Here is a 57,671-nt window from a genome sequence, read left to right as displayed (position 1 = left end):
AAACATCTGTTACGTTCTTATCTTTATTTTGAGTTAAAATATTACTTAAATTTTCTGCATAATTTTCTAAAACTTCACCTGGGTTTACCATTAATTCCATTGATAATTCTTTAATATCATTTACATATTGAACTTCAATTGGTGAATATGTATTAGAACCCTTTGCTTCTCCAGGTTCTTTTCCAAAATTCAATCCGAATGATTTAAAGAATCCCATATGAGCTGGATAAGTTAAATGTGAAAAATTCCTTGCGTGAAATAGCGAACTGGGATTATTTTTTTTAAAAATTTCCAATTCAGAACTTACATATAATAAAGAGAATGGATCTATACGTATAGTTTTCCCGAAATCAAATATGTAACTTCTTTCATCACGAATATTTGTAAAACTATTAATAAACTCTATAGTTTCTTCAAAGTATAAGTGTTGAGGAACAATTATGATTTTTTCTTTTAACATCGTTTTTTTTGAGATTTAGTATTAATTTTTAGTCTTTAAAATTATCCTTTAAAAATTAAACCTCTTTATGGTAAACCGTATTTATTTTATCGTTTTTTGAGACATTTTCTGTTAATAATGTTAAAAATTTAAATCTTATTACAGAATTATTTATTTCCGAATTTTTAATATTGCCTTTTCTAATTTATCTAATTTTTCAGAAATATTACCATTTTTTATATAAAAGTCTTCTAAATCCGAATCAGGTGATGTTGTCCTTCTGTAATGTTCAATAGAAATTGTTTTCTGCTTCTTTATTAATTTTCCATTTTCAGTTTGCGAAAATGAATACTCCACCGTATAATTTTGGGGTCTTTCACTACTTAAATTTTGAGCAAACATATCTGCAGTAGTAGATACATTGTATTGTATTTTTTCTTTTTTCTCAATAAAATTTAGATTTCGGTCTTTTATTGTTTCATTATTAACCACTTTCAATTCTGGTGTAATAACAAAGTTCACTTTATAAGCTCTACTACCGCCAGTATTTTGAATTACTAACAATACTTTTCTACTAATTGTCTTTAGATCAAAATTAATATCAATATCGGCTTCATACTCATCTTCCTGTTTCCAGGAAATACGTTGAGAATTGAAATTTGCAATAATTGCAGCAACTACCGCTAAGGCAGCAGCTGTAACTTCCCAATTAGAATTTATAATAGAATATACAATCAAAATTATGGAACCAAATAAAGCTGAATATTCTATACTTAGTATTAAAGTTCTTGAAATTTTTTTACTCATATTGCTTTTTAATTTGTATACAGAAACTTTAAGAGTTTAATCCTTTTTTGAGACATAATTGATTAATCTGATCATAAGACTGAATATTTTAAATGTATAAGTAGTCAGAAAAAATTTAGCTTATAATTTTTTAAAATCAACAATATTTAAATTTTTAGAATCAAGTATAAAATAATATTTTGTGCTTTTTCTCTTAATGTATTTATGGGTGATTTGCTCATATACAATTTTAATCAAGGACTTATCAATTTTATATTTAAATTTGTTTTTGCCATCTAAAATACCATAACCCGGAATGTTATCTTTTAGATAAGCATAAACAATATTTTTCAATTGATAACCTTCCAAGTGATAATCCGGGAAAGTCATCATAAGACTATCCTTTGAAATAGTATATAAGGTATCCACCTTAATCTCTTTACTAGCTGACAGTTTTTTTCCACAGAAAACATTGTTATCTTTTTCAAAAAAAATCTCGAACTTTCTCCCAGCAACCTTATAATCTTTTTCGACCGTCATTTTATTTTGAAAGAATGAATTGGCTGAAATATTTTGCAGATGACTATAATTGATGGTGATAAGATTATGACTTATCCGATTTTGGGAAAGTAAGCATCCACTAAAGCCGAAATAAAAAAATGAAAATAAAATTATAAGTTTCTTTTTGTTTTGCATGATAAAATGGTTTTTTAAGATTATTCGAATAGTTCAATTTTATCATATTGTAAAGTAAAAATCTTTAAATTCACAATAAGCAACTTCTCCGTTAAATTTCATCCGTTCCCAAACTTTTGTCCGAGCTTCTTCCCAGTTTTTATCTCTTCTTTCAGAAATAATACGTTTTACGAATAAATTTTTACAATGTAAAATCATCGCTCTTGAAATTCCTTTTCCTAAATAATATTTTTTCGAATCTGGAAACAAATCAACGACTTTCAAATCAGTGCCATTCTCCATTTCTCGGAGCATAAAACTAAACATGTCAAGTTCTTCTTTTCCTTCCTCCCAAATTTCAAAAATTAATACATTACCATCATGGGCTTCTAAATATTCTTGTTGAAAACTATATAAAAAAATATAGTTTTTTTCATTTTTTGAAGTGTAGAGAATACTTGTCATTTAATGTATATAATCGTTTTGTGAGACTATTTAATTTGTTAATCTTTTTAAATCAGTTTGTACCTTCTTCATTGAAACTCGTCAAAACATTTTTCCAAATTCAGACAAAAAAGTGTCCTTCATTCCCAGCAATCATAAGAATTTGCTGTATGTTTAGCATTAGAACTTGTATAAAGCGATTTTGAACAGGCTCCACTAGATTACCATTTTCAAGATAACCAAATCGATGCTCACCTTCCCTGCCAAAGACAAAAACATATTGTTTTGCCGTTTCAAAATATTCTGGAGAAATTTGTGGCTCAGTGCTGACAGCTACTTTAAAGATAAACCCATTTGCTTCTTCGGTATCTATATTAGATATTTCAATATCTTCAGGTGCAGATACAATTAATACCTTCATTTTATATTCACAGTCAGCCACCAAATATGTGTATTCAAAAGATTTATTTGTAAATTCAGTCATAATATTTTTATTTAGAATTAAATTGATGAATCCTAAAATACAATTTATATCCCTAATACTTCGTAAAAAAATTAATTATCATTTTTTTGAGATTGTTTTAGTTATATAATCATTATAACTAATATATTTAAATGATTAATAGCAACTTGCTACTTTAAAAACACACCAAACATTCAGCAATTTAAAATCTAATCGTTTTCTGAGATTCTGATCTAATTATTATAAATACTTTACAGGAGACTCAGTCAATTAAATACTAAATCTTACTTCAAAAAATCAGAGATCAAGTTTGCTACTTCAGCAGGCTGCTCTTCTAAAATGAAGTGACCAGAATTTTTAATCTCTTTTAGTTGTAGATTCCTGATATAATTTGGAAGTGATGCTTTCAACATTGGTGTTGCATTAGGACTTCCTAGTGCCAAGGTTTGTGCTTCAATCATTTTCATATATTTTATATCTTGAATATCCTCTGGAAATGCCTGATACCAACCATTTGATGCACGAATCGCTTCTTTTGTTTCGTAAGCCTTTGCATATACCTGTCGATCAAATTCGCTAATACTATCTTTGTTTACTAGCATTTGATCAAAAATCCATTGTTGAACAATGTGGAAACGGCCTTCCAACAAATTTTCAGGTAGATCTTTTATCTGATTGAAAGCTACCCACCAAGGATGCACTGGTAAGCCTACTGGAAGCATAGGTAACTTGTAAAAATCCTCTTCAGGATGTTGTGTATCAAGAACAATTAATTTCTCTGTAAGCTCTGGATAATTTCCTGCAAAACTTATAGCTACATTAGCTCCTATATCATGCCCCGCAACACTTACTTTACCAGGTCCCAGTGATCGAATGAATGACGCAATATCGCCGGCCATATTTTTTTTACTGTAGCCACCAGCTGGCTTTTCAGAAGAGCCCATCCCTCTATAATCTATCACTATAACCTTATGATGCTTAGCTAAAATCGGCATAATTTTATGGTAACTCCACCAAGTTTGTGGCCAACCAGGTAACAGGATAAGCGTAGAACCTGTACCCCCTGAAACGTAGTGCAATTTTGTACCATTTACATTTTGATGATGATTAGTGAATCCAGGTAGCATACTGACAAGGTACTCATCATCATATTTGTCATTTTGTTTTGTAATCATTTTTGATGTCATTTGCTTAGAGCTTTGTGCGTAGCCTTCGAAACCCGATAGGATAACTATCCAAGACAACACAGATATTATTTTATTTTTTATTTCCATTACTAATTAATTATACCAATACTTCCCTGAAAAGACTTCCATGAGAGATTTTTAATCTCATTGATTGCTACATCTCCACTAGCTTGTGCTTGAATTGCAATATCTATCATACCACCAAAAAGGTTATAAATCCAAGAAATTGGTAATAACCTGTTAATTACACCAGAATCTTGCAGTACTATTATAAGCCTGAACCATTTCTGTTTAACCGATTCATAATCCAAACTTTCATTTTTAAGAACCTGTCCATAATTAGAACGATTGAATATTTTTTTTACAAAAGAATATTCAGTACCAATCGAAAGTGCAGCATAAAACATAGCTTCCACTTGTTTCAGGGGATAAGCGCTACTTTCATAAGCATCAGTCATTGCCTTATTACATTTTAACATCATCTTCTGTAGACAACATTCCAATAAATTATCCCTATCTGTAAAGTATCTATGAATAGTCCTTCTATTTATTCCAAGATAACTGGCGATTTCATCAATGCTTGCTTTTTCATTTACATTTAAGCAAAACACTGCACCATCAATAATTTTATCCCTCGTATCTTTCATGATTCAAATATACGACAAATGTCTCAACATTGAGACATTTTTTTATTTTTTAAAAAAGATTTATTAATATCGTTTTTTGAGATTTGGCTAAATATATATTGAGATTTTGTCTTTTAATTTATGAACAAAGTTGAAGCACTAATCTGTTCTAGATATGTTTGCACTGCCTATCCCCTTTTGTCAACTTAAATTTGTCTCATTTATTTATTCTAATAAGTGTTCTAACACCGTGAATCATAACCATCGACGCTTTGCCCGTCTCTATCAAATATTTTAACTCTTTTCCGTTAGGTAGTTCAACCAGTCCGTAAGTAAATTCTTTATCTTTGTACCCTTTAAAATCTCCATATAGCTTATCCATAGCACTTTTTATATTTTCAGAGCAAAATTGACCATCTTCTCGGGTTAATAGCTTTTTTGTTGTCAAAATGCTGAAATTATCCTTGTCAATAAAAGTTGAACAAATGTATAATTCGTTTTCTGTCATATCAATTTGCAGCTCGCTGTAAGGAAATTCTCTGTTATTTTCATAAAACTTTGTCCATTTAAAGTCATACGGCTTCATTGTGCTTCTCTTAATTGAAGCAATGCAAATATTGTGTAAGGAACGGTCGGTTTTCATCGTTTGTTGAGATTTAATTTAATCTAGAACCGGCTTTTCGTTCGAGTGGAAATCGAAGCACGAAAGCTGATTTTATCACTGATGTTCAATTGAAAAACTGCTGTTGAATTTTGCACTTCAGCCCGCCTGACGCAAAATCCTGTTATGCGACGTTTCTTTTCTATTTTGGCGCGATGATTTTCCATTTTCCATCAATTTTTTTTATAAATAAAGACATATTATAACCCATAAAACTATATCCGTTAGAACTTACGTGATAATCAATTACAGTTACTCCAAAATTATAATCTTCGTCAAAACAAAATCTTGAAAAACTTAAATAGTTATAATTCTCTCCATCCTTTAATTTCTGTTTTGAATAATCAAAATAATGATAAGGTTTTATAAATTTTATTTTTTTCTTATCAAATGTCCGATATTCTAGAGATTTAAATTTTTCAGAATTTACAAGATTAAAATATGCCACAGAATCTTTTTTTGACATATTGTTGTTTTTAAACATCCATTCATTGTCTTCCTTAATTTGCATAATCGGTCTTAATTCATCCGAGATATAAACTTTTAGATTTAGTTTATTAATATCTGGTTTTTCTATCTCAATTTCATCACTAAAATTTGGTGGGTTTAACATTTTTTGCAAGTCATTTTTATCAAGATAATTATTACTTATATCTTGAATTGCTTTTAATTCTTCTTCTTCGTATTTATTACAACTAAATAAACTAATTGAAATAAAAATGACTAAAATTATTTTTAATACGGTTTTCATAAAATGTCGCATAACTTCACAATTTACGCATTGCATCAATCCAAACTATCTGATATTCGCAAAGCCATTTATGCTACTAATATAAATTTAATTTTGATCGTTTTTTGAGATTTTGCAGAGAAAGTAAAATATCAAATAAATATAATTAAGTCAGATATAAAATTTGTGTGTTAATAATTGAAAATCCTTAAATAATATTGATTTTGGAGTCTAATAAAGAATGTAGCGATCAGAAAGTGACTCCAATCGCTACATATAATTAAGTTTACCTGTTAGTCGGTTATAGTTAATTTAACACCTGGAGCATTGCTGGCTGCACCGCCGCCATAAAATGTTTCTCCTACTACAGGAATAATTTTCCAAGCACACCACTCAATACCACCTGGCAACTGAACTGTTGTGTGGGCTTCACCGCCACTGGGGATATTTTGTAATATGCCAGTTGCTACTCTATTTGAATCATTGTCTTTAACCGCAACTTCTGCAACACTAAAATCAACAGATGACTCGTTGATAACTGATATGCTAATTGGGTAAAATGCCTCGTCGCTCTTCTCAACGTTTTGCGCTATTGAGAATTTAATTTCTGCTGGTTGTTTTTCCATTTTTATTAGTTTTTTGTTTATTGCCTACTCTATTCGGTTTTCAGCTTTCCCGTCTTTATTTATAATTTGTTACCAGTATGTTTATAAACTTTGAGCAAATTCATTGATAAAGTTAGTTATTATATTTATATACTTTTTATCGTTTTTTGAAACAAGAATTTGATATTGATAAATACGATATGGAAACTAAATTGAGAAGAAAATTGTAGATGAATTGATTCAGATTTATAATGAAATTAGACTTCATTTTTCAAACTATTACCTAACTCCAAACCAAATGCACGAGCAGTCTGATTTAAAAATGAAAACCTACAAAACAAAAAACCACAGCAAAAATGTTTTTGCTGTGGTTTAATTAAGTATTTTTGACCTATAACTTGTATCGGATTTTTAGGACAAGACAATATTCAAGAAATTGTGTAGTAATTAAGGAGAAATTACTTTTGATAGTTTTATATTAATCCACTATAATGAATGCTTGTTTGTACCATCATTAAAGCATTAATTATCGCATATTACTTCCAAAGCCTCTGTCGGATCTTCCATTAAAACTTCTTGCACAGCATCAAGTACACATTGAGGCTGTCCAATAAGACTAATACTTCCAGATGATGAATATTTATTGCCGTGGAGATAAATAGCAATCTTTCCCCCTTCAATATAGATTTTTAATGTACAAAACTGAGCTCCTACCCCTCTATCTCCCATCCAATCGATAAATTTATCAGCATGTACAATTAACCTACAATTGTTTCCAGGATCACTCCAATTTTTATTAACACTCCCAATATTAGCATTACTTGAAGTTAAATCTTTTAAATTAACAACAATTGAATCATCTTCAATTTCTAATTTCTGAGTATTATAATCATACGTGATTTTATCTCCAGTAATCTCTTTATAGTTTATTGATTCAATCCCACTTCTATCCTTTAGAATATAGTTAGTAATACGTGATGGCTCTGAAACCTCATTAATGTCTGTGAGATCAGCGGATGCACAAGATCCTAATGTAGCAAACATTACTAATAACAAAATGTATTTCATATTTTTTTTTTGCAAAAATAACTATATAATTCTAAATTTAAAGAATTATCATTTATCATATCAGACTTTTTGTTATCTATAGTTTTTAATTTGCTTCTAACCAGTTCTATTGAGAAATTATAATATTGTAATTTAACTCATACATTTTCCATATGTATTTGCTTCAAGTATAATAACATAGATTTATGAGACATTATGTTTTATTTTAGTTTTTCTTTAAGTGTTGATAAAACTGTAATTTCAATATTTAATTTAAAAAACTCTTTAAATGGAATATCAATAATATGCATTCCAAAAGCGTATGAAGAAACTTGATATTGATTAAAAATAAAACTAATATTTTCATTAGAAATTAGGAAATTGTCAAAATTTTCCCAGTCAGGATCTAAGCTATTTTCCCAAAACATTGATTTGTTTTGAATTTTTATTTCCTCCTCAGAGGTTTGCATCCATTCGTTGTATATGGTTCTCAATTCTTGGAAACAATATTCAGAAATAAATTCAAGTACAATCTGAGAATCTTCATAACTGAATAAATCCTTAAAATCTAATTTATAATTAGGGGAGATATAGAAATTAAGTCCATTAATTCCAGCTGAACCATGGGCTCCTCCAGTAAAAGTAAAATTATTCTCAATGACACTTACAATTGATTGATTCAAAAAATGAATTGAATAGCTTGAATTGAAATACCAATTATTTGACCACTCTTGATTCAAAATATTACCAATTTAATTGAAATCTCAACGGGAAAATCAGAAAATACACCAAGAACAAAATGTCTTCTCTTACCGATGATGCCGTAATGAAATCAGTGTATCTAGCATTAAAAGAAGCTACTAAAAAATGGACCATGCCTATTCAGAATTGGGGCTTTGTTCTTAACCAGTTTATGCTTATTTTTGAAAAAAGGCTCAGATTGTAAAATCCAAGCCCTAACTTTTTAACTTACACACTTTGTGGGATAGTGTCTTATTTAATTTCTAATCATATGCTTTTTATAATTTTCCGATAATTCACTAATTGGATAACTACTACTTATGCTGTTAAGAATATTAATCTCGACAAAATTTATCATCGTGTCTATATCAAACTCTGTTTCTTTATTTAGATATTTATGCCTGTTTAGTATCTCAGTGAAATAATACCGTATTCTTTTTACTATATTAAATTTTTTCAAATCAAAATATAACGCTTTTGTCAGATATTCTTCGTTAAATATATTAGTTTCTGAAACAGTAACCCAATGTAATTTAAAAGCCGATTTATTGTGTTTAATCAAATAATTACCTGAATATAATAAAAGAGGTATTTCTGATTTTGATAAAAAATCTTTCAGTTCCTCCTCATCGTCATTTTTGATTTTTTCCATGAATAACTTATTAATCTCATCTTTGTTACAAAAAGAGATTTTATATTCTTTTTCATAATCTTTTATCACATTGTCATACAACTCTTCTATATTATTGTTATTCTGACCTATGAAAAAATTATAATTGGTCAATTGATAATCAAAATAATCCTTTAAATCAGCCTTTAATTCTATTTCTTCATTTTTTGCCACGGATTCTTTCAATTCTTCATAAGTTGTATACCATTTTTGTTTTCCCCTTTTTAAGTATAAAAAATGAGGTTCGTCAGAATAATATAATAGATGTATTCCTTTATCCATATTCATATAGATCACTGCTGCTTTCGAGTTATTATCTTGTGATTTCATAATTATTGAGAAAGTTAAAAATAATAATAAAAATTTTGTCTTCATATTATCTTGGAATATTAAAATTCTTATCAAATATAAAGTTATCGCCATAATTATAATGATCTCCAAATAATGTAAAGAGATAACGCAATTGTACAAAATTGACACTTATACTTTGCTTATTCATTTTGTACATCGGTACCATGTGAAACACATTGACATTCCTTTGATCACCATATCGAATTAATTCCCTAATATCCGTAACATTTGACGACGTAAATAAAAAAATATTGCCACCACCTTGTCCGGACAGCCAGTCTGTATAGTCGTAAACTTGACCACCTCCCTTGTTAAATATATAATTCTTATGTGTTAACGTTGCTTCTATAATTGTAGGCTTGGATGGAACCACAAACGGGTTTATAGGATCTACAAATCGATGAGGCTAAATTTAAGAAGTAAACATAAAAAACGGCTTCCGGCAAGGGTAAAAGAGCCTTTGCTTCGTCCTGTTTATCCCAATGTAACCTGGAGTATAAACTTTATGCACGACACTTTGGAGAATGGCAAGAGTGTGAGAAGCCTTAATATTATTGATGATTTTAACAGAGAGATTCTGAATATTACCATTGACACCAGTTTACCATCAGCAAGAGTAGTTTCCGAGCTGGGACAGCTAATCGACTGGCGTGGGAAACCGGAAAGAATAAGGGTTGACAATAGTCCTGAATTTATTGCAGGAAAACTAAAAGACTGGTGCAGTAAGAACGGAATTGTCATTCAGTATATTCAGCCGGGAAAACCAACGCAAAACTCTTTGGCAGAAAGATTCAATAGAACGTTTCGGACAGAATTCTTAGATGTTTACCTTTTTGAGAATATCAGGCAGATGAGAAATTATTCGGAAATCTGGATGTGGATGTATAATAATGAGCGGCCGCATAGTGCTTTGCAATACCTCACACCAAGGCGTTTTTATTGAAATATGGAAAACCCAATCAGGCAATATCGACGAGTTTCCCACATTCCAACAAAATTTCAACAACGATAACAAGGAATTATTAACCAAAAACTCTACTTTTGAGTGTACCAAAGAGGGGTGAGATTACAATTCTATTAAATCGACAGTAAAATAAGAGTATATGTTCCGATAAAGTTTATTATAATTTTAAGAACTAACTTGATGTTTATGGTCAGTAAAAGAATTTGTAACTCGTTTATAATTTTACATTTCGAATCATCTAAACTTTTTAATATAAGTTCCCATCGCAACCGTAAGAGATTATACTATTTTTAAATCTGAAGGAATTTTGATAATATTATACCATGTATTATGAAATATCTCAGTTATACATAAGACAGCTTAAATATTTTCAATTTACCAAATGTAATTATTTTCCAGAATTCTTTTTTTTGTACTGTTCACTTTCAAATGTCAATTCTTCCATGGTCTTGCGTTTACCATTAGAGATCCAATCTAAAAGTTCATCTTCAAAAAAATAAAGTTTCTTGCCATTTTTGTAGCAAGGAATATTTCTTTTTCGCACCAATGTATAAATAGTTGATTTTGCTTTTCCGATAAGTTTTGATACTTCATCAATACCTATCGGTTTTTTTTTGGAAGGAATCGTTACTGTCGCATTTTCTTTAATTAGTAATAGCTTAAGATCACCAACTTCGTTAATGAGAAACGCAACTGCATTTGGTAAATTCTCGAAAGATATTTCATGATCATTCATTGTATTTAATTTATAGATTTCACAAAAAACAAATAATTTTGGTAAGAGAGATTCTACATCTGCGTCCCTTTCATATATAATGATGACATTATCATTTCAGTGATTTTGGAAGATATATAAATCGCCGTAACGTAGTGTTTTACTATACTTTGCTACCGCAACCTTAACTATTCTACTCTATCATAAGTTGCTTATTACTCCTACCTTAAGTAAATCTACCAATCGAAATATAGATTATTATGTTTTTGACTTAATAAAGTATGCCTCTGTCCTAAATTGGCTAATTAATAGTACTATTCCGCTACTTTAAAAGTGCCATTCAACTTTTAGCTTACCGAAAATGAAAGATGCATCAGTATACAGACGGTGATGTAATGTTCGATATTATTAACCCAGTCCAGTAATGTATATTACATGATAGCCTAGTATCTACGTGAATTTTAAAGATTTATAGGAGGAAATATTAAGTTATTATTCTCCAAACATGTGTTGCAAATGCATTTACAAATTTTTCAGATGAATAGCAGTCGAAGCTTTATTTTTCTTCTCATCAACAATTTTTGCATAAACCTGCGTAGTTTTTACGTTTGTATGACCAAGCATTTTACTAACTGTGTAAATATCAGTTCCACTCGAAAGCTGAAGCGTTGCAAAAGTGTGTCTGAAATTATGGAAAGTTATTTTTTTGTTAATTCCTGCACTTTCAATCCACTTCTTTAGTGGTCGGGAAATCCAAGCCGGGTCAGTCAAATTTTTAAAAATTAAATCAGTAGGAAGACCAACTGAACCACAAAGTTGTAATGCCTGTTTAGACATCGGCATATATTCTACGCCTTTGGTTTTTTTTTGAGTAAAATTTATTTTCGCCTGATCATTTTCAAGGCTTATTTCGTTCCACGTAAGTTTTTGAATATCGGAATGCCGTAAACCTGTTAAAGCTGAAAAGAGCGCTGCCCGTTTTAGTACGTCAAGTTCACATGGCGTTTCAACTAAAGTATTAAGTTCATCAAGTGTAAGATATTCTCGTCTTGATTCTTTGTGCGGAATCGATTTTATTTTAGCAGAAATATCACTGGTAAAATAGCCATCGATAAAAGCTTCTTTCAATGCAGCTCTGAAAACAGAAAAATATGTTGAAGCTGTATTTTGAGAAATACTATTTTCTTTATTACTACCACTTTTAGCAGTCAATAGATATGCTTTAAACTTTTCACAGAACCTTGTATCTATTTGAGAGAAAGTAATGGTTTCGCCTCCAAAATCTTTTAGAAACTCTATTGAGCGATACCAATTTACTTGAATGGATTCGGAATTGTTTTTATGCCTTTTAGTAACCAGCAGATCAAAATATCTCACAAAATTCTCCTGAGATTTTTCTTTTTGTTCTGCAAGTACTGCGTCAAGATCACTGTAAAGTTCAATATTATCATATTCTCTCTGACGTAATTTGCGTAAAGAATCTGCATAAAGCATTGTCTCGCGGTCGTTATTGCTTTTGCAAACAATAATACCATTATCATCTCTTTTAGGTTTAAATGAGACGGAATCTTGTGTTGTTCTCGCAGGACGTTTTTTGTCAAAATCTACCGTTGTAACGCTTCTGTTCAGATACTCTCGAACTCTTTGAACTTTATCTCTACCCGACATCTTCACAGGATAACTTTCCAAATAAATAAACCATTCATTTCGGAACTCTGCTTTTCGTAAGCGTACGGTAACCTTAGTTTTTAGTAACTCTTTCATTTTCCTTCAAAAATTTTATCAATTAAAATTTTAGGAACATACACGAAACTTCCAACTTTCTTTGTCGGAATTTTATTTCTTTTAATTAGGTTTGTGACAGTTCCTGGATCAGCGTAGAATTTTGAACTAATCTCGGAAATTGTGTAACAATTACCAACTTCAAAATTGGGTTTCTCAGGAATTTCTTTCGACTTATCTGGCATTTTAACTGCTGTAAACATTTGTTCTATATCAATTTTGCTTACACGAGTGAGTCGCTCTCCCAAATTGATGGCAGGTATTTTTCTACTTTTAATTAATCTATGAATCGTGTTTTTTGAAATTCCAAAAAGCATTTCCGCTTCACTCACGGATATATATGGTCGTGTTTGCAATTCAGCAATTCTAGAAACTGAGTTCTCTAACAGTGTTTTTTTTGCTTCGATTTCTTTTGCCAATTGTTTTTGCCTTTTTCCCAACTTTTCCGAGCAATACTTACTGCAAAATCTGGTGGCAACTGTTTTTGCTTCAAATGGCTTCTGGCAAAATTCACAAAGTTTCGGTATTTTAAGATTACTGAAGCCCATAATTCATTTTATTTAAATTTAAAAATATACATTAGTACATTTAAGACACAATAAGACCCACATTGTCCGTTATTAAGATGCGGTACAAATAAGATACAAAATTACGACAAAAATTGATTAAAATCAACTATTAAGAAAAATACAAAAATAAAAAAAATCGCTGTAAACATTACATTTACAGCGATTTACTAATTTATTTCAATCGATATTAATCGATGATAATTGCTACTTACTTGACTTCTTCAAAGTCTGCATCCTGAACATCTTCTGCTCCGTTTGCCTGACCTTGAGTTTGTTGAGCTCCTGCATCTGCACCTTGTCCTTGTGCATACATTTCTTCTGAAGCTGCCATCCAAGCTGCATCTAAAGCTTCAGTTTTAGCTTTTACATCATCTCCGTTTTTAGCTTCGAAAGCTGCTTTCAATTCTGTGTGAGCTGTTTCGATAGCTGCTTTTTTATCAGCAGATAATTTATCACCGAATTCTTTCAATTGCTTTTCAGTCTGGAAAATCAATCCGTCAGCTTTGTTGAAAATTTCAACTTCTTCTTTTCTCTTGTTATCAGCTGCAGAGTTTTCCTGAGCTTCTTTTTTCATTCTTTCGATTTCTTCGTCAGAAAGACCTGAAGAAGCCTGGATTTTGATTGATTGCTCTTTTCCAGTTCCTTTATCTTTAGCAGAAACGCTCAAGATTCCGTTTGCATCGATATCGAAAGTTACTTCAATCTGAGGAACACCTCTTTGTGCTGGTGGAATATCTGTAAGGTCAAATCTACCGATCTCTTTGTTATCGTTGAACATTGGTCTTTCACCCTGTCCTACTCTGATGCTTACAGCCGGCTGATTGTCAGAAGCTGTAGAGAATACTTCAGATTTTTTAGTTGGGATTGTAGTGTTTGCATCAATTAATTTAGTGAAAACAGAACCCATTGTTTCGATACCTAAAGAAAGTGGCGTAACGTCTAATAAAAGAACGTCAGTTACATCTCCAGTTAAAACTCCACCTTGGATTGCTGCACCAATTGCTACAACCTCATCTGGGTTAACTCCTTTTGAAGGTTTTTTACCGAAGAATTTTTCAACTTCTTCCTGGATGATTGGGATTCTTGTGGAACCACCTACCAAGATTACTTCGTCGATATCTGAGATAGAAAGACCTGCATCAGAAAGCGCTTTTTTACAAGGCTCCATAGATCTTCTTACCAAGTCAGCAGATAACTGCTCAAATTTAGCTTTAGTTAAAGTCTTCACTAAGTGTTTAGGACCTGTAGCTGTAGCTGTGATATAAGGAAGATTGATTTCAGTTTGAGGAGAAGAAGACAATTCAATTTTTGCTTTTTCAGCTGCTTCCTTCAATCTTTGTAATGCAATTGCATCACCTTTAAGATCTACCCCTTCTTCAGATTTGAATTCGTCTGCCATCCAGTTGATAATAACATCATCAAAGTCATCACCTCCTAAGTGTGTATCACCATTTGTAGACAATACTTCGAAAACTCCGTCACCTAAATCAAGGATAGAAACGTCGAAAGTACCGCCACCAAGGTCATAAACAGCGATTTTTTGATCTTTGTGAGATTTATCCATACCATAAGCCAAAGCTGCTGCTGTAGGCTCGTTGATGATTCTTTCTACTTTAAGACCAGCGATTTCACCAGCTTCTTTTGTAGCTTGTCTCTGAGCATCATTAAAGTAAGCCGGAACAGTGATTACTGCTCTTGTTACTTCTTGTCCAAGATAATCTTCAGCAGTTTTCTTCATTTTCTGAAGAATCATTGCAGAAATTTCCTGTGGTGTATATTCTCTGTCGTCGATTTTTACTTTTACAGTATCATTTGGTCCGCTTACCACTGCGTAAGGCACTCTTGAAACTTCAGAAGCATCGTCTTTGAAATGTGTTCCGATGAATCTTTTGATAGAATATACAGTCTTAGTAGGGTTTGTTACAGCCTGTCTTTTTGCAGGATCACCTACTTTTCTTTCACCATCTTCTGTAAACGCTACGATAGAAGGTGTTGTTCTTTTTCCTTCTGCATTAGGGATCACTACAGCATCTTTACCTTCCATTACTGCAACGCAAGAGTTGGTTGTACCTAAGTCAATTCCGATTATTTTACTCATAATATTTATATTTTTTCTAATTTTTAAATTTGATTACACTCTCACTTTCTCAATATCTGTACCATTAGAATTTTTGTGACAAATTGACAGTTTCAATTATTTTTAAATAAAACCGAGACAAATTTTAAACATAAAATGTTATATGATGACAGTAATAAACTTATTTTTTTACCGCAAAAAGAAACAAAGATTTTTGAGATGTTTAACAGATATTCAAAAGTTTACAAAATCCTTCGACAAGTTCAGGATGAAATTATTTAGATTTTTTTGTAATCATCGACGGTGTCATGCCGAGCCTGTCGATGCCTTCAAAACTAATATATTCTGTTGCTTTCAAAAATTTTTCTGTAAACCTAAGTGACTTATGTGTTTAAAATAATTTCACTGTTTCACTTACTTTTCCTTCAACTAAAAATTTAATTAAGAATTAACTTTAGAATCTTCTGAAAGAACAGTTTTATTAGTATTTTTGATAAATTTTATACACAAATATGTCTTTACATTTTAATCCCAGAGATGTTACCTGGTTAGCATTTAACGAAAGAGTATTACAGGAAGCGATGGACGAAAACGTGCCGCTTCATCTCAGAATTCGTTTTCTTGGGATTTTCTCAAATAATCTTGATGAGTTTTTCAGAGTACGTGTTGCCGGTCTGAAGCGTGCGATGGATTTTAAAGAAAAAGTAATTGCCGAATCATTTTATCAGCCGCCTTCGAAAATTCTTCAGAGAATTAACGAGATTGTTATGACTCAACAAGCTGACTTCGATAAAACCTGGAAAAAAATTCAGCTTGAGATGGCAGACCAGAAGGTTTTCATTAAAACTTCAAGAAACCTTACTGCCAAACAGAAAGAATTTGTACGACAATATTTTGATGAAGTGGTAGAAGCCAACGTTATCCCGATTCTTCTTCACGAAAATACTCCGATGCCCTACATGAGAGATAAAAGTCTTTATCTGGGTGTTGCGATGAGAAAAAAAGACTGGAATTATCACAGCAATTATGCAATTATTGAAATTCCGTCGCGTTTTGTAGGAAGATTTGTACTATTGCCAACAGAAGATCCTGAAGAAAAAAATGTGATGCTGCTTGAGGACGTTATCACTTTCAACTTACCGCATATTTTCTCTTATTTCGGATATGACGAGTTCTCTGCCAATGCTTTTAAAGTAACCAAAGATGCAGAAATGGATATTGATAACGACATCAAAACCAATTTTGCCGAAAAAATAGAAAAAGGACTTAAAAATCGTAGAAAAGGAAAACCGACCCGGTTTGTTTTCGATAAAGACATGGATAAAGCAATGCTCGAATTGCTGATCCGAAAATTAAATTTAAGCAAAAAAGACAGTATTATTCCTGGCGGAAAGATTCACAATTTCAAACATTTTATGGATTTTCCCGATGTCATTGAATACAGCAAAAAACCGGTAGAAAGAACGTCTTTTACGCATCAGGCTTTTGAGCATGGCGAAAGAGTGACAGACGTTATTCAGAAACAAGATGTTTTACTGAGTTTTCCGTATCATACCTACACACCGGTAATCGACCTGTTGCGTGAAGCAGCAATGGATCCGGATGTAAAATCTATTCAGATTACCGCTTACCGTTTGGCAAGTAATTCAAAAATAAGCAATGCGCTAATCTACGCTGCCAGAAATGGTAAAGAAGTGACCGTAATGCTCGAGCTTCAGGCAAGATTTGATGAAGAATCGAATTTGATGTGGAAAGAAATGTTTGAGCCTGAAGGAATCACTGTTTTAATCGGAATTCCTGACAAAAAAGTACACGCCAAACTTTGCATTATTAAAAAACGGGCACACAATAAAACTCTGCAATATGGTTTTGTAAGCACTGGAAACTTTAATGAAAAAACGGCTAAAATATATGGTGATCATCTGATAATGACTTCAGACAGAGGCATTATGGCAGATATTAATAAAGTATTTACCGTTCTGAAAAAACCAAAAGAAGATTATCTGTCGGTTCTGAAGACCTGCAAAAACTTGTTGGTTTGTCCGCTATTTATGCGCGAAAAAATTGAGCATTATATTGATAAAGAAATTGAAGAAGCCAAAGCCGGAAGAAAAGCAGAAATGATCATTAAGGCAAATTCGGTAAGTGACCGTGCTTTAATTATCAAAATGTACGAGGCAGCGCAAGCCGGTGTAGTAATAAGAGTGATTGTGAGGGGAATTTATTGTGCCATTAATCAAAAAGATTTTAAACAGAAAATAAAAGCAATAAGCATTGTTGATGAATATCTGGAGCATGCAAGAGTAATGTATTTTTACAATAAAGGCTCTGAAGATATCTATATTTCTTCTGCCGACTGGATGAATAGGAATTTGGATCACCGAATTGAAGCAGCGGTAAAAATTTCCGATAAAAATCTTAAAAAAGAACTGAAAGATATTCTTGATATTCAGTTAAGGGATAATGTAAAAGCAAGAATTTTAGACAAAAAACTGAGCAACGAATACATCAGCAACGGTGAAAAAGAATGCCGCTCTCAGATTGAAACGTATAAATATTTGAAGGCAAAAACTACCGTAAAATAGCCTCAATAAAAGGGTGCGAAATAATATTTTGTAAATTCGTCCGTAAAAACACAAATTTTAAAATTTTAAACAACTGAAATTCAATAAAATACAATCAAATGATCATTGCAGCGATAGACATAGGAAGTAATGCGGCCCGACTTTTAATCAATGAGGTGAAAATTCAAAACGGAAAGCCTGAATATATTAAATTAAATCTACTGCGAATACCTCTGCGATTGGGAATGGACGTATTCACTCTTGGAAAAATCGGCGAAGAAAGAGAAAAAATGGTCTTAGATTCTATGAAGATTTTCAGTGATTTGATGAAAGTTTACAAAGTAGAACATTACAGAGCCTGCGCTACAAGTGCGATGCGTGATGCCGAAAATGGGAATGAAATTATTGAAAAAGTAAAAAATCATGCAGATCTGACGATAGAAATTATTTCAGGAGACGAAGAAGCAACTTTAGTTTACGAAAATCACGTTGCAGAAGGTCTCGACAAAGATTTCGCTTATCTTTATGTGGATGTTGGTGGTGGTTCTACCGAGCTTACGTTCTATGAAAACGATACAATGATCTACGAAAAATCTTTCAATATCGGAACAATTCGTCTTCTCAATAATCTTGTAACAGACGACAACTGGAAAGAAATGAAAGAAGAAATAAAAGCAAATATCAGCAGTAAAAAACAAATTGTAGCCATCGGTTCCGGTGGAAATATCAACAAAGTTTTTTCGATGAGCAAAACCAAAGACGGAAAACCAATGTCTATTGCCTACTTAAAAAAAGCCTACAAAGAATTCAACGATCTTACCGTGGAAGAAAGAATGACAAAATACGGTTTCAGAGAAGACCGAGCCGATGTTTTGGTGCATGCTTTGAAAATCTACAATTTTGTGATGCATTGGGCAGATATCAATAAAATTTTTGTGCCGAAAATTTCTGTTGCGGATGGTTTGATTCACAATATTTATGAAAGGGTTTCGGGAGAGAAATAAGTTTCGTGAATTTTAATTTCAATTGCGTTTATCTAAAACAAATTATAGCTTAATAACATAAAATTCAAATACTTATAATAATTCTTAAACTACATTGACGCAATAGTATATAATTTATATTTGTGCAATTTGTATATTTAGATGTTATGTGAAATATTAAAAAGCATAGTACATAAATTAAACTCAACTAGATTTTAAATGAAATTTTTATTAACCTTAACTCTTTTATTATCATTTTATTTTGTCAGTGCACAAAATTCAGAAATTAAAAAGTTTTCGATCAAAAGCAATTCCTTAAATGAAACTCGTGATTTAACATTATATTTCCCGAAAAAATTTTCTGCCAAAAAAAAATATAATTTGATTTTTATGGCTGATGGTCAATTTCTAAATGAAAGATATAAATCGAAAATTGATAGTTTAATAGATAATAAATTGATTTCGGAGTTTATTATAGTTGGTGTAAATTCAAATGAAACAGGTATACCAAATTCATACTTACAGCTAAGAAATTATGAATATATAGAAAACAATGATGCTGAAATTGGTTCGGATCTTTATTCTAGATATAGAAATCACCTTGAATTTTTCATAAGTGAAGTTGATGAGTATGTTAAAGAATATTTGAAAATAAAAGTGAAGAAAAGATTTTTTTATGGGGTATCAAATGGTGCAGGTTTTGGAATTAGTTTACTAGACAAATATCCTAATTTTTTTAAATCTTATATTTTATATTCAGTTGCTGGAGCAAATAAAGATAATTTAAAAAAATCCAATAATAAAATTTCAAATATCATCATTCGATATGGAAATCAAGAACCAGAACCTATTATTGACTACAATATAGCTTTAGCTGAATTAATTAAATCAAAAAATTATAAAGTAACTTTTTCAAATTATAAAGGTGGACATAAAAGAATTGATTGGTTAAATAACTTTATAAAAGATATTCAGCTAATTGGATTATAAATACTTCTCACAACATCGTATTGGCGAAATGATGGGTTTGTGTGAATCCTGAATAATCACTTAGCCACCAATACTTTCGTTATCATCAATGATAAAAAAAGACACAACAATGAAAATCCCAACCATACACGGATATATAGATCGAAGAATTTTAATCAATTTTACAGCTGATCCAAAATCTGTGGAGAAGATTATTCCATTTCCTTTTAGACCAAAAATTTATAAGGACAAAGCTATCGTTGGAATTTGCTTAATCAGACTGAAAAACATAAAACCAAAAGGTCTACCTGACTTCATTGGAGTAAATTCTGAAAATGGTGCTCACAGAATTGCGGTAGAATGGGACGAAAACGGTGAGACAAAATCAGGAGTTTACATTCCTCGCAGAGACACTTCATTAAAATTAAATACATGGGTTGGCGGACGAATATTTCCTGGAAGACACTATCACGCAAAATTTAATGTAGAAGAAGAAAAAGGAAATTATCATATTGATTTTAAGAGTTCGGACGGCACTGAAATACTAATTGATGCCACTGAAACAAAGTTGTTTAGCGATACATCTATTTTTGAAACATTAGATAACGCTTCTTACTTTTTTGAAAATGGCGACCTTGGTTACTCTCCAAACAAAGATAAATTTGACGGACTTAGATTGAAAGCATATAAGTGGGAAGTTAGGCCACTTGATGTTTTGAAAGTAAAATCAAGCTTTTTTGAAAACGAAGAAATTTTCCCAAAAGGTTCGGTAACTTTTGACAACGCATTATTAATGACAGACATTGAACATGAATGGAAAAGCGAGACGGACAAATGACCGAAGTATAAAAGTTCTTGGTGAAAATTTCTAAATGGAGATTGCGGTTCAATTTCCATAACATAGCCGCCCTTGGAAACATTATCAACAATATTAAAGCCAATAAATAACAAAATGGACAATATAGAAATTACGAAAGAAAATGTTGTTGAAGCGGAAAACAAGCTTTTTTCGGCTCAACGTGTAAGCAATGTTGATTTACTTGACCACCTGTTACATGATAATTTGATTGCAGTTTCACCGACAGGGCAAATTGTAACTAAAGAAATGGATCTCAACTCTCATAAAGCGAAAACAATGATTATTGAAGAAGCTTCAACAGAAATTGACGACATTAAAATATCGGGCGACACCGCACTTTCAATTGTTACAATGACAGCGAAAGGAAAAATAATGGAAACACCAATTGAAGGAAAATTTAGATATTTTAGAGTTTGGAAACGTTTCGACGGCACATTGAAAGTGATCGGAGCAAGCTTTATGCAATTACCTTAAATTAAATAAAAACACTGTTTATAACAGCAATTTTTCAATTGATCTTTAATAATACGATAGCAAATTTCCTCATAATTAACAATTTATTAAAGAATCTCCACAATAAGAACAAATTATTAATCAAATCTTAAGATTCGCTTAAAAGCCTCACAACTTTCAAACCTCATTTTTGCACAAATCTATAATTGAGTAAAAATGAAAAACAAATACCTTTTGCGAGGCTTATTACCTATTGCTGCTTTATTTCATGGCGCAGTTTCAGGGCAAAGCACTTTAGTTCACTATTGGAACTTTAATAACAATGCATCTGTTTCCGCTATTACAACACCTACATCAACACTTTTGAACGGTTCGATTACCGCAGTTTCTACAGGAACAGGAAGTACAGATACCTTCATTGATTTTGCTGGCGGAACATCACAAAACTTTAATGTAGATAATTTAAATGCAAGAAACGGAGATGCTTCCGGAACGCATTTGAGATACAATTATCCGATCAACGGAAATGTACAATTTAATTTGCCAACGACAGGATATAACAATGCTGTTGTAAAATTTTCTACAAGAAGATCTGGTTCGGGTGCAGGAAATCAAAATTGGTCTTACTCTTTAGACGGAACTACTTTTGTCCCGTATCAAACAGTTACTTCACAAGACGCCAATCCACAACTCATAACATTTGATTTTTCGAATGTGACAGGAGTTTCAAATAACCCTAATTTTAAATTAAAAGTAGAATTTACTCAAGGCGGTGGCGGAGCTGTTGGAAATAACAGATTCGATAATTTCACACTAGATGCAACTTCAGTTGGCGGAACCGATACTACTCCACCAACCGTTGCTTATTTACCTGCAAACAACGTCAATAATGCTTCTATAACAGTAAATCCTACGATCACTTTTAACGAAAATGTAAGATTAATCGATAACTCTCCAATTACTTCTGCAAATGCACAAAGTTTGGTTGAATTACGTTTAGGAAACTCCACAGGAAATACAGTTCCGTTTACTACAGCTTTTGCCAACAATACAATTACGGTAATTCCTACAGGAGGTTTAGTTCCGAATCAGACTTATTATTTAGCTTTAAAACCAAATATGGTAGAAGATACAAGCGATAATACAGTGACGACAGCAACTTCTAGTATTTTCACAACAGCAGGAACGAGCATTTCTTTAGATAAAACTTTAATTAAGGTTAATGAAAACGCAGGAACTTTAGCATTTAAAATAAATGTGACCAATCCTTCCAATGCAACAGTAAATCTGGTTGTGAAACCTGCTTCTTTTAACACCGCAAACAGCAGTGATTTTACCTTTACAAGCCAAACAATTAACATCACGCCTTCTACAACCAGTGTTACGGTAAATATTCCGATTCTTGATGATACTTTGGAAGAACAACAGGCAGAATATTTTGTTTTAGGTTTAGAAAATCCTGTAGGAACAACGATTACCGGAGACACTACTTCTACCGTTTATATTATCGATAATGATAAAGCGGCTCCCGTTCCTTCTAATCAGATTACATTAAATTACATCGGAAGTTTTGATCCTTCTGGAAATAATAACAGTTCAACAGAAATTGTAGTTCATGATCCTGCAACTCAGAAATTGTTTACCATCAGTTCTTTAACAGATGTTTTTGATATTATTAATTTCACCAATCCATTAGCTCCGTCAGTAATCAACACTGTGAATATGACTCCTTATGGTGGAATTACAAGTATCGCCGTGAAAAACGGGCTTGTTGCTGTAGCCTCACCAAACGGAACAAACGCACAACAAAACGGATCGGTAGTTTTCTTCGACATCAACGGAAATTTCCTAAAACAAGTCACCGTAGGAGTTTTACCGGATATGATCACATTTACTCCAGACGGAACAAAAGTAATGACCGCAAATGAAGGTGAACCGAACGATGCTTATACGGTAGATCCGGAAGGTTCAATCAGTATTATTGATATTTCAGGAGGAATTAATAATTTAAGCCAGTCGAACGTTACGACACTTGGTTTTACGGGTTATAACAGTCAGGAAGCTGCATTTATCAGTTCAGGCGGAAGAAAAGTAAAATCTACAAGCACTTTGGCTCAGGATCTTGAGCCTGAATATATTGCCATAAGCCCAGATAGCCAGAAAGCATGGGTTTCTTGTCAGGAAAACAACGGAATTATCGAAGTTAATCTTAGTAACAATACTTTAGGAAATATTTGGGGATTAGGCAAAAAAGATATGAGTCTTCCAGGAAATGGTTTTGATGCTTCCGATAACAATGGTGAAGTTTTGATCGCCAACTGGCCTGTCAAAGCGTATTACAATCCCGATGCAATGGCTTCTTTTAAAGTTGGAAATACCAATTATCTGGTTACCGCAAATGAAGGTGACGAAAAAGACTTAGGTGGATTTAGTGAAAGAACAACAGTTGGAGCGAACGGTTATACTTTAGACTCAACTATTTTCCCAAATGCTTCTGTTTTAAAAGCTTCGCATAATTTAGGAAGGTTCAGAGTGACCAATGTAAACGGAAATACAGACGGAGACACAGATTTTGAAGAAATTCATGCATTGGGAGCAAGGTCATTCTCCATTTTCAATGCCGATACCAAGCAAATCGTTTACGACAGCGGTGACAAATTTGAAAGATATATTGCAGCCAATCATCCTTTGATTTTCAATGCTGATAACGAAGCCAATGGAGCTAAAAACCGAAGCCGAGCAAAAGGACCAGAACCGGAAGGCATAACTTTAGGAACAATAAACGGACAAACTTTTGCCTTCATCACTTTGGAAAGAACAGGTGGTGTGATGGTTTATAATGTAACCGATCCAAGCAATGTAACGTTTACAGATTACAAACATTCAAGAATGACTTCCGCATTTGGTGGCGACAACGGTCCGGAAGGAATTACCTACATTCCTCCCGCAAATATGAATAACGGAAAAGGTTACGTTATCGTTGCCAACGAAATCAGCGGAACATTATCAATGTACGAAGTCGTACTTTCTCCAACATTAGCAACCGGTGAAGTGAAAAAAGAAAAGGCAACCTTCAACATCTTCCCGAATCCTGTGAACAAAGGAAACACTCTTTATTTCAACAGAGCTCAAGGTTATGAGTTATACGATATGAGCGGAAAACTTCTTGGAAAAGAAAAATCGGCACTTACCATTGAAACTTCAAAACTAAACACCGGAGTTTATTTAATTAAAACTTCAGAAGGTGAAGTGAAGAGATTTATCGTTAAATAATTTTTTTACTTAATAATTCACTTTTGAAGCCCCGGAAATTTTTCTGGGGCTTTTTGTTGAAAAAAACCTTTGGCTTATTAAAAGCGTTTAAGTAAATTAATTAATTTTGAAATACTATCATTAAAATCTTGATTGTAATTGATATTAAATATTTTCACTCCATTTTTTAATGATTTTTCTTGCTTGTAATTATCCAAAAATTGTGTTTTAGCCAAACCTTCATCCCCACCAAAAAAATCTATTGACTTAAAATGTTGAATACCATTATATTCAATTGCTACATTTAATTCTTTAATAAAAATATCAAACCTTTGTCCTTCCAGCCATTTAGGAGAATATTGACTAATGATGGTGTAATTTGGAAACTCTTTTATGACTAGTTGAAGCAAATGCTTTTCCATAACATAACTCCCAACTTCTTTAAATCCTTTTTCTTGCCGAATATGATTTTCTAAGCTCCTATAATTATTCTTCAAACGCGAATAAAAAGTCTTTTTAACCTCATCAGAACCATATATTTTTTTGTCCCAATCTATATATTGTCTCGTAAAACCAGAATTAATGCTTAGCATATCACCTAACAAAGTGTACGAGATTTTATCAACTTTTGCATGACTACGCAAATAATCTAAGCAAAAAAACTCTTCAATTTCGTCTAAGTTTAGTTGATTTAAAAATGTTAGAAATTCGTTATTACTAATCACTTTTTTGGTTCCAAATGATAAGCTTCGCAAAAGGGAATGAATAATTTTTTCGGTTTTTAAATTCTCTTTTTTAAAAAGAATATATGTCAAATATTTTCTTGGAGAAACAAGACCTTCAGCTAAAATATTATCAATCTTTTCTTTTCTACTCCAAAATTTCACATTTCGATAATGATTTAAAATGAAGTTATTTTTATTAAACCATTCATTTTCTGAAAATGAAAATTCAACTGCCTGCATAAATTTTTTAAATTCTTCCTCAGTTTTAAATTTTGTGATAACTTCGGAAAAGTAATGAAGAATAATTCCTGATTTTCTTATATCTGTTTCTCCATAAATCTTTTGCTTATTTGGTAATGCAAAACAAATAACCCAATTCATTCCATTTCCAATTCTGATAATATCTGAACAAGGATACGCTGTTTTATCACCGACTAAATAATTTAACCCATTATAATTTATTAATTTAAATTCTTTACTAATTCCATCTTGGAATATAATTCTATCATTTTCATTTATCTCCTTAAGAAGTCTTTTTTCATTCGCATATTGAGGTTTCTTCGAACGATGAATTTTCTTTAAATCTATTCCAAAATCATTGTTGTATGAGATCTCAATGAGATCATCAATATTGTTTGATAGTTTATCGGGAATTTCCATTTATTTCTTAAGATTTGAAAAATAACAATAATTCTCTAATATTAAATCATTTTCGTTTAACACAAAGAAAAACCCACAAAAAAGGCAGACCTTCAAGATCTGCCTTCAAAAAATATATTGTCGTATTTTTTACTCTACATTTACTACCTTTTCAATTTCAGGAGCATGTTGTTTGATGCTGTTTTCTACGCCTAATTTCAATGTTGAGAAATTAAGAGAACAGGCCGAACAGTTACCTAAAAGTTTTACAAAAACAGTATTGTCTTTTACGTCCAAAAGCTCAATATCACCGCCGTCTTTATTCAAAAACGGACGAATGCTTTCCAGAGCTTCCATTACTCGGGTTACAGTGTCTTCGTGTGTTGTATTTGTCTCCATATTTGGGTTTGGTTTTCAAAAATGTATTTGAAATTATTTTTAATTATTTTTTTGGTGAGCAACCAGCCATTGTTGAAATCTTCACGGCTTCAGTTGGCGGAAGAAATTTATTTCTTTCTAGTAAACTCTCAACCATTTTTTTCGCAGTTTCGGTATAAATTTCAGCAATTTTAGAACCTTCCTGCAAAGCTGCCGGTCTTCCTACATCACCTGCTTCTCTGATACTCTGAATTAAAGGAATTTCTCCTAAAACAGGAATATTTAAATCTTCAGCTAAATATTGCGCTCCTTGGTTTCCAAAGATATAATATTTATTGTCAGGTAACTCTTCCGGCGTAAAATAGGCCATATTTTCTATCAACCCAAGAACAGGAATGTTGATACTTTCCATATTAAACATCGCAATTCCTTTTCTAACGTCCGCTAAAGCAACATGTTGAGGTGTACTTACAATTACAGCTCCTGTTACCGGAACTTCCTGAATAATCGACAAGTGAATATCACCCGTTCCCGGAGGGAGGTCGATTAATAAGAAATCTAATTCTCCCCAAGCTGCATCTCTGATCATTTGGTTCAATGCTTTTGAAGCCATTGGGCCTCTCCAAACGACCGCCTGATTTGCTCCTGAAAAATATCCGATAGAAAGCATTTTCACACCGTAATTTTCGATAGGTTTCATCATGCTTTTTCCGTTTACATCAACAGAAATTGGCTTTTGACCTTCTGTATCAAACATCGTAGGAACAGATGGCCCGTAAATATCGGCATCTAATAAACCTACTTTAAAGCCCATTTTTGCTAACGTTACCGCAAGATTGGCAGCAACGGTAGACTTACCAACACCTCCTTTTCCGGATGCGATCGCAATAATATTCTGGATTCCAGGGATTTGTTTTCCTTTGATCTGGCTTTGCTGAATTTCGCTTGGCTCAGGTGAAACTATTTTAAGTTTTAAATTGATTTCTTCGCCAAATTCGCTTGCAAAAGCCTGCTTCATTGCTGCTTCAAGCTTTTTCTTTTCGTGCATTGCTGGTGAATGCGCTGTCATATCTATATAAACGTCATTCCCCATCACTTGAAAATTAGACACCAAGTCATCAACTTCAATTTCTTTAAGGAAATCCTGAATCTTTTCTTTAGTCAACATAAAAATATAAATTGAGCACAAATTTACGGAAATTTTAGCTATTTAGAATCAATAAACATGCTGATAGATAAATTCTTTTGCTAACCTAAAATTTATGTATTTTAGGGGCGATTTTAATTTATATCCATGAAAAAAATATTATTCGTTCTTTTAGGATTAATTGCTCATAATTCATTTTCGCAAAATTATTCGCAGTATGTAAATCCTTTTATAGGAACGGGCGGTCACGGTCATACTTTTCCGGGTGCCATTGTACCTTTCGGAATGGTTCAGCTTTCACCTGACACGAGAATTGACGGAAGTTGGGACGGCTGCAGCGGTTATCATTATTCAGATTCGGTGATCTACGGATTTTCTCATACTCACTTGAACGGAACCGGAGTTTCAGATTACGGAGACATTATGCTGATGCCAACAATGGGGAGACCGGGTTTGACTCCCAAGGAATATTCATCAAAATTTTCTCATAAAAACGAAAAAGCAACTGCTGGATTTTACTCCGTTAAATTAGACAAAGACAATATCGACGTTCGTTTAACAACGACAAAAAGAGTTGGTTATCACGAATACAAATTTAACAAAGCTGGAAACGCTAATATTATTTTAGATTTAAATCACAGAGATAAACTTCTGGAAGGTGAAGTAAGAATAATTGACAGCAAAACGATTGAGGTTTTTAGAAGAAGTGAAGCTTGGGCGACTAACCAGTACATTTATGCTAGAATTGAGTTTTCAAAACCAATGAAAATTTCAAGTAAAAGCTTTAACGGTAAAAATGAAAACAATACTTTTTCGGGAACTAAATTAGCTTTAGCATTTACCTCAGCAGTAAAAAAAGGTGAAAAAATCAGTGTAAAAGTGGCGATTTCTCCTACAGGTTATGAAGGTGCCGGAAAAAACATGTTAGCGGAAGGTAAGTCTAATGATTTCAATGAAATTCAAAATCAAGCGGTTACAAATTGGAATAAAGAACTTTCAAAAATTGAAGTTAAATCTGACGATAAAAACAAACTGGCAATTTTCTACACAGCAATGTACCATGTTTTCACGCAACCGAATATCAATATGGATGTTGACGGAAAATACCGCGGAAGAGACAATAAATTTTACACGGCAAATGATTTCGGATATTATTCTGTTTTCTCACTTTGGGATACTTTCAGAGGTGCGCATCCTTTGATGACGTTAATTGACAGAAAAAGAACAGCTGACTTTGTAAATACTTTCATTAAACAGCGTGAGCAGGGCGGAAGAATTCCGGTTTGGGAACTGGCTTCTAATGAAACGGAATGTATGATTGGGTATCACGGTGTTTCTGTAATTGCAGACGCGATGGCGAAAGGAATCACCGGTTTTGATTATGAAAAAGCTTATGAAGCCGCAAAAAATTCAGCGATGCAGGATATTTTTGGTTTAAATGCTTATAAACAGAAAAATTATATCAGCATTGATGACGAGCATGAAAGTGTTTCTAAAACGTTAGAATATGCTTATGACGACTGGTGTATCGCTCAAATGGCAAAAATTTTAAACAAAAAAGAAGATTACGAATACTTCATGAAACGTTCTCAAAACTGGAAAAATCTTTACAATCCAGCGAACGGCTTTATGCAGGCGAGAAAAAACGGAAACTGGTACGAGCCTTTTGACCCAAGTGAAGTTAACAATAATTATACGGAAGGAAATTCCTGGCATTATTCATATTTCGTTCCGCAGGATATTCCAGGATTGATTCAGGCTCATGGAGGAAAAGAAAAATTTGAACAATTCATTGATGCTATTTTCTCGGCTTCAGATAAAACAACAGGCAGAGAGCAGGTAGATATTACCGGATTGATCGGCCAATACGCACAAGGAAACGAGCCGAGTCATCACATCGCTTATCTTTATAATTTCGTTGATAAACCTCAGAAAACAGAAGAGAAAATCAAATTTATTCTTGATAATTTCTACAAAAACACTCCAGATGGATTGATTGGAAATGAAGATTGCGGACAAATGAGCGCATGGTTTATTTTAAGCTCAATGGGAATTTATTCCGTAACTCCGGGGAAACCTGAATGGGAAACAGTAACGCCTTATTTTGATGAGGTTACATTACATTTAGAAGACGGAACGACAAGAACCATCACTAAAAACACTCCGAAAAGTGAGCTTAAATATTTAGGTTTTGAAAATGTAAAACTGGTTAAAGACATGAAATATGCAGAACAAACTGCTTCGCCCATTATTAGCGCAGATCGTCTTTTTGAGTTTACCACTCAGGTAAAAATCACTCCTTTGAATGAAAAAGATAAAGTGTATTACATGACTTTGGATGAAAATGATGCCAACGTAAGGAAAACTTTTAAAGTTTATAAGGAACCATTTACCATTAACAAAACAACACAGGTTTCTACTTACGCTGAAAGAAATGGTGAAAAAAGCGGAATTACAACAGCCAACTTCAACAGAAGACCAAACCATTGGGATGTTACTATTAATGCAACCGTAAATCCGCAATATACAGCAGGAGGAAAATTGGCAATTATCGATGGAATCAACGGTGACACCAACTGGAGAAAAGGTGAATGGCAAGGTTATCAAGGTCAAACTGTAGAAGCAATTATTGATTTTAAATCTCCACAACAGATCAATGAAATTTCGTCAACCTATTTACAAGACAGCAGAGCGTGGATCTTAATGCCTAAAAAAGTGGAATATTACGCTTCCATGGACGGAAAAACATTTATTCTTCTTAAAACTTTAGAGAATGACATCGATCCTAAAGATACTAATGTTCAAGTAAAAGATTTCAGAACAACGGTTCTTCCAACTGAAGCAAGATATGTAAAAGTAAAAGCGTATCACTTCGGTATACTTCCGGAATGGCATCAAGGTGCAGGTGGTGAAGCTTATGTTTTTGTGGATGAGATTTCTGTGAAATAATAAGTTTAAATTTAAAAATAATAAAACCTCTTCCGATTTGGAAGAGGTTTTTTGTTTTGTATTTTGCGTTTTTGGAATGCTTCGACTTCGCTCAACATAACATTTTTAAGCATTATATTTATTTTTACTGCACTATGGCAGTTAGTATTATCGATGTCATGCTGAGCCTGTCGAAGCATCTAATATTAATGAAGGAGATTCTTCACTACACTTTGTTTCGTTCTGAATGACAAATTGGGCGTCAATTCATTCTCTCCGACCAGTTCAACACTTCCGGCAATTCTTTATCTGAAAATTCTATATGAATCACTCTTCGTTTCTTTCCGTTTGTTGTTCGGTTGGAACCATGAAGAAGCAAAGGTTTCATGATCATAATTCCTCCTTTTTCTACGTTGCAGATATTTTCTGTTTCTACACTCCAATCGATAGTTTCGGGTCTGTAGATTCCTTTTGCATGAGATTTTGGAACAACTTTTAAAGCGCCATTATTTTCATCGGTATCATCTAAATGAATTCTTATCGTAAAAATATTTTCAAGAATATCTAAAGGCGGCTGCACGGCAAACTGATTCTGTTTGGTCGTCCAAGATCCAAAGTTTTCTAAATCTATTTTTTTATCGACAGAAATGGTTAAATCCTGATGATACGCAACATACCAGTTTGATTTTTCAGGTTTATCGAAGTAGATACTTTTAACCACAAGATACTTTTCGCCGAAAATTTCTTTGATGATCTCTTTTAAATTTTCATTAAAAACCAAATCTTTCACATCGGGAACTTCCTTTAAAAACTGTCTGATTGCAAAAAGATCTTCCGACTTTCTGAACGTCTCTTTTGAAGTATCAATATTCTGAATGACTTTGCTGATTTCTTCAATTTCTGTATCTGAAAAAATATTGTTGATTACTGTGAAACCGTTTTCCTGAATTAGATTTTTATGATTTTGTAAATTCATTATTCTAAGTTTTTACTTCCATACGTTTGTCATTTTGAAAGAAGCGCAGTGGATTGAAGAATCTATTTTAAACACAAAGATCGCAAAGATTTTTTTAAAATGTTTGAAAATATTTTCCGTTCGCAAAGGCGTTCCACTCAGCAAAGGAATATAATATTGATCATTCTGGAGAAATCTTAATTATAGTATCAGAAAAAATGAAAAGATTTATGCTTGGATTCTTTCAGAATGACAAAGTTTGTGGTTATTTCTATAATGAAAATAACGACTGCAACCCTAGCCCCGATTGAAATGACATCCTTTTTGGTGGCGGGTGGAGCGAAGCGGAACCCGTAACCAAAAAGATATAATGGAAAGCGGGATAAAGCTTCAAATAAAAAAATGGTCAATAATGAAGATTAAAAATTCACTATTGACCATTCATTAGCCTAAGCTAAATAAATTTATAAAGAATGAATTGTCAATTGTGAATTCGCCTTGCTTGTGAATTTCACATTAATAATTCACATTTTCACTAGCGAAGTTAAATTGACATTTCACCATCAACTACATATCTCCCCCATGATTATCAAGCTGCCCTTCCCATTTTGAAACAGCAGAAGTTGCTAAAGCATTTCCTAAAACATTGGTCATACTTCTCGCCATATCACAGAAGTGATCGATAGGAAGAATTAAAGCAATTCCTTCCGGTGGAATTCCAAACATGGAGCAAGTGGCAACGATAATTACCAGTGAAGCTCTTGGAACTCCGGCAATCCCTTTTGATGTTAGCATTAATACCAAAAGCATTGTAATCTGTTGTCCGATAGACATTTCAATCCCATAAATCTGGGCGATGAATATCGAAGCAAATGTCATATACATCATACTTCCATCCAAATTAAATGAATATCCTAAAGGTAAAATAAATGACACAACTCTATTGTTGCAGCCAAATCTTTCTAATTCTTCAACCAGTTTAGGGAAAACAGCTTCCGAACTTGTGGTGGAAAAAGCAATTAACAAAGGTGATTTTATTCTTCTTAACAATTCGAAAAGACGGTTTCCTAAGATTAAATATCCTACAATCAATAAAACAAGCCACAAAACAGCGATCGCAAAGAAAAAGTCTCTTAGATAAATGGCATATACTTTAAAGATTTCAAAACCATTTGTTGCGACAACAGCTGCAATTGCACCCAGCACACCAAGCGGTGCAAACCACATAATATAACCTACCATTTTAAGAATCGCATGTGCAATCACATCAAATAATTTAATAACAGGCTGCGCATATTCGTCTCCCAAATTAGCTAAAGCAACTCCAAACATAATCGAGAAAACGACAATCTGAAGTACTTCGTTCGTCGCAAAAGCTTCAAAAATACTTTTAGGTACAACATGTTTTACAAAATCTTCCATTGAAAACCCTTTGCTCGATTTTAAAAGTTCTTCGGCAGAAGCAGCGTCCTGTATCGGAAGTTTGGTTACATGTCCCGGTTCAAGCCAGTTTACCAAAATCAAACCGATGAAAAGAGAAACAAGAGATGCAGAAATAAACCAAAGCATTGCTTTTGATCCTACTCTACCAATCATTTTAATATCGCTCATTTTGGCAATTCCCACCACCAAAGTTGTAAAGACCAAAGGAGCAATAATCATCTGAACCAGTCTGATGAAAATAGTTCCCAGGAGTTTTATGTTTTTTGAAAACGGCTCTGCGCTGTCAGGATACTGTAAATGAACGAAGCCTCCGATTGCTACACCCAAAATAAGTGAAACAATGATGGCAATAAATAGTTTGTTTTGTCCTTTCATATCTATTATCAATTGGCACAAATATAATAGTTTTATAATTGTGGATAAAAGTTTGTTTACAAGCGCTTAAAATTTAATTATTTTGAAATTAAACCACACATTATGAAAAACTTAAAAGACCAACTTTTGTATAATTATTATTTTTTTAGATAAATGGTATAGATTTTATTATTACATTTGAGTCTAACGAAAACATTAAATTATCTTAATTATGAAAAAAACAATCACAATGTCTGCCTTAGCTTTGGCAATATCATTTGGAGCTATTTCGTGTAAAAAGAAAGTTTCTGACGCTGATCTTCAGACGCAGGCAACAACTATTGTTGCGGCTAGTCCTACTGCGACTATCGAAGTGAAAGAAGGCGTGGCCCATCTTGGCGGAACCTTTGCAACTCAGGCTGAAAAAGACGCTGCTATAAAATCTCTTAAAGAAATAAAAGGAGTAAAAGATGTACATGATATGGCAACTGTTGAGGTTGCGCCACCACCACCGCCTGTAGAAACTGCATCTGCTGTAGATCCTATGATTCAGCAAAAAGTGCAGGATGCAGTGAAAGACTTCCCTTCTGTAAAAGTAGAAGTTGTAAACGGAGAATTAACGCTTACAGGAAATGTATCTGCTATTCAGGCGAGAAAAATTAAAGAATCTGTAGATGCTTTAAAAGTTGGAAAATATAATAATAACTTAGTTGTAAAATAATCAAAGATGAGCACATTACAAGATAAATATTCAAGCGTAGTTGCTGCTGCTCAGTCTGCAGGAGTTTCTAATCTTCAGGTTCAGGAGCAGGACGGTATTCTTTATGTTTCCGGAAATGCATCAAATACCGCTGCAAAAGACGCAGTCTGGAACGCGCTAGGCACCATTGACTCTACCTATTCTGCAACTGATATTAATATTGATGTACAGGTTGCAGGTCTTGCAGCAGGTGCAAATCTTACAGTAGCTACTGAAGATTCTAATCTTAACATCAGACAAGAGCCTTCTACTGAAGCTGCTGTTGTAGGAAAAGCGGCTAAAGGTGCTTCTGTAACTTTAGTTGAGCAAACTTCAGACGATTGGTGGAAAGTAAAAACTGCCGATGGACAGGAAGGTTATGCCTACTCAAGATATTTGAAGGCATAATTTTTAACTTAAGTTTAAAAAATTAAGAAACATCCCTTTGTTGGGATGTTTTTTTGTTACTTTTGCGACTTAAACATCAATAATGAGAAAAAAAATTTGGTTACTGTTCTTTGTAGTCAGCAATTTATTACTAAATGCACAAAAATTTAGCATAGACGGAAAAGTTTTAAACTTTGAAAAGAAACCAATTGAAAATGTAACCGTTTATTTACTGAAACAAAAAGACTCCTCTATTGTCAATTATACACCGACTAACAGTGAAGGAAAATTTTCTCTAAAAACTGATGAACTCTTCGAGTCAACTATTTTGAAAATTGAAGCTGACAAATACATATCGTATTCAAAACGTTTTGATATAATTAACCAATCGGTTCCGCTGGGAGAAATTGAACTTGAAAAAAACTCCTTTCAAAATATTGAAGAAGTAAAGATTACAGCTTCGCCTGTTAAAATTAAAAAAGATACGATTGAATTTAATGCTTCGTCCATAAAAGTGCGACCGGACAGTAAAATTGAAGAACTTTTAAAGCAAATTCCGGGAGTTGAAATTAGCAATGACGGAAAAATAACCGTTAACGGAAAAGAAGTTGACCAGATCATGATCAACGGAAAACCATTCTTCGATAAAGACGGGAAAATAGCATTGCAGAATCTTCCGGCTGATATTATTAAAAATATCCAGTTTACTACTACGAAAACCAAGGAAGAGGAATTGAGTGGCAAAGCTGCGAAATCGAATAATACAACCATTAATTTTAATATTGACGAAAAGAAAAACAAAGGCTTACTATCACGCTTAACAGCTGGTTACGGTTCTGATGAACGCTATGAAGGCAGTTTGCTTTTAAGTTATTTTAAAAAAGATACCAAAATCAGCCTTTTGGCTTCGTCAAATAATATCAATTCTCAGGGATTTTCTAATGATGAGGTTTTCGACAGTATGGGACACGGCAGAAATTCGTGGATTATGCAAGGCGGATCTGTGATTACAGACGGCGGAAACACCTATTACACACAAGGCGGAAACAATACGAAAGGAATCCAGAGAAGCACAACAATCGGTTTTAACTACAGCGATAAATTTGATAAAAATTCAGATTTGGAAACTTTAAGTTTAATGCACATCAATAATAATTTAGAAACGAGATCTAAAGTTTCCAGAACGACGTTACTTCCTGATTTTACTTTAAAGACCAACTCTGAAAACAATGGTGAAAACGAAACGCGACAATATAATTTTGACACCTCAGTTAGAATTAAAATTGATACGCTTACGAATATTTATTTCTCACCCAATTTTTCCAGAATGGAAGGTTTTAGTTTTAACAATTCAAAATCATCTACTTTAAGAGATAATTTACTCCTTAACGAAAGTGATTCTTACACAAGTAATAAATCAGAAAACAATAATTTCTCACCAAATCTATATTTCTCAAGAAAATTTAAGAAAAAAGGACGGGTGGTTTCTGCCAATATGAATACCACGATTTCAGAATCAAAAAAAGAAAATACCAATACATCTTCAACGATTTTCTATCAAACCACAGATCCGAATGATATAAGAAATCAGCTTTCCAAAACAAAAAATCAAACCAATAGATATCGATTTACGACTGCATATTCCGAACCGATATCTGATTCATCGAATATAACTGTAAACTTGACGTACGAAAATAAATTGAGCAGAAACTTAAGAGACGTCAATGATTTTGATTTGAGTAACGGTCAGTATTCCGATTACAACGATGCCTTGTCAAATACGATGAGTCAAAAAATTAATCAGTTCAGCCCTGAAATAAGTTATGAACTCAATAAAAAGAAAATCAACTTTTGGGCTTCGGCAAGTGTAGATATTACAGATATGAATGTGAACTCATTCTTCAATAACCAACAATACAATCTGCAAAACAGTTTTACATTGCCAAGCTTTAATATGAATTTTCAATATCAGTTTTCAGACAACAAAAGACTGAGTATTTACAATAATGGCGACTTCTCAATTCCGACAGCAGAACAGTTGAGTCCGTTTACAGACAACATCAATCCTTTGGTGAGCTATCGTGGAAATCCGGAACTAAAAAACAAATGGCAAAACTCTACTTACATTTATTACAGCAATTATAATATCGTGAAAAACATGAATTATTATATGAACTTAAGTTTCAATTACTATAATAATGATGTGACCAACTATTCTTACTACGACGACTCTGGGAAGCAGTTTGTAACATACGCCAACGTCAGCGGAAACAAATATGTAAACCTGGGCGGTGGTTTTTCTAAAACATTCAAATGGAAACAGAATAAACTGATTTTAAGCCCAAGATTTAATATGAATTATGGTTACAACAGAGGCTTCATCAATGCAGATCAGTTTACCAGCGAAACATACAGCATCAATCCAAGCTTCAACTTTACGTATGAATTAAAAGATAAAATCACCATCAAACCATCCTATTCTTTGGGTTACAATTTCTCAGAATACAAAAATTACAGCGTTGGAAATGTAAAAACCAGCAATCAGATTTTAAAAATGGAGCTGACTAATTATGTTTTTAAAAGTAAACTTGTTTTTGGAAATGATTTTGAATACAACACAACGTCAAACATTGCGCCCGGCTTCAAAAGAGATTTCTACTTCTGGAACACCAGTTTAGGATATTCATTCTTTAACAAACAGCTGACTGCAAAGGTGAAAGTGTACGATGTTCTTAATCAAAACCAAAGTGTAAGACGTACCATTACCAACACTTATTTTGAAGACAGAGAAGATTTAATTTTGAAACGTTATGTAATGTTTTCTTTAACCATGAAGCTAAACAAGTTTGCAGGAAAGAAAGCAGAAGTAAAATAAATACGATCATTTATTGAAAAATAACCGGAGAATATTTCCGGTTATTTTTGTTTTAAAATATTTTGCTCAATTCATTATTGTACGTCTTGAAAAATTTTGATTGCAGATTCGTTAATTCGAGTGTCCGATGAAATCAGAATGTATCGAGAATCAGTGAACGGAAGCACAAAACCTGCTTCCATCAAAAACTCTACGATACGCTTTTTGAAAAACCTAATCGAGCTGACGAGAATGAACCAAATGCACAACGAATTATTATTCAGGTTCTTCTGCACTTTTCTTTCTGTCAATTGATGAATTCTTTGCAGCTTTTACCAATTCATTTACCTCAGCGTAAGCATCCTTCCAATCGGGAACCTCTTTCATCGCAGTGAGTATATTAAAATAAGATCTCAATGTTTTTTCTAAACTTCGGGGCACTGATGAAGCACTTTCCATTTGCCGAAGACCCGCATTAGCTTCTGTCTGTTCCTCAAAAATATCTTCAAAATATTCATGCCTGGTTTTCATTTCAGCAAAAGCAACAGATAGGGACAGGTTGGCGATTTTCTGAGTATTTGCAGGAAACTCCAGCTCTTCAATCAGTTTTTTCATCTGCGCCGTTTGTGAAGAATAGCTCATCCGATCAAGGTCTAAACCAAACTGCACAAAAATCTGATACAAGTCTTCCGCATCCTGATAATTCGGCACCGAAAACACCTGTCGGTATCCATTTAGAAAAGCTTTAAGGCTGCTGAAAGCAACATCTCTGTCGTGATCTGCCGCTGCAACATCTTTTCCTTTTCCGCTGAAAGATTTTTTGGTATACACCGCATCATAATCTGCATAATGCGTCGTGAGCTCGTTCATCAAAGGATGATTTGCCAACATCGGATATTTTCCGGAAGTCGAAACAGTGATCGTTCTTTCTGTGAGTGTCGCCAAATCTTTGGTGCTCACTCTTTGTAATGAAATTTTCATACGTCAAATGTGTTTTTATTATTAATAATTTAAAAATTACTTTAATCAAATATAAAATAAATTGTATTTAAATACAAACACTGTTGTTTATACTCAATGTATGTTGATTTTAAGTACAAACACCCCTGTTTCAATTCAATGTCAATTGATTTTGAATACAAACAACCCTGTTTGGACTTTATGTAAATTGATTGTGAGGGCAAACATGGGTGTTTGGATTTAATGTATGATGAGTTTGAATGGAAATGGAGTTGTTTTGGTTTAAATGCTTTTTTATTTTATTGTAGGAATGAGGAAAACCGTAAAAATGGTTGATATGAGTGTATTATATTTACAAGACAAAAAACTATAAAATTTAACTTTATGAAAACAAAATTCTTTCTTTTATTCATAATTATTTCAACACTTTCATTTTCGCAAAACCTTGAGTCATCAACAAGGAAATTTATTGATCAAGCTCAATTTACACAAATAAACAAAGATTGGAATGTGATAGCTGAGTTTGAGTCTGGAATTGGTGAATATGTAAATTTCTACCCAATTGAAGTAATTAATATTAAATCTAATACAAAAGTAAAAGCATTACAATTAGATATGTATGTTAAAAAGCCAGAAGTAAATAAAACTGCATGGGTTGGGCTTGATGAAATTGATGAGTTTATAATTTTCATTGAAAAAAATGTCATTCCTAATCTTGATTTAAAATTCAAAAAAAAATCAACGGAATATATTTTTAAAGCTAAAGAAATGACATTTTCTTATTTAGTTGATGAGAAAAGAAAAAGAATATCTATTACTCTAAATAATTATGATGGAAATGGAATTCCTAATTATTATTTTTGGACAGAAACACAAGTTACTAAAATTCCCAAACTGTTAGAGGTTCTGAAACAGATTAAATAACTACTGAAATTTGAAAATTTATACTATGAAAATCAAAATATTATTTTTAGCTTTTGTTTCAAGTTTTTGCTTTTGTAAATCTCAATCTTGTGATGAAATAATAAAATATGTAAAATCAAAAAATTCAGGAATAACATATTATAGTACAGGAAGTAGTGCTATTTCACAAGTAACTTTCTATTCTATATATGATAATTATAAAACTTATTATTTTGCAATCGTAAAATTTACAAGTAATTATTATCGTGAATACATATATCAAGTTGGATCAAATACAGGCTATAACTATTCAATGAAATACATGAACAGTGCTGGAGAAGCATTTTGGAAATTTATTCATCCATATAATAAAAGTTTAGGATGTGCTCCTACTTTTGATTAAAATAATTATAGGTAAATCCCACGCTGGTGCGAGCATCTTGCTCGTACCTTTTGTTAAGAGCGGACACAAGCGAGACGCTTGCGCCAGCAAAGGAGAAAATATAACTAAAGCCTTGTCAAGGTTAATATTCAGAATAAAAATAACCTTGACAAGGTTAATCGAAAACAACAAAAGGCCAGAAGAAATTCCGGTCTTTTTCATTGCCCACCATTTCATTTTTAAAACCATAACAACCAAAACTATTTAATCATTAAATTAGCATCAAAATTTTATCAATGAAGAACTACTTTTCAATGTTGTTGATGTTTTTGTTTTTTGTAGGAACTGCACAAAACAACCAGCCAAAAGACACGTATGTAAAAGACAATTTCACAAAACAGGAATTTTATATTCCGATGCGTGACGGAACAAAATTATTTACGGCGGTATATATTCCGAAAGATATTTCGAATAAAAATAAATATCCTTTTCTGATGCAGAGAACCTGCTACAGTATTGCGCCATACGGTGAAAATGAATACAAACAGAGAATTGGTCCGAATCAGTTTTTAATGAAAGACAAATATATTTTTGTGTATCAGGATGTTCGTGGAAGATACATGAGTGAAGGGATCTTCACCAATATGACACCACAGGTCGAAAGAAAAACCAAAAAAGATATTGACGAAAGTACAGATACCTACGACACCGTAGAATATTTGGTAAAAAACATTAAAGGCAACAATGGAAAAGTCGGGCAATTCGGAACTTCATATCCAGGATTTTACACTGCGGTAGGAACTTTGGCGCAACATCCTGCTTTGGTGGCGTCTTCTCCGCAAGCTCCGATTTCAGATTTCTGGAACGATGATTTCCTACATAACGGAAGATTTATGATGGGGTATTTCAGAACTTTCCCTGTTTTTGGAATTCAGAAAACAAAAGCTGAAAACAAAGCATGGTATATGGATACTTTCGTGAAACAAACTTCAGAAGACGGTTTAAAGTTCTACCGGGATATGGGAACGTTAAAAGATGGTTATGAAAAATACTATAAAGATAATTTCTTCATGACCGAAATTATGAATCATCCCAATTACGATGAATATTGGCAGAAAAGAAATCTTTTACCACATCTTAAAAACATCAATCATGCTGTAATGACTGTTGGTGGATGGTTTGATGCAGAAGATCTTTCAGGACCTTTAAATATTTACAAAACCATTGAAAAAACAAGTCCAAAAGCTAAAAACACCATCGTGATGGGACCATTTTCTCATGGAGGTTGGGGACGCGAAGATGGAAAACATTTTCATAATCAAATTTACTTCGGAGACAGCATTGCAACCTATTATCAGAAAAATATTGAAACAAAATTCTTCAATCATTATCTAAAAGGAAATACAAAACAGGATGCCGGTTTACCGGAAGCTTTAATGTATGATACAGGTGCAAAGGAATGGAGAGAATTTGCAACGTATCCGCCAAAAGAAGCTAAAAAAGTTAGTTTTTATTTAGCCAACGGAACTTTAAAAGACAATTCAGGACAAGGATTTTCAGAATATTATAGTGATCCGAACAATCCTGTTTTAAGTTCTGATAATCTGAAAGATTTTAACGGATTTACACCAAGAAATTACATGTCGGAAGATCAAAGATTTGCTGTCGGAAGACCCGATGTCTTGACTTTCACCACAGATATTTTGACGGAAGATCTTACTTTTGCAGGAGAATTGATGGCTAAATTAAATATCGCTTCAACTTCCACCGATGCAGATTTCGCAGTGAAATTAATTGATGTTTATCCTGAAGATTTTAAACCTACCGAAAAGAAAGAGGGCGTGATCTACGGAAATTATCATCAAATGGTAAGAAGTGAAATTATGCCTGCAAGATTCAGAAACTCCAGAGAAAAAGGGGAAGCTTTGGTTGCTAATCAAAAAACAGCAGTGAATTTCAGACTGCAGGATGTGGTTCATACTTTCAAGAAAGGACACAAAATCCAGATACAAATTTCCTCAACATGGTTTCCGCTTTTTGCCATTAATCCTCAGAAATTTTTAGACAACCCAAATTTTGCTACGAAAGAAGATTATACGAAAGCGTTTATTAAGGTTTTTGAAGATTCTTCGATTGAAGTTGAGGTTTTGAAATAAGTTAGAAGTTAGAAGTTAAGCTTGTAAAGAATAGCAGTGTGATTTGCACTGCTTTTTTTATTCCTCAATCGTTCTGAACGTCAAATTCACTCTCGGAGTTTTTACTTTTGTCGTTGGCGGAAGTCGATGCAGCCAGTTTTCCTGCGTTATTCCTTTCATCACCAATAAACTTCCGTTCTCCAATGAAATATCTATTCTTTCTTTGGAAATTTTATGTTTAAAAGAAAACTTTCTTTCCGCTCCGAAGGTCAAAGATGCGATTGCTCCGTGTTTCTTCAAATCTTTTTCGCCATCGCTGTGATACGCCATTCCTTCACTTCCGTCGTGATATAAATTCAGAAGACAAGAGTTGTAAGTTTCACCGGAAACTTCTTCACATTTTTGTTTTAAGGCTAATAATTCGGGAGTCCAGAGTTTTGCATATTTCGTTCGGTTTGAATAAGTGTATTCAAATATTTTTTCGCCAAACCAAGCAACTTTTCTCTTGGTATAGATCAGTTTTCCAAAAATAACCGCTTCATCATTTTCCCACGGAATATGATTGATTAAATATTGATAATATTTCTCACATTCAGCATCGGAAAAAATCTTTCCGTAATATTCTGTGACACCGTCTTTGGGAAGAATATTGATTGGGAAATCTTGTATGTCCTCGAATAAATTCATCTTTAAATTTCAATATTTAATTTTAAACCATTAAGATTCAATTAATGAGTTGAGATGGTTAAGTTGAGCTTCGCTTTAAGCAGTCAACTTCATTAAAATCTATTTGATTTTCCTTAATTAAACTTAACTTTTTAAGAACAAATCTTAATGGTTCAAAAAATAATTCAATTCTAATCTTCCAAATAAACCTTCGAACTTTCCCAACCAATTATCAGCTGTTTTCGATCGCTTCCCCACATATAACCGCCAATTTTCCCTGAAGATTGTATCACACGGTGGCAAGGAATAAGAAACGCAACAGGATTGCTTCCAATGGCAGTTCCGACAGCCCGAGAAGCTTTTGGATTTCCTATTTTATCAGCTAAATTTCCATAAGTTGACAATTTCCCCATTGGAATCGTTAATAAACTTTCCCAGACTTTGAGTTGAAAATCGGTTCCTTTTAAATGAAGCTTGATGGTATTGAGCTTTGACCAGTCTTTTGTAAAAATTGATAATGCATTTTGCTGAAGCTCATCATGTTTTTCAAAAAAAGATGCATTGGGAAATTTATTTTGTAAATCTCTCAATGCATTTTCTTTATCTTCTTCGAAAGCCATATAACAGATTCCTTTTTCGGTGGAAGCTGTGATGATTTTTCCAAATGGGCTTTCAGAAAAACTATAATTGATATGTAAATTTTTTCCGCCATTTTTATATTCTGCAGGCGACATTCCTTCAATTTTCACAAACAGATCGTGCAATCTGCTTGTACTTGAAAGTCCGGTCTCTAATGCAGCATCAAATAGCGTGGCTTTTTCTTCTTTGAGTAAACTTTTTGCATGTTCAAGACTGATGAACTGTAAAAATCTTTTCGGACTTGTTCCTGCCCAATCTGTAAATATTCTCTGAAAATGTGCCGGACTTAGATTTACCTTTTCAGCAACCTCATCCAAATTAGGTTGAAGCTTAAAATTGCTCTGAATAAATTCTATTGCTTTGGCAATTCTCTGATAATCTATTTCGTCTTGTGTGAACATTTCATTTTGTTTTGTATCACAAATTTCCAAAGAAAAACTGAAAGAAAAAATCCGTTTCCTGCGGAATTTTAATCTTTGTTGATGTGATAATATGCCAACATTTTATAATACAGTTTTGCTGCTAAAAAGGCACTTGGTTTTGAATACGCAGAATCCATTAATTCAACAATATCAAAAGCAACAACGTTACATTTTTCGAAAACTTTTCTTAATAATTCTAATGTTGGATACCATTGTAAACCACCTGGTTCCGGAGTTCCTGTAGAAGGAGCAATTGACGGATCGAAAGCATCCAAATCAATCGTAATATAAACATTTCCTGAAACTTTTTCTAAAACATCATTCACCCAGTTTTCATTATTGGCAATTTCATGAGCGAAAAATACTCTTCCTTCCGGTAAATATTCAACTTCTTCAGCATCCATTGAACGGATTCCCACCTGAACTAAATTATGTTTCTGATTCGCTTCAAAAACCGCACAAGCGTGATTAGAAGTAGAGCCGTGGAATTCCGGACGTAAATCCGTGTGAGCATCTAATTGTAAAACTGTAAGGTTTTCAAATTTTTCTCCCACCGCACGAATCGAACCGATAGAAACCGAATGTTCTCCACCAAAAAGGGTAAACAATTTATCTGTTGCCAAAAGCTCTTTTGTTTTCTGATAAACCGCTTCCGTCATTGCTTCAGGTGTAGAGTTTTCAGAAACTTCTCCAGCTAAATAAACTCCCTCCAAATAAGGTTCTGTACCTGTTTCGATGTCATAAAGCTCCATGTTTTCAGAAGCATCCAAAAACAATTCAGGACCTTTATCTGCCCCTTTCCCCCAGGTTGAAGTTCCATCGTAAGGAACTGTTACCAAAACTACTTTTGAATTTTCTAATGAAGCATTTTCTTCAGGAATTCCTGCGTATGTTTTCATATAAAGATATTTATTGTTTTTAAAGGATATATGCAATCGCTACATATTCATTGGCTTCTGTTTTCCAAATCACGGCGATGTCATAATTTATAATTAAAAATTAAATGATTTAAAGATTAAAATATTTGCCGCAAAGATAAGAAGAAGAAATTGTAAGTGTTTAAAGTTATGAGCTATAAATTATGAGTTTTTAAATTTTTAAATCGTTTAATCTTTACATAATAAAGTATTAATTTTGCACAAAATAAAAATTTATGTCCTTAAAAGCTGTGCTTTTCGATATGGATGGGGTAATTGTTGATACAGAACCTCTTCATAGAAAAGCTTATTTCAAAACATTCAACCAGCTAGAAATCGAGGTTTCTGAAGACCTTTATACTTCTTTTACAGGAGCTTCTACAAAAAGAGTTTGTGAAACTTTAATTTCTGAGTTTAATTTATCACACACTCACGAAGATATTACCAATATTAAAAGAACTCATTTTAAAGATTATTTTTACAACGATGAAGAATTTGATTTAATTCCAGGAGTAAGAAAACTGATTGAGCATTATTACGAAAACAACATCAAATTAATTGTTGCTTCTTCGGCAAGTATGACCACTATTAATATGGTTTTTGATAAATTTGGTTTAGAAAAATATTTTAACGGAAAGATCAGCGGTGCAGATTTAAAAGAATCAAAACCTCATCCTGAAATTTTTCAGCTTGCCGCAAAAATGGCCAATGAACCTATTGAAAACTGTATGGTTATTGAAGATTCTACCAATGGAATTTTGGCAGCGCACCGAGCCAATATTTTTTGCGCAGCTTATAAAAGCTTCCATTCTCACAATCAGGATTACAGCTTAGCAAATATTGTGATTTCAGATTATTCGGAAATTGAAGTTGATAAAATTTCTAAACATTTTTAAATAAAAAAACAGCTCTCAAAAATATGAGAGCTGTTTTTTCTACTTTTTGGCTATAGCCAATTGATTTTTTGATAAAAATGGGCTTCCTTCGACAAGCTCAGGATGACATACCCATTCCTATTCATAAATTATTTTATCGGTTTGTTTAATAACCCAATATTTTCAATATATCTTCAGGTTCCTGTCTTTCTCTAAAGATTTCATACTGGAATTCTCCATTTTCGTCTTTCTGAATCAGAATATGTCTCGGCTGCGGCATCAAACAGTGATGAACTCCACCATAACCACCAATTGTTTCCTGATACGCTCCGGTATGGAAAAACCCGATGTATAAAGGTTTCGTATCACTGAAAACTGGCAAATAAATGGCATTGGTATGCTGTTCAGAGTTGTAATAATCATCAGAATCACAAGTCAAACCTCCTAAGAAAACTCTTTCATAAGAATCTTCCCAACGGTTTAACGGAAGCATAATAAAGTGTCTCGAAATCGCCCACGTATCAGGAAGAGTTGTCATGAAAGATGAATCGATCATATTCCATTTTTCTCTGTCGTTCTGACGTTTTTGAGAAATAATTTTATATAAATTGGCACCGCTTTCTCCAACGGTAAAGCTTCCAAATTCTGTATAAATATTTGGTTCTTCTACTCCTTCTTCTTCACAGAATTTTTTGATTTGAGAAACGATTTCTTCCACCATATATTGGTAATCGTAATCAAAATTCAAAGAAGTTTTAATTGGGAAACCTCCACCAATATTTAGTGAATTTACTTCCGGAGCAATTTTCTTCAAACGTGCATACACACGAAGACATTTGTACAATTCGTTCCAGTAATAAGCCGTGTCTTTGATTCCGGTATTGATGAAAAAGTGAAGCATTTTCAGTCTTGCATTCGGATGTTCTGCAATTTTCTGACTGTAATAAGGAATAATATCTTTATATCCGATTCCTAATCTTGAGGTATAAAATTCGAATTTAGGTTCTTCCTCAGAAGCAATTCTGATTCCGATATCGAAAGTCGTGTCGATACTTTCAGTTAACTTATCAAGCTCTCTATAATTATCTAAAATAGGAGTGATATTTTCAAAACCGCTGTTGATCATGTCTGAAATTTTCGCCAGATAATCATCCGTCTTGAAACCATTACAGATCACTTCAATATTTTTATCAACTTTCCCTTCATTATAAAGCGACTTCACAATATCCATGTCGTAAGCCGAAGACGTTTCGATAGAAATATCATTCTTCAAAGCTTCTTCAATTACAAATTTGAAATGGCTGGATTTTGTACAGTAACAGTATCTGTAGTTTTTTTTGTAATCGATTTTCTCAAAAGCTTCCTTAAACCAGCCTTTTGCTTTTTGAATATTTTGAGAAATCTTCGGGAGGTAACTTACCTTAAGAGGCGTTCCAAACTTCTCAACAACTTCCATTAAAGGAATATCGTGAAAAGACAAATTGTTCTCAGAAACATTGAATTCTTCCGTTGGAAAATACAATGTCTGATCAATAAGTTCCGAGTATTTTATTTTCATTTTTTAACAAGTGAATTAAGAATGCAAAATTGCTAAAAAAGTTTGATTTTTTAACGTTAAATTTATTATAAATTTCTATTGTTTTTAGACTAAAAAATTAGTCTTTAATCAATAAGTAAACTTAATAATGTATTCGTTTCTCTTATTCTCAGTAATTCCCAAAACCTGATGAATATAAATATCGATAGAACCGTATTTTTTATCAATTTCAGAAAAAGAAGCGTGTAAATAGTCCTTTTCAACCCAACTTAATTTTTCGATAACATTCAAATCCATTTTCGGGTATATAAAATGTAGATTATTGGCAAGACGAAGTCTTTTCTGAATTAATTGCTTTCTGTAATTGTTTGACAGAAGATAATCGTTTTCAATAGTTTCTTTGTCAAATTTTAAAATTGTCAAAATCAACGCGGTTATTATTCCGGTTCTGTCTTTTCCAGCGGTACAATGATATAAAACAGGACTTTCAGAATCTAAAATCTCATGAATAATCTTTTTAATAATGTCCGGATTTTCTGTTGCGTAAGTTTTATAAAAGTCAAGCATTCTGTGGTCCGCATCTGAACCTTTAACTTTCCCTTTTAAAACAAGCTTTTTCGCCTGATCAAGTTGATCTCCTTCATCTTCAAAAGCAGAATAATTTTTATAATCAATATTTTGAGGAATTACATCGGGTTTCTGTGAAATTTCTTTAGAATTTCTCAAATCAATAATTTCTTTAATTCCTAACTTTTGAAACTCTTTTATAGACTTGTTCTTTAGTTGATGCAAATGCGCGCTTCTGTAAAACTTTCCTTCTTTTAAAATTCTGCCATCTATATTTTTGATATTTCCAATCGTTCTGAAATTGGTTACTTTTTTAATTTTAAATTGGTTTTCAGTTTGTGAAATTCCGTATTCAGGTTTAGAAAAATCTTGTGTCTTACAGGATAAAACACAAAAAACAATGATAATGAGGAATGATATTTTTATTAATTGTTTCAATATATTTCAGGATATTCTATTTCATTAATTCCAACAAAAAATAAAAGATCTCCAGATTCATATTGAATAGAAATTTCATCCTCTGCTGCAAAATTCCGCGTACCGATTCTTGAGATCATGCTTAAACTATCATTTGTTAATGACCAATTCAACCCTTTTGTCGTAATATTTTCAGCTGAAGGAAAAGGATACAGAGAGATCATCTTGTTTTTCACATTTTTCAGAGAGAAATTTTTTGGAATAAAATAATATTCAGAAAACTCGTCATAAAATTTTATGTTTAAATTATTCTTAAATGAATAAGCGACCGTAAGATTTCCTAAAAAATGATCCTGTTCTCCTCCACTTCCACCTAAAACATCAACCTCATGAAATCCTTTTTCTAAAATAATTTCTAACGCTTTATGAAAATCTGTTTTCTCCTGATCCAGTGTAAGAATAAATTTCTCCTGATACACATTTTCGTCTGACCCAATATGAGAATCAAAATCCCCGGAAATAAAATCTAATTTATCTAAAGGAAAATTGAGTTCTTTCAAATAATGAAAAGCACCATCTGTACAGGCAATTAAATTATATTTTTCTAAATCAGGGAAAGATTTCGGGGCGTCACCGTTGATAAAAAGAAGTACTTTAGTCATTAATATAACTTTATAATTGCTTTAATAAAAAAGCTGAACCATAATTTGATTCAGCTTATACTTTATAAATTTTCTGTAAAATTAGTTAAATATCGGCACTTGACAATTATTAACATCTTTATCTCCAGATTTATATTGATATAATCCTATAACTGGCTGATAAACTAAATTTCCATTTGAATCATAATAGTAAGGATTTATTTCAACATTTGTAATTTCATACTTTACATTTGCAGCAAAATTTTCATTTGAAAATACATCTCCAAATGCCGACGTATATGATCCTGCAGGAATTGTATATTGACCACTATGCCACACAAACCCATAAGTATTATCAGTAATTTTATAAGAAATATACCTGTCTCTGCTATATACCTCGGAAGAAACCGCTCTGGCCTGATATCTCTTTTTGTCTGTTCGACAAGGTGATTCTGTAAATTCTAAATCAACCCATTCTGTAATAATAAGTGGCGGTCCCTTTTGAACAAGAGTTTCACTTTTAGAACTTGTTTCATTTACTCCATACACATCATCATCTTGTGAACATGCAACGGATAGTAATCCAACTAAGGTAATAAGTACTAATTTTTTCATGGTTATTTATTAATATTTGTTTATTCGCTAAAATAGGAAATATTTTCGCAAATTATTCGACTATTAATAAAGATTATTTCAATAAGAACTTATCTTTCATTCGGATTCCAGTATTCTTCCGGTTCGTTGTTGATTTTTGAGATGTATCTTGCTAAAACAAAAAGATAATCAGAAAGACGGTTCAGATATTTAATCAATTCGGGACGCACTTCTTCAGATTCATTTAAGAATACCAATGAACGTTCAGCTCTTCTACAAATAGTACGAGCTGCATGTAAAAAAGTTGCCGATTTTCCGCCTCCCGGAAGAATAAAGTATTGAAGAGGCTCTAGTTTATCTTCAAAAGCATCCATCCAATTTTCGAGTTCTTCAATTTCCGTATCAGAAATAATCAAAGAAAGACGAGACTTTCCATTAGCCAACATCAGTTTATCAACCGGAGTTGCCGCTTCTGAGCCTACTGTAAATAAATCAAACTGGATTTTTTTTAACTGTTTTAAAACTTCCTCATCAGTGATATGGCTTTTTGAAATTCCGATAAAAGAATTTAGCTCATCAATATTTCCGTAGCTGTCAACTCTTGCACTGGCTTTTGAAACTCTCGTACCGCCGTATAGAGCGGTCTGACCTTTATCCCCTGTTTTGGTGTATATTTTCATAGGTAAATTTTCGTTATTCTTAAAACCATGCGTAATCATGGTGATTTCAAAAGACTAAATTACTTTTTTAAAACTATGCTGACAAATGTTTTTGAGTAAGTTTAAAGCAACGTGGTTTACAGAAGATTTTATTCATGTCAATCTATTATTAAATCTTGTGAATCCATTTAAATTGTGACGATAATTAAGATCAATTTCGACAATTTTTATTTAATTTTAAATCACCAAATCATAAATAATAATTATGCACACCAATCAACAATTAAGCGACTTAATGGCGCTGGATCTGGGAATCAACCTGATCAACAGAAGACCTTATGCAAAAGAAGTTTTTAAGTGGCAGGATATCGAGCTTCTCCCCCATTCGTCAACCGATACTTTACTTTGTGAAATCTACGAGTGGAACGGACGAAACTGGCGCACAACCAATAACAACCTCATCGGTTATTTATTTTCAGGTGAGCAATTAAATACAGTAAAAAATCAATTATTAAATACCCCAAAACATACGGCATTGATTCCTGACTTTGAATTTACCAAAGACAGCATGATCGAATACGGCTTGTCATTACCCTCTTTATTTAACATTGGAATTAACGGAAATATCAACAGCGCAAAAAATTTCTCCATTCGTGTAAATGGAGTAACAAAATCGAGAATTACCAATATCGATTCGCCTGGAATTGAAATTTTGAAAAGCTTTTCAGAATTTACACAGTCAAAATCTAAAACGTATCGAAAGAACATCAAATTTAATTACTTGAGTATCTCTTTATTTTACGCTGAAAGTGTAGAAATTTTTCTTGAAAAAGAATCGGGAGTTGGTTTGGATGTCAGTTTTCAGACAACTAATGTTAATGTAGAAGCAAAAGTGGATACCGATACCAAAAAACATTTTGTTTTAAAATATTCCGGAAACCAAGCTCCTTTTGCAGCGAAATTTGTAAAAGGAAAAAACTTTGATGTGGAATAAGCTTTTTTAGTTATGAGTTAAAAATTATGAATTATGAGTTGATTGAAACCGAAGATCTCTTTGAAATTAACTCATAATTCATAACTCATCATTTTAAACTCTTTTACCTGTTTAAAATCATTGCAGCTTCTTTTGCTGCGTATGTGAAAATCATGTCTGCTCCTGCTCTTTTGAAGCATGTTAAGCTTTCAATAATTGCTTTATCATTATCCAGCCAACCGTTTTGAGCAGCTGCTTTCAGCATTGCATATTCTCCGCTTACATTATAAACTGCAATCGGCAAATCAATTGCTTCACGCACTTTTGCGACAATATCCAAATAAGGAAGACCTGGTTTTATCATAATAATGTCTGCACCTTCTTCCACATCTTTGAAAACTTCATTTAATGCTTCACGGGAATTGTGAAAATCCATCTGATAGGTTTTTTTATCTTTCGGAATTTCCATATCATCTTTTGGTGCGCTGTCTAAGGCACTTCTGAATGGCCCGTAAAAAGAACTTGCATATTTTGCCGCATAACTTAGAATTCCCACATCATGAAATCCGCTTTCTTCCAAAGCCTCACGAATTGCTAAAACTCTGCCATCCATCATATCACTTGGTGCCACAATGTCAGCTCCGGCTTCAGCATGTGACACAGCCATTTTTGCAAGCGCATCATTGGTAGCATCATTGATGATTTTTCCGTTTTCTATGATTCCGTCGTGACCGTAAATTGAGTAAGGATCTAAAGCAACATCAGGCATAATCACCATTTCAGGAATAGCGTCTTTAATTGCCTTAATGGTATTTTGCATTAAACCATCTTTATTCCATGCTTCTTTTCCGGTGTTATCCTTTAAATCATCAGAAACTTTCATATAAAGATTAACCGCCTTTACTCCTAAAGAAAACAATTCTTTGCATTCTTTTACCGTAAGATCAATGCTTCGCCTGAAAATTCCGGGCATTGAAGGGATTGCCTCTTCTTTATTTTCGCCTTCCATGACGAAAATAGGCATTACAAAATCGTTCACTGAAAGACTGCATTCTCTTACCAAACCTCTCATCGATTCATTCACTCTTAGTCTTCTGTTTCTAGAATATATCATCTTTGGAATACTTTTTGAATAATTTATTGCAAATTTAATATAAGTTCTACAAAAAACTATTGCAGAGAATTATATAATTTATTATTTTTGTTAGTAATATTTAAGCAAATTTATCGTTGATGAAAAAACTTTTACTTTTATTTATATTTTTTGGCGCTTCTATCATGTTTTCTGACAATTTGAAAGCACAAATAAAAGAGCCAACCTCCACAAATCAAAAATCTGATGACGGTGTGCTTACAGCATATCCGAATCCTGCGAAAGATTTTTTGATGGTGAAAGCTAAAGATGCTTCATTAAAAATAAAGAACGTTACTTTTTATTCTATATTAGGAACTCAGGTTGCTAGTTACAATGTAAACAGTAACAATACTGAAATTAATATTCAGAGATTGAAACCCGGAAAATATCTGATACGATATATTCTAAGCGACAATACGCAAAAAGTTACTCAAATAGTAAAACAATAATATTCAAATCCTGATAATCATCAGGATTTTTTCTTTTAGCACATTTTTTTTTAATTATTCCGTAACTTTCGGGATATTTCATAACTAATTGTAAAAACAATTTTAATGCTAAAAGCTGAACAAATTACTAAAACCTACAATGCAGGAAAAAAGACCGCATTAGACGATTTTAGCATACACGTTCCGAAAGGAAGTATTTACGGTCTTCTAGGGCCAAACGGAGCAGGAAAAACTTCATTCATCCGAATAATCAATCAGATTACACAAGCCGATTCAGGGAACGTTTTCATCAACGGAGAAAAATTGAATCCGAATCATATTAAAGACATCGGCTACATGCCGGAAGAACGTGGTCTTTATAAAAACATGAGCGTTGGAGATCAGATTCTTTACTTTGGGGAACTGAAAGGAATGACAAAAAATGATGCTCTAAACGAAGCAAAAAAATGGTTTGATAAACTTAATATTGATCAGTGGTGGAAGAAAAAGCTATCTGAACTTTCAAAAGGAATGGCTCAGAAAATACAATTTGTAGTAACCGTTCTTCACAGACCCCATCTTTTAATTTTGGATGAACCGTTTTCAGGTTTTGATCCGGTGAATGCCAATTTAATTAAAGATCAGATCATCGAACTTAAAAATAACGGAACCACTATTATTCTTTCTACCCACAGAATGGAAAGTGTAGAAGAAATGTGCGATTATGTGGCTTTGATAAATAATTCTAAAAAAATAATTGACGGAAGAGTTTTTGATGTTCGCGAAAAATTCAAGAAAAACATTTTTGGAATTACTTTATCTGAAGTCAACGATGACCAGTTTGATCAGTTTAAAAATAAATATGGAATTTTCAACATGACCCATGAAAATAATCTGGTTTCTTTTGATTTGAAAAACGAAGCAGATCAGAACAATATCCTTTTAGATTTGGTTAATGTAGGAAAAGTAAGATCTTTCGACGAAAGAATTCCGAGCATGAATGAAGTATTTATCAATGCGGTAAGCAATCACTCTTAATTTTATGAACAATATTTTTTTAATTACAAAAAGGGAATTTCTTACGCAGGTTAAGAAAAAATCCTTCGTTATACTCACTTTGCTGGCTCCGGTAATGATCATTGCTTTCGGAGCGGTTATCGGAATGATGTTTAAAGCCAATCAATCTCACAATGTGATTGAAGTGGTTGATAACAGCGGGCTTTTTAAGGGACAACTGAAGTCTGATGAAAAAATCAACTATGTTTTTATTCCTTCCGCTGAAGAACAATCTAAACTTAATAATCTAAAAGGCAATGAAAATCTGGACGGAATTTTAATTCTTCCCATTTTATCAGGCAATAATTTTGATGATTTAGAAAAAAGTACACGATTGGTTGTAAACACCAAAATCGGTTTTGATACTAAGCAGCAAATTATCTCAGACATTACAAATGTCATCAAAAAAGAGAAAATAAAACAACTTGGAATTCAGGAAGCGCAACTTGCCGATCTTGATAAAAGTTTCACCTTAAAAACCATCAATGTTTCTGAAGACAATAAAGAAGATTCAGACTTGGCATTTGGCGTAAAAAGCGCTTTGAGTATGGTTTTGATGTATGTAACATTTATGTTTATCATCATCTATGGAGTTCGTGTGATGCGAAGCGTTTTGGAGGAAAAAAACAACCGTGTTGTAGAGATTATCATTTCTTCTGTAAAACCTTTTGAATTGATGATGGGTAAAATTCTCGGAGTAACTATGGTTGCTTTAACGCAGTTTATTGTATGGATTATGATGTCTGTAGTCGGAGCTTTGGTTTTGAACACAGGATTTGCCTCACTTCAGAAAAATATTCCCGGAGGAAATGAAGAATTGATGAGCAAACTTGATATCGCCCAAATTGCAACACAGGTTTCTCACAGTTTATTAGAATTAAATTTCCCGCTGATTATTTTTGTATTCATCGTATTTTTCCTTTTGGGATATATGTTTTACAGCTCTGTTTACGCTGCAATTGGTTCAGCTGTTGACAATGAAACGGAAACGCAGCAGTTCACTTTATTTGCCATTCTTCCGCTTACCTTAGGTATGTACGGAAGTATTTCTGTAATCAATAATCCTGACGGACCGGTTGGTTTCTGGATGTCGATTATTCCATTTACTTCGCCTGTTGCGATGGTGGCGAGAATTCCGTTTGGAGTTCCGGCCTGGCAGATTGCTTTATCGATTGCTTTGCTTTTAGGAACAACCATTTTTATGATTTTCCTTGCCGGAAAAATTTACAGAGTAGGAATTTTGATGTATGGAAATAAGGCGACCATGAAGGAAATCTGGAAGTGGATCAGAGGGTAAAACCTGCTGAGATCGCTAAGACTTTTTAATTATTATAAATATTTTTCGATCGCAAAGGCGTTTCACTTAGCAATAGTTAGCCTCATTAAGAAGAATAAAAAATTACTAAGAATTTTTATACTAAAAAGCAAAAAGCTACCAAGATATTTATAGAAACAAAAATCCCGAAGTATAAACTTCGGGATTTTGTATATTTTGATTAAAAAATTTTATTCAAAAATATAGCTTAAAGTCAAACTGAGAACCTGCTCGGATTTCTTTTTAGCCGTATTGGGATCTTGCGTAAAACTTTCAACAAGATTAGGATACGTATTTGAAAGTCCTAAATCATATTTTAAAGCGAGTTCCAACTGTCTTTTGTAGCTATATCCTATTCCTGCACCAATGGCAAAATTAAAGCTATTTGCTTTACCATTAATCTTCGGATACTCGGGAACAGTTACATCAGGATCGTAATAAGGTCTTCCTACAGGAGCATTTTTTACATTCTGACTCAGCAAGAAATTAAATCTAGGACCAATTAATCCAAAAAATTCTGATTCTGCTTCAGAAAAATACCCTTTAAAGTAGATTGGAACGCTTAAATAGTTATTGGCATATACTGCGTCATAACCATCAGCACCTTTCGAATCTTTATTTTTCCCTGACTCGCCGGCTCCGTAATACGCAACCTCGGGTTGCAAATAAAACTGATCTGCTCCACCCATTGGAATTAAAGCTAAAAGCCCGCCCTGAAAAGCAAATCTTGCCCCTGAAGGGTTGTGTGCATTTTTAACTCTGGAATAGTTTGCACCTGCTGTAAGACCAAATCTTGTACTTCTTAAATCGATTTGTGCGAACGATAAAAAAGAAAAGGCCAATGCAGATGTTAATAAAATTTTTTTCATATCATATTTGTTTTTCGCTTATCCTAAGATCTTTGCTACAGTAGCACCAATGTCAGCAGGAGAATCTACAACGTTGATTCCGTTTTCTCTCATGATTTCCATTTTTGCCTGAGCTGTATCTTCATCACCACCAACGATTGCACCAGCGTGCCCCATTGTTCTTCCTTTAGGAGCAGTTTGCCCTGCGATGAAACCTACAACTGGTTTTGTAGAACCACTTGCTTTGTACCATCTTGCCGCTTCAGCTTCAAGACCACCACCGATCTCACCGATCATTACAACCGCTTCAGTTTCAGGATCGTTGATGAATAATTCTAAAGCTTCTTTAGTTGTAGTTCCGATAATCGGGTCACCACCGATTCCGATTGCAGTAGAAATACCGTAACCAGCTCTTACCACCTGATCAGCAGCTTCATAAGTTAAAGTTCCTGATTTTGAAACGATACCTACTTTACCTTTTTTGAAAACGAAACCTGGCATAATACCAATTTTAGCTTCATCAGAAGTGATGATTCCAGGACAGTTTGGCCCGATTAATCTGCACTCTCTGTCTGCAATATAAGATTTTACTTTTACCATATCTGCAACAGGAATACCTTCTGTAATACAAACGATCACTTTGATACCCGCTTCAGCAGCTTCCATGATAGCATCTGCAGCAAATGCAGGCGGTACGAAAATAATACTTACGTTGGCTCCAGCTTTTGATACAGCATCAGCAACAGTATTGAATACCGGCTTACCTAAGTGCTCGCTTCCTCCTTTCCCCGGAGTAACACCACCTACTACGTTTGTTCCGTATTCGATCATCTGACCTGCGTGGAAAGTACCTTCGTTACCTGTAAATCCTTGTACAATTACTTTAGAATCTTTGTTTACTAAAATTGACATTTTATTGTTTTTTAAATTTATTTATTTTAATGCTCACAAATTTACTTATTTTTCTTTGAATTTGAATAAAACCTTAATGTGAATCTTAATTCCAATTTATGATATATAAGGTATCGTAAAATATAAAATCAAAAGTTTAATTTTTTATGGGAAAAATAATTTGTATAAAAATCATACAAACCAAAACACAAATACCTTATTTACAGAGTAATACAAATAAAAACTCGCTACTTCTTTATGATAGACGGTTTAACAAAGAATATCAGATTCTGCGAAAAATTTGAAATAAGATGACAGCAAAGGCTTAGTGTGATTTAATTATTGTACGTTACCGTTAAGCAAAATTGTTTAGCTCTGCTGAAAACTCTGCTGACTGTAAAAGAATACAGTCAACATCACACTGAATGTCGGCTCAAATACTCGTAAAGTAATCCGGTTATGCACAAATACCATGTTGCTTCTCAATAAAATCATCTGTCACAGATTAAATGTTAGCAATACCACTAAAACTACCGTCTGTCATACTCAAAATATGATCTATCTGCTTCGGAAAGTAATCTGTATGAATCGAAAAGCCGTCTTATCTGGTCAGAAAGATGTAGTACTACCCTATTTTGTCTGATAGCATTTACTTTTTACTATTTGACAGTGCAATATGTTATGCTAAACAATCATCAAACCCGTTGTGCATTTTACAGATATCGTCAAGTGACTGATTATTTACATTTTTCTATTCTTGCTTACCCTTAAAAATAATATTTAACCTCAGTTCGGGATAAGAGATTCTGATAATAGTTTTTAAATCATTAAACGCAAAGATTTTATAATTAAACTTTCTAATTTTAGAAAGCTAAGGCAAATAAATTTGCTTCGCAAAGCTTGAGCAAAAGCTTTATAAAATCAACTCGTTGATTCATCTTTGCTTACTTTATTATAAGAGCATAAAATTTACCTTTGCGTCAAATATATAATAACCTCACGGTTAATATTTTACGATCATTACTTAACCCGAACTCAGGCTATTTATTATAAAAAATTTGTCTTTCCTAGCAATAAAAGATGCTGGGAAAGACAAAGAATTGTAAATAAATACTGATATCAGGCTAACAAAGGCATTGCAGATATTTTCGAAAGATAATTAAATGCACAATGGTTAATTATCAGGTAATCAAATATCAGTCATTCTTTTTTTAATTCTGTGATGGAATGTCATTATGACGTATTCCGAGATCTGCTGTTTTACGGGAAATTTTGTAGTTCCCGTACAATGAGGGATTTAGGATATCATACTTTTTCATCAGCCTGTCGAGCTTCTGTAAACATGTTCCTAATTTTTTAAATTCTGCTTTCAGATCCTGAGTGGCATTCTGGCTGGTATCGATACTTACCCCTGCGTCATACGCTTTGGCATCAAAATTATTAATAGCAGCCAACCACTGACTTGTTTCGGAAGCAGTTACATAGTCAGGACTAAGATTTCCGATATGATCATTGACCACATTATAAAGCCTGTTGCAATAAATTTTTGC

53 protein-coding genes and 2 pseudogenes (2 of these 55 cut by a window edge) are annotated in these 57,671 nt (G+C 33.0%); 20 read left to right on the top strand and 35 right to left on the bottom strand.

The window, feature by feature from the left end:
- The 12 genes from OH814_RS03320 to OH814_RS03265 form a co-directional block, all read right to left on the bottom strand.
- Positions 1–460, bottom strand: partial view of a hypothetical protein gene (locus OH814_RS03320; RefSeq protein WP_308827082.1) — the 5' end (the start) only. 545 nt of this gene lie to the left of the window's left edge; the window shows 460 of its 1,005 coding nt (coding positions 1–460); the start codon lies at positions 458–460; its stop codon lies beyond the left edge, outside the window.
- Positions 461–610: 150 nt separating this feature from the next.
- A complete protein-coding gene (locus OH814_RS03315; protein WP_308827081.1) occupies positions 611–1,246 on the bottom strand; it encodes a hypothetical protein in 636 nt (211 codons plus the stop codon).
- Positions 1,247–1,366: 120 nt separating this feature from the next.
- Complete coding sequence (locus tag OH814_RS03310) at positions 1,367–1,921, bottom strand: hypothetical protein (RefSeq protein WP_308827080.1); 555 nt, start codon at positions 1,919–1,921, stop codon at positions 1,367–1,369.
- Positions 1,922–1,963: 42 nt separating this feature from the next.
- Entirely contained in the window at positions 1,964–2,365 is a 402-nt protein-coding gene (locus tag OH814_RS03305; RefSeq protein ID WP_308827079.1) for a hypothetical protein, read from the bottom strand.
- A 100-nt stretch (positions 2,366–2,465) separates the two neighbouring features.
- Positions 2,466–2,828, bottom strand: coding sequence for a hypothetical protein (locus OH814_RS03300; RefSeq protein WP_034751565.1), 363 nt, complete (start codon positions 2,826–2,828; stop codon positions 2,466–2,468).
- Positions 2,829–3,091: 263 nt separating this feature from the next.
- Positions 3,092–4,081: an alpha/beta hydrolase gene (locus OH814_RS03295; RefSeq protein ID WP_308827078.1), complete on the bottom strand. Its 990-nt coding sequence runs from the start codon at positions 4,079–4,081 to the stop codon at positions 3,092–3,094.
- Between the two features lie 2 nt (positions 4,082–4,083).
- Entirely contained in the window at positions 4,084–4,641 is a 558-nt protein-coding gene (locus OH814_RS03290) for a TetR/AcrR family transcriptional regulator (protein WP_308827077.1), read from the bottom strand.
- A gap of 196 nt (positions 4,642–4,837) precedes the next feature.
- Positions 4,838–5,263 (bottom strand): hypothetical protein, encoded by a 426-nt coding sequence (locus OH814_RS03285; RefSeq protein WP_308827076.1) that lies wholly within the window; start codon positions 5,261–5,263, stop codon positions 4,838–4,840.
- Positions 5,264–5,423: 160 nt separating this feature from the next.
- On the bottom strand, positions 5,424–6,032 hold the full coding sequence (locus OH814_RS03280; protein WP_308827075.1) for a hypothetical protein: 609 nt from the start codon (positions 6,030–6,032) through the stop codon (positions 5,424–5,426).
- 272 nt (positions 6,033–6,304) lie between these two features.
- Positions 6,305–6,637, bottom strand: coding sequence for a hypothetical protein (locus OH814_RS03275; RefSeq protein ID WP_308827074.1), 333 nt, complete (start codon positions 6,635–6,637; stop codon positions 6,305–6,307).
- Between the two features lie 501 nt (positions 6,638–7,138).
- The gene (locus OH814_RS03270) at positions 7,139–7,684 is read right to left on the bottom strand and encodes a hypothetical protein (protein ID WP_308827073.1); all 546 of its coding nucleotides are present in this window, start codon (positions 7,682–7,684) and stop codon (positions 7,139–7,141) included.
- Between the two features lie 200 nt (positions 7,685–7,884).
- Complete coding sequence (locus OH814_RS03265) at positions 7,885–8,346, bottom strand: RsiV family protein (protein ID WP_308827072.1); 462 nt, start codon at positions 8,344–8,346, stop codon at positions 7,885–7,887.
- 77 nt (positions 8,347–8,423) lie between these two features.
- Here OH814_RS03265 and OH814_RS03260 point away from each other — a divergent pair.
- A pseudogene (locus OH814_RS03260) lies at positions 8,424–8,609 on the top strand (IS256 family transposase); the annotation flags it as partial.
- Between the two features lie 51 nt (positions 8,610–8,660).
- On the opposite strand, the gene OH814_RS03255 reads toward OH814_RS03260, so the two are convergent.
- Positions 8,661–9,404 (bottom strand): hypothetical protein, encoded by a 744-nt coding sequence (locus tag OH814_RS03255; protein ID WP_308827071.1) that lies wholly within the window; start codon positions 9,402–9,404, stop codon positions 8,661–8,663.
- 397 nt (positions 9,405–9,801) lie between these two features.
- Here OH814_RS03255 and OH814_RS03250 point away from each other — a divergent pair.
- Positions 9,802–10,368, top strand: a pseudogene (locus tag OH814_RS03250) (integrase core domain-containing protein); the annotation flags it as partial.
- Between the two features lie 409 nt (positions 10,369–10,777).
- Here the strand turns inward: OH814_RS03250 and OH814_RS03245 are convergent.
- From OH814_RS03245 to dnaK, 4 genes are all read right to left on the bottom strand, one after another.
- Positions 10,778–11,125 carry a helix-turn-helix domain-containing protein gene (locus OH814_RS03245; RefSeq protein WP_308827070.1) on the bottom strand — a complete coding sequence of 116 codons (348 nt, stop codon included), beginning with the start codon at positions 11,123–11,125 and terminating at the stop codon, positions 10,778–10,780.
- 501 nt (positions 11,126–11,626) lie between these two features.
- A complete protein-coding gene (locus OH814_RS03240) occupies positions 11,627–12,868 on the bottom strand; it encodes a site-specific integrase (protein WP_308827069.1) in 1,242 nt (413 codons plus the stop codon).
- The gene (locus tag OH814_RS03235) at positions 12,865–13,305 is read right to left on the bottom strand and encodes a helix-turn-helix domain-containing protein (RefSeq protein ID WP_308827068.1); all 441 of its coding nucleotides are present in this window, start codon (positions 13,303–13,305) and stop codon (positions 12,865–12,867) included. Before OH814_RS03235 ends, OH814_RS03240 begins: the two co-directional genes overlap by 4 nt.
- A gap of 358 nt (positions 13,306–13,663) precedes the next feature.
- A complete protein-coding gene (dnaK, locus tag OH814_RS03230; RefSeq protein WP_308827067.1) occupies positions 13,664–15,553 on the bottom strand; it encodes a molecular chaperone DnaK in 1,890 nt (629 codons plus the stop codon).
- A 491-nt stretch (positions 15,554–16,044) separates the two neighbouring features.
- Between dnaK and ppk1 the strand changes: the two genes are divergently transcribed.
- From ppk1 to OH814_RS03200, 6 genes are all read left to right on the top strand, one after another.
- Positions 16,045–18,117 (top strand): polyphosphate kinase 1, encoded by a 2,073-nt coding sequence (gene ppk1 / locus OH814_RS03225; protein ID WP_123887192.1) that lies wholly within the window; start codon positions 16,045–16,047, stop codon positions 18,115–18,117.
- 98 nt (positions 18,118–18,215) lie between these two features.
- Positions 18,216–19,100 carry an exopolyphosphatase gene (locus OH814_RS03220; RefSeq protein WP_308827066.1) on the top strand — a complete coding sequence of 295 codons (885 nt, stop codon included), beginning with the start codon at positions 18,216–18,218 and terminating at the stop codon, positions 19,098–19,100.
- 198 nt (positions 19,101–19,298) lie between these two features.
- Positions 19,299–20,069, top strand: coding sequence for an alpha/beta hydrolase-fold protein (locus tag OH814_RS03215; protein WP_308827065.1), 771 nt, complete (start codon positions 19,299–19,301; stop codon positions 20,067–20,069).
- Positions 20,070–20,178: 109 nt separating this feature from the next.
- Positions 20,179–20,886, top strand: a complete 708-nt coding sequence (locus tag OH814_RS03210; protein WP_308827064.1) for a DUF2071 domain-containing protein — start codon at positions 20,179–20,181, stop codon at positions 20,884–20,886.
- A gap of 114 nt (positions 20,887–21,000) precedes the next feature.
- Complete coding sequence (locus OH814_RS03205) at positions 21,001–21,381, top strand: nuclear transport factor 2 family protein (RefSeq protein WP_308827063.1); 381 nt, start codon at positions 21,001–21,003, stop codon at positions 21,379–21,381.
- Between the two features lie 195 nt (positions 21,382–21,576).
- Positions 21,577–24,633: a choice-of-anchor I family protein gene (locus tag OH814_RS03200; RefSeq protein ID WP_308827062.1), complete on the top strand. Its 3,057-nt coding sequence runs from the start codon at positions 21,577–21,579 to the stop codon at positions 24,631–24,633.
- Between the two features lie 77 nt (positions 24,634–24,710).
- Here OH814_RS03200 and OH814_RS03195 read toward each other — a convergent pair whose 3' ends face one another.
- From OH814_RS03195 to OH814_RS03185, 3 genes are all read right to left on the bottom strand, one after another.
- Complete coding sequence (locus OH814_RS03195) at positions 24,711–25,997, bottom strand: hypothetical protein (protein WP_308827061.1); 1,287 nt, start codon at positions 25,995–25,997, stop codon at positions 24,711–24,713.
- 129 nt (positions 25,998–26,126) lie between these two features.
- Positions 26,127–26,375 carry a NifU family protein gene (locus OH814_RS03190; protein ID WP_074229552.1) on the bottom strand — a complete coding sequence of 83 codons (249 nt, stop codon included), beginning with the start codon at positions 26,373–26,375 and terminating at the stop codon, positions 26,127–26,129.
- Positions 26,376–26,418: 43 nt separating this feature from the next.
- Entirely contained in the window at positions 26,419–27,522 is a 1,104-nt protein-coding gene (locus tag OH814_RS03185) for an Mrp/NBP35 family ATP-binding protein (protein ID WP_308827060.1), read from the bottom strand.
- A gap of 126 nt (positions 27,523–27,648) precedes the next feature.
- On the opposite strand from OH814_RS03185, the gene OH814_RS03180 reads away from it, so the two are divergent.
- Positions 27,649–30,450 (top strand): GH92 family glycosyl hydrolase, encoded by a 2,802-nt coding sequence (locus OH814_RS03180; RefSeq protein ID WP_308827059.1) that lies wholly within the window; start codon positions 27,649–27,651, stop codon positions 30,448–30,450.
- A 241-nt stretch (positions 30,451–30,691) separates the two neighbouring features.
- On the opposite strand, the gene OH814_RS03175 is transcribed toward OH814_RS03180, so the two are convergent.
- Together OH814_RS03175 and OH814_RS03170 are read right to left on the bottom strand one after the other, a co-directional pair.
- Complete coding sequence (locus OH814_RS03175; protein WP_308827058.1) at positions 30,692–31,405, bottom strand: phytanoyl-CoA dioxygenase family protein; 714 nt, start codon at positions 31,403–31,405, stop codon at positions 30,692–30,694.
- 546 nt (positions 31,406–31,951) lie between these two features.
- Complete coding sequence (locus tag OH814_RS03170) at positions 31,952–33,202, bottom strand: dicarboxylate/amino acid:cation symporter (protein WP_076562041.1); 1,251 nt, start codon at positions 33,200–33,202, stop codon at positions 31,952–31,954.
- 211 nt (positions 33,203–33,413) lie between these two features.
- On the opposite strand from OH814_RS03170, the gene OH814_RS03165 reads away from it, so the two are divergent.
- From OH814_RS03165 to OH814_RS03155, 3 genes are all read left to right on the top strand, one after another.
- Positions 33,414–33,902, top strand: coding sequence for a BON domain-containing protein (locus OH814_RS03165; protein WP_076562042.1), 489 nt, complete (start codon positions 33,414–33,416; stop codon positions 33,900–33,902).
- Between the two features lie 6 nt (positions 33,903–33,908).
- Positions 33,909–34,328, top strand: a complete 420-nt coding sequence (locus tag OH814_RS03160) for an SH3 domain-containing protein (RefSeq protein ID WP_076562043.1) — start codon at positions 33,909–33,911, stop codon at positions 34,326–34,328.
- An 82-nt stretch (positions 34,329–34,410) separates the two neighbouring features.
- Entirely contained in the window at positions 34,411–37,182 is a 2,772-nt protein-coding gene (locus OH814_RS03155; RefSeq protein WP_308827057.1) for a TonB-dependent receptor, read from the top strand.
- 255 nt (positions 37,183–37,437) lie between these two features.
- On the opposite strand, the gene OH814_RS03150 is transcribed toward OH814_RS03155, so the two are convergent.
- The gene (locus OH814_RS03150) at positions 37,438–38,142 is read right to left on the bottom strand and encodes a DUF6261 family protein (RefSeq protein ID WP_308827056.1); all 705 of its coding nucleotides are present in this window, start codon (positions 38,140–38,142) and stop codon (positions 37,438–37,440) included.
- 363 nt (positions 38,143–38,505) lie between these two features.
- Here OH814_RS03150 and OH814_RS03145 point away from each other — a divergent pair, with 363 nt between their 5' ends.
- The 3 genes from OH814_RS03145 (at position 38,506) to OH814_RS03135 (ending at position 41,562) form a co-directional block, all read left to right on the top strand.
- Complete coding sequence (locus OH814_RS03145; protein WP_123887183.1) at positions 38,506–39,045, top strand: hypothetical protein; 540 nt, start codon at positions 38,506–38,508, stop codon at positions 39,043–39,045.
- 25 nt (positions 39,046–39,070) lie between these two features.
- Positions 39,071–39,427, top strand: a complete 357-nt coding sequence (locus tag OH814_RS03140; RefSeq protein WP_308827055.1) for a hypothetical protein — start codon at positions 39,071–39,073, stop codon at positions 39,425–39,427.
- Between the two features lie 275 nt (positions 39,428–39,702).
- Positions 39,703–41,562 (top strand): CocE/NonD family hydrolase, encoded by a 1,860-nt coding sequence (locus OH814_RS03135; RefSeq protein WP_308827054.1) that lies wholly within the window; start codon positions 39,703–39,705, stop codon positions 41,560–41,562.
- A 57-nt stretch (positions 41,563–41,619) separates the two neighbouring features.
- Here OH814_RS03135 and OH814_RS03130 read toward each other — a convergent pair whose 3' ends face one another.
- From OH814_RS03130 to speB, 3 genes are all read right to left on the bottom strand, one after another.
- The gene (locus OH814_RS03130; RefSeq protein WP_308827053.1) at positions 41,620–42,228 is read right to left on the bottom strand and encodes an alpha-ketoglutarate-dependent dioxygenase AlkB; all 609 of its coding nucleotides are present in this window, start codon (positions 42,226–42,228) and stop codon (positions 41,620–41,622) included.
- A gap of 170 nt (positions 42,229–42,398) precedes the next feature.
- Complete coding sequence (locus tag OH814_RS03125) at positions 42,399–43,247, bottom strand: methylated-DNA--[protein]-cysteine S-methyltransferase (protein WP_308827052.1); 849 nt, start codon at positions 43,245–43,247, stop codon at positions 42,399–42,401.
- 68 nt (positions 43,248–43,315) lie between these two features.
- Entirely contained in the window at positions 43,316–44,167 is an 852-nt protein-coding gene (speB, locus tag OH814_RS03120) for an agmatinase (RefSeq protein ID WP_076562051.1), read from the bottom strand.
- 254 nt (positions 44,168–44,421) lie between these two features.
- Here speB and OH814_RS03115 point away from each other — a divergent pair, with 254 nt between their 5' ends.
- Entirely contained in the window at positions 44,422–45,081 is a 660-nt protein-coding gene (locus OH814_RS03115; protein WP_308827051.1) for an HAD family phosphatase, read from the top strand.
- Between the two features lie 145 nt (positions 45,082–45,226).
- Here OH814_RS03115 and OH814_RS03110 read toward each other — a convergent pair whose 3' ends face one another.
- The 5 genes from OH814_RS03110 to OH814_RS03090 all read right to left on the bottom strand — a co-directional run bounded on the left by OH814_RS03110 (position 45,227) and on the right by OH814_RS03090 (position 49,496).
- Positions 45,227–46,618, bottom strand: a complete 1,392-nt coding sequence (locus OH814_RS03110; protein WP_115621595.1) for an arginine decarboxylase — start codon at positions 46,616–46,618, stop codon at positions 45,227–45,229.
- A 108-nt stretch (positions 46,619–46,726) separates the two neighbouring features.
- Entirely contained in the window at positions 46,727–47,602 is an 876-nt protein-coding gene (locus OH814_RS03105) for a tyrosine-protein phosphatase (protein ID WP_308827050.1), read from the bottom strand.
- Complete coding sequence (locus OH814_RS03100; RefSeq protein WP_308827049.1) at positions 47,599–48,243, bottom strand: thiamine diphosphokinase; 645 nt, start codon at positions 48,241–48,243, stop codon at positions 47,599–47,601. The genes OH814_RS03105 and OH814_RS03100 overlap by 4 nt, the downstream gene beginning before the upstream one ends.
- A gap of 81 nt (positions 48,244–48,324) precedes the next feature.
- Positions 48,325–48,837 (bottom strand): hypothetical protein, encoded by a 513-nt coding sequence (locus OH814_RS03095; protein WP_308827048.1) that lies wholly within the window; start codon positions 48,835–48,837, stop codon positions 48,325–48,327.
- A gap of 89 nt (positions 48,838–48,926) precedes the next feature.
- Entirely contained in the window at positions 48,927–49,496 is a 570-nt protein-coding gene (locus OH814_RS03090) for a cob(I)yrinic acid a,c-diamide adenosyltransferase (RefSeq protein WP_115622163.1), read from the bottom strand.
- A 244-nt stretch (positions 49,497–49,740) separates the two neighbouring features.
- Between OH814_RS03090 and OH814_RS03085 the strand changes: the two genes are divergently transcribed.
- Complete coding sequence (locus OH814_RS03085; RefSeq protein WP_308827047.1) at positions 49,741–50,469, top strand: hypothetical protein; 729 nt, start codon at positions 49,741–49,743, stop codon at positions 50,467–50,469.
- Between the two features lie 103 nt (positions 50,470–50,572).
- On the opposite strand, the gene hemB is transcribed toward OH814_RS03085, so the two are convergent.
- Positions 50,573–51,562 carry a porphobilinogen synthase gene (gene hemB / locus OH814_RS03080; protein WP_308827046.1) on the bottom strand — a complete coding sequence of 330 codons (990 nt, stop codon included), beginning with the start codon at positions 51,560–51,562 and terminating at the stop codon, positions 50,573–50,575.
- A 119-nt stretch (positions 51,563–51,681) separates the two neighbouring features.
- On the opposite strand from hemB, the gene OH814_RS03075 reads away from it, so the two are divergent.
- The 3 genes from OH814_RS03075 (at position 51,682) to OH814_RS03065 (ending at position 54,364) form a co-directional block, all read left to right on the top strand.
- Positions 51,682–52,032, top strand: a complete 351-nt coding sequence (locus tag OH814_RS03075; protein WP_076562058.1) for a T9SS type A sorting domain-containing protein — start codon at positions 51,682–51,684, stop codon at positions 52,030–52,032.
- 105 nt (positions 52,033–52,137) lie between these two features.
- Complete coding sequence (locus OH814_RS03070; RefSeq protein WP_308827045.1) at positions 52,138–53,049, top strand: ATP-binding cassette domain-containing protein; 912 nt, start codon at positions 52,138–52,140, stop codon at positions 53,047–53,049.
- 4 nt (positions 53,050–53,053) lie between these two features.
- Positions 53,054–54,364, top strand: coding sequence for an ABC transporter permease (locus tag OH814_RS03065; protein ID WP_308827044.1), 1,311 nt, complete (start codon positions 53,054–53,056; stop codon positions 54,362–54,364).
- A 209-nt stretch (positions 54,365–54,573) separates the two neighbouring features.
- On the opposite strand, the gene OH814_RS03060 is transcribed toward OH814_RS03065, so the two are convergent.
- The 3 genes from OH814_RS03060 to OH814_RS03050 form a co-directional block, all read right to left on the bottom strand.
- The gene (locus OH814_RS03060) at positions 54,574–55,251 is read right to left on the bottom strand and encodes a porin family protein (protein ID WP_308827043.1); all 678 of its coding nucleotides are present in this window, start codon (positions 55,249–55,251) and stop codon (positions 54,574–54,576) included.
- Positions 55,252–55,269: 18 nt separating this feature from the next.
- Positions 55,270–56,142: a succinate--CoA ligase subunit alpha gene (sucD, locus tag OH814_RS03055; protein WP_308827042.1), complete on the bottom strand. Its 873-nt coding sequence runs from the start codon at positions 56,140–56,142 to the stop codon at positions 55,270–55,272.
- 1,190 nt (positions 56,143–57,332) lie between these two features.
- Positions 57,333–57,671, bottom strand: partial view of a hypothetical protein gene (locus OH814_RS03050; RefSeq protein WP_308827041.1) — the 3' portion only. The gene runs 333 nt beyond the window's last position; the window shows 339 of its 672 coding nt (coding positions 334–672); its start codon lies beyond the right edge, outside the window; it ends in the stop codon at positions 57,333–57,335.

The organism is Chryseobacterium sp. CFS15 (assembly GCF_031118795.1).
GTDB classification, from domain to species: domain Bacteria; phylum Bacteroidota; class Bacteroidia; order Flavobacteriales; family Weeksellaceae; genus Chryseobacterium; species Chryseobacterium indoltheticum.
Note: the sequence above shows the minus strand (reverse complement) of the source record. Positions and strands in the feature narration are given on the sequence as shown.

Coding starts and splice junctions, on each gene's coding strand:
- OH814_RS03315 (WP_308827081.1), bottom strand. CDS start 1,246: ATGAGTAAAAAAATTTCAAGAACTTTAATACTAAGTATAGAATATTCA.
- OH814_RS03310 (WP_308827080.1), bottom strand. CDS start 1,921: ATGCAAAACAAAAAGAAACTTATAATTTTATTTTCATTTTTTTATTTC.
- OH814_RS03305 (WP_308827079.1), bottom strand. CDS start 2,365: ATGACAAGTATTCTCTACACTTCAAAAAATGAAAAAAACTATATTTTT.
- OH814_RS03300 (WP_034751565.1), bottom strand. CDS start 2,828: ATGACTGAATTTACAAATAAATCTTTTGAATACACATATTTGGTGGCT.
- OH814_RS03295 (WP_308827078.1), bottom strand. CDS start 4,081: ATGGAAATAAAAAATAAAATAATATCTGTGTTGTCTTGGATAGTTATC.
- OH814_RS03290 (WP_308827077.1), bottom strand. CDS start 4,641: ATGAAAGATACGAGGGATAAAATTATTGATGGTGCAGTGTTTTGCTTA.
- OH814_RS03285 (WP_308827076.1), bottom strand. CDS start 5,263: ATGAAAACCGACCGTTCCTTACACAATATTTGCATTGCTTCAATTAAG.
- OH814_RS03280 (WP_308827075.1), bottom strand. CDS start 6,032: ATGAAAACCGTATTAAAAATAATTTTAGTCATTTTTATTTCAATTAGT.
- OH814_RS03275 (WP_308827074.1), bottom strand. CDS start 6,637: ATGGAAAAACAACCAGCAGAAATTAAATTCTCAATAGCGCAAAACGTT.
- OH814_RS03270 (WP_308827073.1), bottom strand. CDS start 7,684: ATGAAATACATTTTGTTATTAGTAATGTTTGCTACATTAGGATCTTGT.
- OH814_RS03255 (WP_308827071.1), bottom strand. CDS start 9,404: ATGAAATCACAAGATAATAACTCGAAAGCAGCAGTGATCTATATGAAT.
- OH814_RS03245 (WP_308827070.1), bottom strand. CDS start 11,125: ATGAATGATCATGAAATATCTTTCGAGAATTTACCAAATGCAGTTGCG.
- OH814_RS03240 (WP_308827069.1), bottom strand. CDS start 12,868: ATGAAAGAGTTACTAAAAACTAAGGTTACCGTACGCTTACGAAAAGCA.
- dnaK (WP_308827067.1), bottom strand. CDS start 15,553: ATGAGTAAAATAATCGGAATTGACTTAGGTACAACCAACTCTTGCGTT.
- ppk1 (WP_123887192.1), top strand. CDS start 16,045: ATGTCTTTACATTTTAATCCCAGAGATGTTACCTGGTTAGCATTTAAC.
- OH814_RS03220 (WP_308827066.1), top strand. CDS start 18,216: ATGATCATTGCAGCGATAGACATAGGAAGTAATGCGGCCCGACTTTTA.
- OH814_RS03215 (WP_308827065.1), top strand. CDS start 19,299: ATGAAATTTTTATTAACCTTAACTCTTTTATTATCATTTTATTTTGTC.
- OH814_RS03210 (WP_308827064.1), top strand. CDS start 20,179: ATGAAAATCCCAACCATACACGGATATATAGATCGAAGAATTTTAATC.
- OH814_RS03205 (WP_308827063.1), top strand. CDS start 21,001: ATGGACAATATAGAAATTACGAAAGAAAATGTTGTTGAAGCGGAAAAC.
- OH814_RS03200 (WP_308827062.1), top strand. CDS start 21,577: ATGAAAAACAAATACCTTTTGCGAGGCTTATTACCTATTGCTGCTTTA.
- OH814_RS03195 (WP_308827061.1), bottom strand. CDS start 25,997: ATGGAAATTCCCGATAAACTATCAAACAATATTGATGATCTCATTGAG.
- OH814_RS03190 (WP_074229552.1), bottom strand. CDS start 26,375: ATGGAGACAAATACAACACACGAAGACACTGTAACCCGAGTAATGGAA.
- OH814_RS03185 (WP_308827060.1), bottom strand. CDS start 27,522: ATGTTGACTAAAGAAAAGATTCAGGATTTCCTTAAAGAAATTGAAGTT.
- OH814_RS03180 (WP_308827059.1), top strand. CDS start 27,649: ATGAAAAAAATATTATTCGTTCTTTTAGGATTAATTGCTCATAATTCA.
- OH814_RS03175 (WP_308827058.1), bottom strand. CDS start 31,405: ATGAATTTACAAAATCATAAAAATCTAATTCAGGAAAACGGTTTCACA.
- OH814_RS03170 (WP_076562041.1), bottom strand. CDS start 33,202: ATGAAAGGACAAAACAAACTATTTATTGCCATCATTGTTTCACTTATT.
- OH814_RS03165 (WP_076562042.1), top strand. CDS start 33,414: ATGAAAAAAACAATCACAATGTCTGCCTTAGCTTTGGCAATATCATTT.
- OH814_RS03160 (WP_076562043.1), top strand. CDS start 33,909: ATGAGCACATTACAAGATAAATATTCAAGCGTAGTTGCTGCTGCTCAG.
- OH814_RS03155 (WP_308827057.1), top strand. CDS start 34,411: ATGAGAAAAAAAATTTGGTTACTGTTCTTTGTAGTCAGCAATTTATTA.
- OH814_RS03150 (WP_308827056.1), bottom strand. CDS start 38,142: ATGAAAATTTCATTACAAAGAGTGAGCACCAAAGATTTGGCGACACTC.
- OH814_RS03145 (WP_123887183.1), top strand. CDS start 38,506: ATGAAAACAAAATTCTTTCTTTTATTCATAATTATTTCAACACTTTCA.
- OH814_RS03140 (WP_308827055.1), top strand. CDS start 39,071: ATGAAAATCAAAATATTATTTTTAGCTTTTGTTTCAAGTTTTTGCTTT.
- OH814_RS03135 (WP_308827054.1), top strand. CDS start 39,703: ATGAAGAACTACTTTTCAATGTTGTTGATGTTTTTGTTTTTTGTAGGA.
- OH814_RS03130 (WP_308827053.1), bottom strand. CDS start 42,228: ATGAATTTATTCGAGGACATACAAGATTTCCCAATCAATATTCTTCCC.
- OH814_RS03125 (WP_308827052.1), bottom strand. CDS start 43,247: ATGTTCACACAAGACGAAATAGATTATCAGAGAATTGCCAAAGCAATA.
- speB (WP_076562051.1), bottom strand. CDS start 44,167: ATGAAAACATACGCAGGAATTCCTGAAGAAAATGCTTCATTAGAAAAT.
- OH814_RS03115 (WP_308827051.1), top strand. CDS start 44,422: ATGTCCTTAAAAGCTGTGCTTTTCGATATGGATGGGGTAATTGTTGAT.
- OH814_RS03110 (WP_115621595.1), bottom strand. CDS start 46,618: ATGAAAATAAAATACTCGGAACTTATTGATCAGACATTGTATTTTCCA.
- OH814_RS03100 (WP_308827049.1), bottom strand. CDS start 48,243: ATGACTAAAGTACTTCTTTTTATCAACGGTGACGCCCCGAAATCTTTC.
- OH814_RS03095 (WP_308827048.1), bottom strand. CDS start 48,837: ATGAAAAAATTAGTACTTATTACCTTAGTTGGATTACTATCCGTTGCA.
- OH814_RS03090 (WP_115622163.1), bottom strand. CDS start 49,496: ATGAAAATATACACCAAAACAGGGGATAAAGGTCAGACCGCTCTATAC.
- OH814_RS03085 (WP_308827047.1), top strand. CDS start 49,741: ATGCACACCAATCAACAATTAAGCGACTTAATGGCGCTGGATCTGGGA.
- hemB (WP_308827046.1), bottom strand. CDS start 51,562: ATGATATATTCTAGAAACAGAAGACTAAGAGTGAATGAATCGATGAGA.
- OH814_RS03075 (WP_076562058.1), top strand. CDS start 51,682: ATGAAAAAACTTTTACTTTTATTTATATTTTTTGGCGCTTCTATCATG.
- OH814_RS03070 (WP_308827045.1), top strand. CDS start 52,138: ATGCTAAAAGCTGAACAAATTACTAAAACCTACAATGCAGGAAAAAAG.
- OH814_RS03065 (WP_308827044.1), top strand. CDS start 53,054: ATGAACAATATTTTTTTAATTACAAAAAGGGAATTTCTTACGCAGGTT.
- OH814_RS03060 (WP_308827043.1), bottom strand. CDS start 55,251: ATGAAAAAAATTTTATTAACATCTGCATTGGCCTTTTCTTTTTTATCG.
- sucD (WP_308827042.1), bottom strand. CDS start 56,142: ATGTCAATTTTAGTAAACAAAGATTCTAAAGTAATTGTACAAGGATTT.